General features: G+C 66.4%; 43 protein-coding genes and 1 tRNA gene. 13 read left to right on the plus strand and 31 right to left on the minus strand.

Annotated features, from left to right (window positions below):
- Positions 1–58: 58 nt before the first annotated feature.
- Positions 59–271 carry a DUF2905 domain-containing protein gene (locus tag J7E80_RS18635; RefSeq protein WP_215053715.1) on the plus strand — a complete coding sequence of 71 codons (213 nt, stop codon included), beginning with the start codon at positions 59–61 and terminating at the stop codon, positions 269–271.
- Between the two features lie 88 nt (positions 272–359).
- On the opposite strand, the gene J7E80_RS18640 is transcribed toward J7E80_RS18635, so the two are convergent.
- Positions 360–827, minus strand: a complete 468-nt coding sequence (locus J7E80_RS18640) for an Hsp20/alpha crystallin family protein (RefSeq protein ID WP_215053716.1) — start codon at positions 825–827, stop codon at positions 360–362.
- Between the two features lie 421 nt (positions 828–1,248).
- Here J7E80_RS18640 and J7E80_RS18645 point away from each other — a divergent pair, with 421 nt between their 5' ends.
- The gene (locus J7E80_RS18645; RefSeq protein ID WP_215053717.1) at positions 1,249–2,448 is read left to right on the plus strand and encodes a pyridoxal phosphate-dependent aminotransferase; all 1,200 of its coding nucleotides are present in this window, start codon (positions 1,249–1,251) and stop codon (positions 2,446–2,448) included.
- Positions 2,445–3,404 (plus strand): D-glycerate dehydrogenase, encoded by a 960-nt coding sequence (locus J7E80_RS18650; protein ID WP_215053718.1) that lies wholly within the window; start codon positions 2,445–2,447, stop codon positions 3,402–3,404. The genes J7E80_RS18645 and J7E80_RS18650 overlap by 4 nt, the downstream gene beginning before the upstream one ends.
- Positions 3,405–3,663: 259 nt before the next feature.
- Here J7E80_RS18650 and J7E80_RS18655 read toward each other — a convergent pair whose 3' ends face one another.
- The 6 genes from J7E80_RS18655 to galU all read right to left on the minus strand — a co-directional run bounded on the left by J7E80_RS18655 (position 3,664) and on the right by galU (position 8,654).
- Positions 3,664–4,701 (minus strand): hypothetical protein, encoded by a 1,038-nt coding sequence (locus J7E80_RS18655; protein ID WP_215053719.1) that lies wholly within the window; start codon positions 4,699–4,701, stop codon positions 3,664–3,666.
- Positions 4,702–5,077: 376 nt separating this feature from the next.
- Positions 5,078–5,150, minus strand: a tRNA-Ala gene (locus J7E80_RS18660).
- Positions 5,151–5,195: 45 nt separating this feature from the next.
- Positions 5,196–5,996, minus strand: coding sequence for an SDR family oxidoreductase (locus tag J7E80_RS18665; protein ID WP_215053720.1), 801 nt, complete (start codon positions 5,994–5,996; stop codon positions 5,196–5,198).
- Between the two features lie 33 nt (positions 5,997–6,029).
- A complete protein-coding gene (locus J7E80_RS18670; RefSeq protein WP_215053721.1) occupies positions 6,030–7,010 on the minus strand; it encodes a hypothetical protein in 981 nt (326 codons plus the stop codon).
- A 111-nt stretch (positions 7,011–7,121) separates the two neighbouring features.
- The gene (locus tag J7E80_RS18675; protein WP_215053722.1) at positions 7,122–7,742 is read right to left on the minus strand and encodes a GNAT family N-acetyltransferase; all 621 of its coding nucleotides are present in this window, start codon (positions 7,740–7,742) and stop codon (positions 7,122–7,124) included.
- A gap of 6 nt (positions 7,743–7,748) precedes the next feature.
- Positions 7,749–8,654: a UTP--glucose-1-phosphate uridylyltransferase GalU gene (gene galU, locus J7E80_RS18680; protein ID WP_215053723.1), complete on the minus strand. Its 906-nt coding sequence runs from the start codon at positions 8,652–8,654 to the stop codon at positions 7,749–7,751.
- 88 nt (positions 8,655–8,742) lie between these two features.
- On the opposite strand from galU, the gene J7E80_RS18685 reads away from it, so the two are divergent.
- From J7E80_RS18685 to cpaB, 3 genes are all read left to right on the plus strand, one after another.
- Complete coding sequence (locus J7E80_RS18685; RefSeq protein WP_215053724.1) at positions 8,743–9,354, plus strand: 5-formyltetrahydrofolate cyclo-ligase; 612 nt, start codon at positions 8,743–8,745, stop codon at positions 9,352–9,354.
- A gap of 149 nt (positions 9,355–9,503) precedes the next feature.
- Entirely contained in the window at positions 9,504–9,770 is a 267-nt protein-coding gene (locus J7E80_RS18690) for an FmdB family zinc ribbon protein (protein ID WP_215053725.1), read from the plus strand.
- A gap of 105 nt (positions 9,771–9,875) precedes the next feature.
- On the plus strand, positions 9,876–10,616 hold the full coding sequence (cpaB, locus tag J7E80_RS18695) for a Flp pilus assembly protein CpaB (RefSeq protein ID WP_215053726.1): 741 nt from the start codon (positions 9,876–9,878) through the stop codon (positions 10,614–10,616).
- A gap of 72 nt (positions 10,617–10,688) precedes the next feature.
- Here the strand turns inward: cpaB and J7E80_RS18700 are convergent, their stop codons facing one another.
- The 14 genes from J7E80_RS18700 to J7E80_RS18765 all read right to left on the minus strand — a co-directional run bounded on the left by J7E80_RS18700 (position 10,689) and on the right by J7E80_RS18765 (position 30,551).
- Positions 10,689–10,994, minus strand: coding sequence for a hypothetical protein (locus tag J7E80_RS18700; RefSeq protein ID WP_215053727.1), 306 nt, complete (start codon positions 10,992–10,994; stop codon positions 10,689–10,691).
- Positions 10,991–15,064: an AAA family ATPase gene (locus tag J7E80_RS18705; protein ID WP_251037086.1), complete on the minus strand. Its 4,074-nt coding sequence runs from the start codon at positions 15,062–15,064 to the stop codon at positions 10,991–10,993. The genes J7E80_RS18700 and J7E80_RS18705 overlap by 4 nt, the downstream gene beginning before the upstream one ends.
- A 207-nt stretch (positions 15,065–15,271) precedes the next feature.
- Complete coding sequence (guaA, locus tag J7E80_RS18710) at positions 15,272–16,861, minus strand: glutamine-hydrolyzing GMP synthase (protein WP_215053728.1); 1,590 nt, start codon at positions 16,859–16,861, stop codon at positions 15,272–15,274.
- Positions 16,862–16,936: 75 nt separating this feature from the next.
- Positions 16,937–17,446, minus strand: a complete 510-nt coding sequence (locus J7E80_RS18715) for a DUF3817 domain-containing protein (protein ID WP_215053729.1) — start codon at positions 17,444–17,446, stop codon at positions 16,937–16,939.
- The gene (locus tag J7E80_RS18720) at positions 17,443–18,321 is read right to left on the minus strand and encodes an SURF1 family protein (RefSeq protein ID WP_215053730.1); all 879 of its coding nucleotides are present in this window, start codon (positions 18,319–18,321) and stop codon (positions 17,443–17,445) included. The genes J7E80_RS18715 and J7E80_RS18720 overlap by 4 nt, the downstream gene beginning before the upstream one ends.
- 68 nt (positions 18,322–18,389) lie before the next feature.
- Positions 18,390–18,878 (minus strand): PTS sugar transporter subunit IIA, encoded by a 489-nt coding sequence (locus J7E80_RS18725; RefSeq protein ID WP_215053731.1) that lies wholly within the window; start codon positions 18,876–18,878, stop codon positions 18,390–18,392.
- Between the two features lie 50 nt (positions 18,879–18,928).
- Complete coding sequence (locus tag J7E80_RS18730; protein WP_215053732.1) at positions 18,929–20,680, minus strand: glycerol-3-phosphate dehydrogenase/oxidase; 1,752 nt, start codon at positions 20,678–20,680, stop codon at positions 18,929–18,931.
- Positions 20,681–20,771: 91 nt separating this feature from the next.
- Positions 20,772–21,908 (minus strand): GuaB3 family IMP dehydrogenase-related protein, encoded by a 1,137-nt coding sequence (locus J7E80_RS18735; protein WP_215053733.1) that lies wholly within the window; start codon positions 21,906–21,908, stop codon positions 20,772–20,774.
- A gap of 60 nt (positions 21,909–21,968) precedes the next feature.
- A complete protein-coding gene (locus tag J7E80_RS18740) occupies positions 21,969–23,804 on the minus strand; it encodes an ABC transporter ATP-binding protein (RefSeq protein WP_215053734.1) in 1,836 nt (611 codons plus the stop codon).
- A gap of 105 nt (positions 23,805–23,909) precedes the next feature.
- Entirely contained in the window at positions 23,910–25,421 is a 1,512-nt protein-coding gene (gene guaB, locus J7E80_RS18745; protein WP_215053735.1) for an IMP dehydrogenase, read from the minus strand.
- A gap of 202 nt (positions 25,422–25,623) precedes the next feature.
- Positions 25,624–27,657 carry an acyltransferase family protein gene (locus tag J7E80_RS18750; RefSeq protein WP_215053760.1) on the minus strand — a complete coding sequence of 678 codons (2,034 nt, stop codon included), beginning with the start codon at positions 27,655–27,657 and terminating at the stop codon, positions 25,624–25,626.
- A 292-nt stretch (positions 27,658–27,949) separates the two neighbouring features.
- Positions 27,950–29,560: a chaperonin GroEL gene (gene groL / locus J7E80_RS18755; protein ID WP_215053736.1), complete on the minus strand. Its 1,611-nt coding sequence runs from the start codon at positions 29,558–29,560 to the stop codon at positions 27,950–27,952.
- Positions 29,561–29,645: 85 nt separating this feature from the next.
- Entirely contained in the window at positions 29,646–29,939 is a 294-nt protein-coding gene (groES, locus tag J7E80_RS18760) for a co-chaperone GroES (protein WP_215053737.1), read from the minus strand.
- A 216-nt stretch (positions 29,940–30,155) separates the two neighbouring features.
- A complete protein-coding gene (locus J7E80_RS18765; RefSeq protein WP_215053738.1) occupies positions 30,156–30,551 on the minus strand; it encodes a hypothetical protein in 396 nt (131 codons plus the stop codon).
- A 53-nt stretch (positions 30,552–30,604) separates the two neighbouring features.
- Between J7E80_RS18765 and J7E80_RS18770 the strand changes: the two genes are divergently transcribed.
- Positions 30,605–31,834, plus strand: a complete 1,230-nt coding sequence (locus J7E80_RS18770; RefSeq protein WP_215053739.1) for a class I SAM-dependent methyltransferase — start codon at positions 30,605–30,607, stop codon at positions 31,832–31,834.
- 26 nt (positions 31,835–31,860) lie between these two features.
- Here the strand turns inward: J7E80_RS18770 and J7E80_RS18775 are convergent, their stop codons facing one another.
- Positions 31,861–32,679 carry a shikimate 5-dehydrogenase gene (locus tag J7E80_RS18775; RefSeq protein ID WP_311380881.1) on the minus strand — a complete coding sequence of 273 codons (819 nt, stop codon included), beginning with the start codon at positions 32,677–32,679 and terminating at the stop codon, positions 31,861–31,863.
- An 84-nt stretch (positions 32,680–32,763) separates the two neighbouring features.
- A complete protein-coding gene (locus tag J7E80_RS18780; protein WP_311380882.1) occupies positions 32,764–34,527 on the minus strand; it encodes a glycoside hydrolase family 3 N-terminal domain-containing protein in 1,764 nt (587 codons plus the stop codon).
- 101 nt (positions 34,528–34,628) lie between these two features.
- Between J7E80_RS18780 and J7E80_RS18785 the strand changes: the two genes are divergently transcribed.
- On the plus strand, positions 34,629–35,780 hold the full coding sequence (locus tag J7E80_RS18785) for a glutamate--cysteine ligase (protein WP_215053741.1): 1,152 nt from the start codon (positions 34,629–34,631) through the stop codon (positions 35,778–35,780).
- Here J7E80_RS18785 and tsaD read toward each other — a convergent pair.
- The 6 genes from tsaD to J7E80_RS18815 are packed head-to-tail and all read right to left on the minus strand — an operon-like array spanning position 35,777 to position 41,107.
- Positions 35,777–36,895, minus strand: a complete 1,119-nt coding sequence (gene tsaD / locus J7E80_RS18790) for a tRNA (adenosine(37)-N6)-threonylcarbamoyltransferase complex transferase subunit TsaD (RefSeq protein ID WP_215053742.1) — start codon at positions 36,893–36,895, stop codon at positions 35,777–35,779. The two genes, J7E80_RS18785 and tsaD, sit on opposite strands and share 4 nt — an antisense overlap.
- On the minus strand, positions 36,892–37,476 hold the full coding sequence (gene rimI / locus J7E80_RS18795) for a ribosomal protein S18-alanine N-acetyltransferase (protein ID WP_215053762.1): 585 nt from the start codon (positions 37,474–37,476) through the stop codon (positions 36,892–36,894). Before rimI ends, tsaD begins: the two co-directional genes overlap by 4 nt.
- Positions 37,477–37,499: 23 nt before the next feature.
- On the minus strand, positions 37,500–38,171 hold the full coding sequence (gene tsaB / locus J7E80_RS18800) for a tRNA (adenosine(37)-N6)-threonylcarbamoyltransferase complex dimerization subunit type 1 TsaB (protein ID WP_215053743.1): 672 nt from the start codon (positions 38,169–38,171) through the stop codon (positions 37,500–37,502).
- A complete protein-coding gene (gene tsaE, locus J7E80_RS18805; protein ID WP_251037087.1) occupies positions 38,171–38,764 on the minus strand; it encodes a tRNA (adenosine(37)-N6)-threonylcarbamoyltransferase complex ATPase subunit type 1 TsaE in 594 nt (197 codons plus the stop codon). Before tsaE ends, tsaB begins: the two co-directional genes overlap by 1 nt.
- The gene (gene alr, locus J7E80_RS18810) at positions 38,761–39,966 is read right to left on the minus strand and encodes an alanine racemase (protein WP_215053744.1); all 1,206 of its coding nucleotides are present in this window, start codon (positions 39,964–39,966) and stop codon (positions 38,761–38,763) included. The genes tsaE and alr overlap by 4 nt, the downstream gene beginning before the upstream one ends.
- A 49-nt stretch (positions 39,967–40,015) precedes the next feature.
- The gene (locus tag J7E80_RS18815; RefSeq protein ID WP_215053745.1) at positions 40,016–41,107 is read right to left on the minus strand and encodes a PfkB family carbohydrate kinase; all 1,092 of its coding nucleotides are present in this window, start codon (positions 41,105–41,107) and stop codon (positions 40,016–40,018) included.
- 128 nt (positions 41,108–41,235) lie between these two features.
- On the opposite strand from J7E80_RS18815, the gene J7E80_RS18820 reads away from it, so the two are divergent.
- Positions 41,236–42,762 carry a 6-phospho-beta-glucosidase gene (locus J7E80_RS18820; RefSeq protein ID WP_215053746.1) on the plus strand — a complete coding sequence of 509 codons (1,527 nt, stop codon included), beginning with the start codon at positions 41,236–41,238 and terminating at the stop codon, positions 42,760–42,762.
- Between the two features lie 74 nt (positions 42,763–42,836).
- On the opposite strand, the gene J7E80_RS18825 is transcribed toward J7E80_RS18820, so the two are convergent.
- Positions 42,837–44,099, minus strand: coding sequence for a glycosyltransferase (locus J7E80_RS18825; protein ID WP_215053747.1), 1,263 nt, complete (start codon positions 44,097–44,099; stop codon positions 42,837–42,839).
- Positions 44,100–44,247: 148 nt separating this feature from the next.
- Here J7E80_RS18825 and mshA point away from each other — a divergent pair, with 148 nt between their 5' ends.
- The 3 genes from mshA (at position 44,248) to J7E80_RS18840 (ending at position 48,433) form a co-directional block, all read left to right on the plus strand.
- On the plus strand, positions 44,248–45,525 hold the full coding sequence (gene mshA / locus J7E80_RS18830; protein ID WP_215053748.1) for a D-inositol-3-phosphate glycosyltransferase: 1,278 nt from the start codon (positions 44,248–44,250) through the stop codon (positions 45,523–45,525).
- Between the two features lie 24 nt (positions 45,526–45,549).
- The gene (locus J7E80_RS18835) at positions 45,550–47,232 is read left to right on the plus strand and encodes a formate--tetrahydrofolate ligase (protein ID WP_215053749.1); all 1,683 of its coding nucleotides are present in this window, start codon (positions 45,550–45,552) and stop codon (positions 47,230–47,232) included.
- Between the two features lie 241 nt (positions 47,233–47,473).
- Entirely contained in the window at positions 47,474–48,433 is a 960-nt protein-coding gene (locus J7E80_RS18840; protein WP_215053750.1) for a DUF559 domain-containing protein, read from the plus strand.
- A 46-nt stretch (positions 48,434–48,479) separates the two neighbouring features.
- Here the strand turns inward: J7E80_RS18840 and J7E80_RS18845 are convergent, their stop codons facing one another.
- The gene (locus tag J7E80_RS18845) at positions 48,480–49,007 is read right to left on the minus strand and encodes a DUF2306 domain-containing protein (protein ID WP_215053751.1); all 528 of its coding nucleotides are present in this window, start codon (positions 49,005–49,007) and stop codon (positions 48,480–48,482) included.
- An 87-nt stretch (positions 49,008–49,094) separates the two neighbouring features.
- On the opposite strand from J7E80_RS18845, the gene J7E80_RS18850 reads away from it, so the two are divergent.
- On the plus strand, positions 49,095–49,745 hold the full coding sequence (locus J7E80_RS18850; RefSeq protein WP_215053752.1) for a MerR family transcriptional regulator: 651 nt from the start codon (positions 49,095–49,097) through the stop codon (positions 49,743–49,745).
- The last annotated feature ends 103 nt before the right edge of the window (positions 49,746–49,848 follow it).

The raw sequence follows: 49,848 nt of genomic DNA on the forward strand, positions 1-49,848 counted from the left end.
TCTGCTGGCCGAGGCGATTTCGGCTGTCCGAATCGCAAATTTGTAAAGGGGGCTTGGGATGGGCCGGGACTTCGGTCCGCTGCTCGTTGCTGTCGGGCTGCTGGTCGTCCTGGTGGGCGTATTGGCATGGAATGACTGGCTGTCGTGGTTCGGCAATCTCCCAGGGGATGTCCGGATCGACCGGGGGAATGCGCGGGTTTACATCCCTTGGGTCTCCATGATCGTGGTGTCGGTTGCAGTCAGCATCGTGATCGCGCTGTTCCGCCGTTGACCCTCGTCTGGCATTTGCCGGCCCTTAGGGCGGGACGGCGCATATCCGCCCGCCCTCTGGGCTTCACCGGTCCATTGGGATGGTTCGCCTACATCTGCCCTGCCGATGTCGCTTCTCCCATACTGGTGCCTGTTGCCCGACCTGCCGCCCCGCGTGTGATGGGTATCTTCCGGGAAGCCGCCGCGGCCTCGTCGGGAACGGGAATCCGGACCTCAAGGACTCCGTCATTATAGGAGGCCCGAATGTCGTTCTCGTCGACAGGACCGGGCAGGGTTATCGCGCGGGAGAAGGTACCGTACTTGAACTCCGAACGGTATCCCCGCTTATCCTTATGCTCGGATTTTTCCTGGTGGCGGACATCGATCTGCAGTTCGTTTCCGACCAGAGTGATGTCGACGTCCTGTTCAGGGTCGATGCCGGGGACTTCCGCTCTGACGACCATTGTTCCTTCCTCGCGGTATTCCTCCACCCGAAGCCAGGACCCCAGGTCCCCTTCAAGGAAACGCCGCAACGGCTCGGTAATGTCAGAACCTGCCCGGCGGATGATGCTGTTCATCGTTGCCACCTCCCTGGGTACTGCCCGTTCGCCCGGCAGCCAAGGCAACCGGGGCCCGGGGCTGGATTTCCAGCACCAATAAAATACGTCTGCCCGGCGCTGATGTTAAGCGTCCGGCACGCGGATCTTCTGCTAGGGCCAGAAGTCTCTCGTTAGGCGGCCAACCTCGGGTAAAAGAGCTCTTCCGCCAGCCCGACCCTGCAGAAGCTGGACCACCAACTGCCTTCGCCAAGGCGCTCTACAGCGATGACGTGCTGGGGTGCGTCGGTTTCCTCGCCACGGTCGCCGGTGTTCCGATTCAGCGACCCTGTTTCCTTGAAAATTATTCCGCATATCATCTTGCGATCTTTGATATATTAGTCCTATACTAGAGCGGAATCTGCAGAGGATCGATCGTCAACTCGATGAGGAGTAGAACAGCATGCAGCAACTCGCGCACCGGCTCGAACGCCTAGGCACCGAAACCGCCTTCAGCGTCGCCCAAGCCGCAGCCGCCTGGAAGGCGAAGGGGAACCGCGTGTACCCCTTCCACCTCGGCGACATCAACATCCCGACGGCCCCACATATCGTCGAGGCGATGAACCGGGCAATCGCCGACGGCTACACGGGATACTGCCCCGGCCCCGGCATCCCGCAACTGCGTGAAGCCCTCGCCGACGACCTCGGCTCGCGCCGCGGAATCGAGTTCTCCCCCGACAATGTGGTCGTGATGCCCGGCGGCAAGCCCGTCATCACGAAGTTCCTGCAGGCGGTCATGAACCCCGGCCAGGAAGTGCTCTACCCCAACCCCGGCTTCCCGATCTATGAATCCCAGATCGAGTACCTCGGCGGCACGGCCGTGCCGTACCGCTATCTGCCCACGAGCACGGGATTCGCGATCGACCTCGAGCAGATCCGCGCGTCGATCACCCCGAACACGGTCGCAATTATCTACAACGACCTGCAGAACCCCATCTCAGCCGAGTCGACCGCGGCCGAGCGTGAGGCCATCGCACAGCTCGCGATGGAACACGACCTCTGGGTACTCTCCGACGAGGCCTACTTCGAGACCCGCTATGAGGGGGTCTCGAGCTCGATCGCATCGCTTCCCGGCATGGCCGAGCGTACCGTCATCCTCTACACGTTCAGCAAGAAGTTCGCCATGACCGGCTCACGCCTCGGCTGCGCCGTCGCCCCGCGCGAGATCGCCCAGGTGCTCAGCACGCTTAACACCAATGATGAGTCCTGCACGACGCACTACGTGCAGTGGGCCGGCATCGAAGCGCTCCGCGGCCCCCAGGAATCTGTGCAGCAGATGCTTGAGATCCTGCAGAAGCGTCGGGACACCGCATGCGAGCTCGTGAATTCCATCCCCGGCATGCACGTCGCCGTCCCGCAGTCGACCTTCTACCTGTTCCCCGACGTCACCGAGGCCATGGAGCGCATGGGTTACTCGGCAGTCGGCGACTTCGCCACTGATGCCTTGTACAAGACTGGCGTCTCCTTCTGCACGCGCGAGCACTTCGGCCGACGCCTGCCCGGCGAGGAACGGCAGTACATCCGGCTCGCCTACTCGGGCATCGAGGTGCCCGACATCCGCGACGGCCTCGGACGCCTGCGCGAGTGGATCGAGACGGCATGAGCCGGGTCGTCGTCACGGGGCGTATCCCCGATGCCGCAATCGAGAAGCTCCGCGCCGAGCACGAGGTCGATGCCTGGCAGGGTCCGGAGTCGATTGGCCGCGAGGAGCTCCTGCGCCGCGTGGCCGGCGCCGATGCCATCGTGAGCCTGCTCACCGAGCGCATCGACGCCGAGCTGCTCGACGCCGCCGGCCCGCAGCTCAAAGCCGTGGCGAACGTCGCCGTCGGCTATGACAACATCGACGTGCCGGCCTGCACCGGACGGGGTATTGTCGCCACCAACACACCCGGCGTGCTCACCGAGGCGACCGCCGACATCGCGTTCGGGCTCATCCTCATGGCGACCCGCCGGCTCGGTGAGGGCGAACGGCTCATCCGCGCTGGCCAGGCGTGGAAGTGGGGCATGTTCTTCCTGCTCGGCAGCAGCCTACAGGGCAAGACCCTCGGCGTCGTCGGCATGGGCGGCATCGGCCAGGCGACAGCTCGCCGGGCAAAGGCCTTCGGCATGGACATCGTCTACCAGTCACGCAGTGAGATCGACCCCGCGATCGCAGCGGAACTGGGCGCCCGGCGGGTCGATCTCGACGAGTTGCTGACTGTTTCCGACGTCGTTTCGCTGCACTGCCCGTACGGAGCCGCCACGCACCATCTGATCGGCGCCGAGCAGCTCGCAGCGATGAAGAGCTCGACATACCTCGTCAACACCGCACGTGGACCGATCGTCGACGAAGCGGCGCTGGCCGCCGCGCTGCGCGACGGCGTCATCGCGGGTGCCGGGCTGGACGTCTTCGAGCACGAACCCCAGGTCCATCCCGAGTTGCTGGATCTGGAGAATGTAACACTCGTGCCGCACCTCGGCTCGGCCACCGTAGAGACGCGCACCGCCATGGCGGTTCTCGCCGCCGACAACGCGCTCGCCGTGCTCCGCGGTGAGCGGCCGCCCACACCGATCGACTAGCGGCGACGGGCGCGCACCGGAAACGCGACGCCACGGCCGAACGACACCACCAACGCAGGAACGAGTACGAGCTCCGTCCCCGAAGGATGAGCTCGTACTCGTTCATGTTCTTCACGCAGCCTCGGGACTGGCTCTGACGGCGCCCTTACCATGGCCGCGACGGCCGCAGTTGCTCGCTGGATGCTGCGGTCAAACTGCGCCATGACCCCTCGCCTCAGTGCCCGGCACGCTCGGGCCCTCTAACGTGCGAGCCAGGGCATCAGATCCAGCCGTCTGGGACGCCCGGCACGCCACCTTCCCTGTGCACCGCGATCATCTGCGCGGCGCTCATCCCCCTCAGGTATCCCTCGGCGGCCTGCGCGGCAGTGATCCCCGCGTCTGCTAGCCTCATCAGGTCGTGCTCGTTCAGCGGGGCTGACAGCCCTGCCGCCCCCGAGGCCCCTGCCAGAACCTCCGCGCCGAAAAGGATCAGGCGCCGCTCGAAGTCGAGACGGCGCCTCTCGCTGTGGGCGATACGCGAGAGGCCGTTGGCAAGCCTCATGGTGCGGGCATCCCGGGGAATCCGCGCGGCCAGGTCAGCACCGTGCCGGACGGCGAGCCGGTAGACCCCTTCCTTGACCTCGTTCGGGGTCTCCCTGCCGATCCTGAATCGCTCAATCCAGCCGCTGATGTCCTCGGCTCGGACCGGCTGATCCGCGTCCGACTTCAGGCTGGCCAGCAGCCCACTGAGGGTACCCTCGTTGTCCTCGGCCTCGAGGAACCGCGAGATACCGATCTGGAGGATATCTCGCAGGTCGATCCTGCGCTCCTGCACGGCAACCCACACCGTCTGGTTCCGCCGAAGCTTGCCGAGCAGGTCCTCACCCAGCTTCTCCCCGAAGCCCTCGGCGTCGTCGTAGAACGACACGGGGGCGTGCTGGAAGCGGTCGAGCACTTCCGAAGGCATCGCCGCCCAGCGGAGCGCCGCCTCCGCGACATCGTGGTTGTCCTCGACGAGGTCGTCAAGCCGTTGCTCTTCGAGGAACGCAACGGCCTCATCTGCCGTCGTTATCCCCGCATCGAGCAGGGCCACGGCGGTCTCCGGGGACGCCACGGAGAGGACCTCGCAGAAGTTGTATGGCGTGGCGGCGAACTCGAACTCGGCCTTGCGCCCCCCGCGGATGCTGCGCTTGGCGAGGGCGTCCAGCAGGCTGTTGCTGCTCGGCAGGTCGCGGGCGTACGTCTCCACGACGCGGCGGTGCACGTCGTAGGACGGAGCGTCCGGGAACCTCCGCCCCGGAACGGGATCGCTGTCCATACGTCCGAGCCTAGACCTTTCCCACGTCGTCGGCCGGTCCTCCGGACGGGAACCCCAGGGACGGGCTTGAACGTAGCTCGAGGGCCGGTGGCTGCACTCGGAAGCTTCCCGGATTAAGCGGCGGTCTTCCTGAGGTGTCGGCTAAACCGACAGCTGATGGCACTGCCGACCCGGGTGGTCTAGTGCTGCTGAAACGTCAAGGTTCTCTCCTGCTGCAGGCCGCGGCCAGGCTTCCGTTCCCATGAACAAGGAACACGGTTGGCACGACCCCACCCGGACTACCAGCCCAGAGAAAGAAAAACACCCCGGTCCGAAGACCGGGGTGTTACCGATGACCCGACCCATCCGTGAGGGATGTCTCGGCTCACCACATTCGTGGAGCTAAGGGGATTCGAACCCCTGACCTCTTCGATGCGAACGAAGCGCTCTACCAACTGAGCTATAACCCCGGGGACGCTGCCTCTATGAGGAACGGCAACGCCGGTTTCCTTAGGCTACAAATTTTCCCGTCTCTTTTCCAGCCAGCCCTCGAATGTCTCCCGGCCGTAGGGCTCACCGGGAGCCAGGTTCCTGCCTTCGCGCAGGAATCTTCCCATGGGGCCGGGCAGCGGCAGCCCGATAACCAGTCCCCGTGCCCCGGTGACCCGCTTCCACGTCTGCGCCATGGCCTTCATGTCCTTGACTTCCGGTCCGCCGATCGTCCTCAGCCTGTGCCGCTCCCCCGTTGGCGCCTCAAGTGCCGCTTCAAGCAGCGCAGCTGCCACTTCGCCCGGCGAGATCGTTTGGAACCGTGCGCCCCGAATCGTCGGAACGAGTCCGACCCGGGACCCGGCCGCGAATAGCCGTGCCACGAGACTGTGAAACTGCGTGGCGCGCACCGTCACGGTTTCCAGCTCCGAGCGTGAATACACACGTTCCTTTTCCGCCTTCGACCGGTAGAAACCGTAAGCCGTCTGGTCGCAATTGACGATGGAAAGGAGCACGGCCCTCACAACCCCGGCTTCCAGTGCTGCGGACAACAGAAGCTCGCCACCGGTGGCGAACAGTTTGAGCGCTTCCCCGGTCTGCCCCTCCAGGCAGTCAATAACGACGTCGGCTCCCGCCAGCGCTTCCGGTACCCCTTCCCCGGTGGTGACGTCGCCGCGGAAGTAAGTGGCGCCGTCGATCTTGGCGGCCTCGCCCGCCGGCGGCGGGTTCCGGCTGAGGACGGCGACGGCGTGCCCTTGGTCTAGGGCCCGTCCCACCACTTCGCGGCCAACCTGGCCGGTGCCGCCGGCAACGCAGATGCGGCTCATGCTCCGAGGCTACACACGGCGGCCTGAGCCAGGCTACGCGCGGCGGCGCTGCAGGACATCGTCCAGGTTGCTCAGCGCGCTCTGTGCCTTCGTCTGAGGCCGGGCCTGCCCGGCATTCGGCGAGGCGACAGCGGGCGCAGCAGCGCTGCCCTGCTTCAGGGACGGTTTGCCTGCGGCCTTCGGGGCCTCCGGCAGGTCGAGTGGTTCAGGGGCGGGGCGTTCAGCCTTGGCGGCCTCAACGTACGTGGGCTTCGGAACCTCGACCGGCTCCCAGCTGGTGGTCTCGTCCGTCCCCGGGGCGGCAGCTTCCTGCGCCTTGGCAGCCTGCCCGCTGTGGTCGCCGGCTGCGAGGGCAACCGCCAGGGCGGCCTCGCGGAGTTCGACGGCGGTCAGGGGCCTGGGCTTTGCGGCTGCGGCTTCCGCATCGAAGAGTGTGCTTTCGCGGAGCACCGTCTCTTCTGCGGCCGGGGCGGCATCCGGCGCGGCGTGGTGCCGTGGGGCGGGTGCGCCCATCGCAGCGGCGAAGGCGGCCTTCATCTTCCTGCGGCGATCGCGCACAGCAAGCCGGCGGAGAAGAACGACGGCGGCAAGGCCGGCCAGGAACGATCCCGCCGGAAGCCAGCCGCTTCCCAGCCCAAAGATCTGCAGAATTCCCGAGACCAGGGCTGTGGCAATGAACAGGAGTCCGGCCAGGGCGATGGCAACACGTCCATATCGGATCCGGAAGGCGCCTCCGTTCCTGACGGCAGGCTTGCGGCTGGGCTGGCCCGGCGTGAAGCCTGCTGCGGATTCGCTGCTCTTCCTGATGTCCATGGGATTCTCCTGCTGGGCGGTCATATAAAGGACCGCTCCGGCTTGCGGGTTTGCAGTTTCGTGGTCAACGGTCTCAAGCATCAGATCGCCGGCGGCCTGAAACTGATGCCGGCCGCTTCGGAGGACGTAAGGGGCGACCCACACAATCCAGAGCGCAACAGCAACCACAAGGATGACTGAGCTGCTAAGGGGGAAGTCCACACACAAAACCGTATGAGGAATTGCCGACCTCTTGTGGCATTCATCTCGGTGTGTCGCTTCCGGGCTCTCAAATGATTGGACTTAAGTCGAAGACGCCGCCCGTGGATCCCATCATGCAGGCCTCGTGCGCAGCCATCGGTTGAGAAGACCTTCGGGAACTTCCTCTGACGTCAGGGCAAAGGACCGGTGGTCCGCCCACTCCCCGTTGATGTGCAGGAACCGCGGCCTGTAGCCCTCGTCGCGGAAGCCGAGCTTCTCCACCACGCGCAAACTCGGTCCGTTTTCAGGGCGGATGTTGATTTCCATGCGGTGCAGCCCCAGTGTCCTGAAGCAATGGTCCGTGACCATGGCAACCGCCGTGGGAGCAATCCCCTGCCCCGCCCGCGCCTCATCAACCCAATAACCCAGGGTCGCCATCATGGCAGAACCCCACACAATCGAGGACACCGTCAACTGCCCGACGATGACAGGATCGCGGAATCCCGGCGTCCGGGCCGTGATGACGAACGGCAGAGCTGTTCCCTGGGCCGCTTGCGTGTTCAGGGAACGCACCATCTGCCGGTAGCCAGGAAGGGCCCCGCCCGGCGCCGGGTTGGACGCCTCCCACGGTGCCAGCCACTCGCTGTTGCGCGAACGGACCTCAGTCCATTCCCTGCGGTCGCGGTACCTGATAGGGCGCAGGATGATGTCCCCGCACTCCAGAGTGACCGGCCAGATGTGGCTGACCCGCATGGGACGTTACTTTGTCAGGCCGGCGGTGAACTCGGACAGCCACTGGCGCAAGCCGGGGCCCATGTCATCGCTGTCAATGGCAAGCTGGACGCAGGCCTTGAGGTAGCTGAGCTTGTCCCCGGTGTCGTAGCGGCGGCCGCGGAAAACAACGCCGAAGACGCCCCCGCCTTCACCGTCCCTGCTCGCCAGTTCCTGCAGGGCATCCGTCAGCTGGATCTCACCGCCGCGGCCGGGTCCCGTCTTCTCCAGCACATCGAAGACATCAGGGTGCAGCACGTAGCGTCCGATGACGGCAAGGTTGGAGGGCGCCTCGTCAGCGTCCGGCTTTTCCACGAGTTCGTTGATGCGGACGAAGCCTTCGCCATCAATCTCGGAAATGTCAGCGCAGCCGTAGGCGCTGATCTGGGACGGTTCCACCTCAATGAGGGCCACCACGGAGCCACCGGTCTTGGCCTGCACTTCGATCATGGTGCTCAGGAGGTCATCGCGGGCATCGATCAGGTCATCGCCGAGGAGCACCGCAAACGGCTCATAGCCAACATGCTGGCGCGCGCGCAGCACGGCGTGGCCGAGGCCTTTCGGGTCGCCCTGGCGCACGTAGTGGATGTCGCCCAGGTTGCTCGCAGCCTGGATGGACTCCAGCTTGACGGTGTCACCCTTTGCTTCCAGCGTTGCTTCGAGCGCCGGAACCCGGTCAAAGTGGTCCTCGAGTGCGCGCTTGTTGCGGCCGGTGATCATCAGCACGTCGCTCAGGCCAACCTTGACGGCTTCCTCAACCACGTACTGGATCGCTGGCTTATCCACCACCGGCAGCATTTCCTTGGGCATGGCCTTGGTGGCAGGCAGGAACCTGGTGCCGAGTCCCGCTACGGGGATGACGGCCTTGCGGACTGAACGGTTAGTGGAAGTCACTCGTCTAATGTATCGGAGGGAACATTCATACAGTAAATGCTTCCGGCAGCGGCCCGGCCGGATTCCGAGCAACAGAGGATGAGGCACCATGCCACCAGAGACCCTGCCGACAAAGGATGAGATCCGCTCCAGGCATCGGAGAAGCCGGACAGCGATGCAGCCCGAAGCGCTCTCAGCGGCGGCGGCCGGCATTGCCTTTCATGGGCTGGACTGGGCCGGCAGCGTCGCCGACAGCAGACCTGCGACGTTCACGGCTTATCTGGGAGTGGCGTTTGAACCGCCCACCCTTCCCTTGATTTCGGCGCTCCACGAGGCCGGCCACAAGGTACTGCTGCCGGTCTGCGAGCCGGACCGTGCACTGAGCTGGGTCTTCTGGGATCCTGCCGCCGAGTTTGTCCGCAGCAAATATGCGCCCATTCAGGAACCCGCAGGAGAGCGCCATGGCCTGGAAGCCCTCCGGGACGTCGCGGGGATGTTCCTGCCTGCAACGGCCGTCGATATGAGCGGAAACAGAGTCGGCCAGGGCGGCGGGTACTACGACAAGTTCCTGGCCGCCGCAGAGGCCAGCGGACTGCACGCGCCCAAGGCAGCGGTCATTTACGATTCCGAACTCCTGCCCGCAGCGACCATTCCCGTTGAAAGCTTTGACCGTCCCGTAGATGCTGTCCTCACGCCCTCCGGCCTGGTCCTACTGACGTGATGGCCGCCGCGGCGAGGTGATAGAATTGGCACTCAGGCCCTGCGACTGCTAATAGGGCTCTTTCCGGCAGGAAGAACCGTCAAGGAACTTCGCGGGAATGGGCGCTTGGCAGCACGGGACCTGTCGTTTGTCCAAGAGGAGGATCTACAGTGCCCACGTATGCCTATGCCTGCAAGGATTGCAGCCATGCCTTTGACATCGTGCAGTCATTCACTGACAGCACTCTGACGTCCTGCCCCGAATGCCAAGGGACCCTGCGCAAGAAGTTCAACAGCGTCGGCGTGGTCTTCAAGGGCTCTGGCTTTTACCGGACAGATTCGCGCGACGCCAAGGGCAGCACGGTCTCATCGGCTCCCGCCGCGCCGGCGCCGGCAGCCGCCGCTCCCTCGACCGCCCCGGCCGCTGCCGCCAGCTGACAGTTCCGCGCTCTCACAGATCGCACTTTTCCACATAGGCCGGGTTTTCCACATAGGGCCGGCAGGCTCTGTCCCCCAGGTACGCGGCTTCCGTAGCGTGGCAGCATGCCAGCTATCGGACTGCTTCCCCTCAAAGCCTCCAGCCCTGTCTCCCGCTCCAACCGGCGTACTGCACGGCCTGGGCCTCCCGGGCGCTCCCGCACCGGCCGACTGCAGGGCTGGCTGAACCGCAACCGCCGCCTTGCCGTTGCGCTGCTGCTGTGTGCGGCGGCAGGAATTGCCGTCCATCAGCTGACGCCGGTACCCTCACACACAGTCTCTGCGCTGGCGGCGGCGCGGGACTTGCCGGCCGGAGCCGCGTTGAGCGGCACCGATCTGGCCGCCATCAACGTTCCGCCGGCCATGCTCTCCGCCGGAACCTTCACCGAACCGGCCGTACTCAACGGAAAGCACCTGGCCGCGCCCCTCCGCAAGGGCCAGCTCCTCACAGATGCCCAGCTGGTGGGTCCCGGTCTGCTCACGGGCGCTCCGCCAGGCTCAGCCGCCGTGCCGCTCAGGATGGCGGACCCTTCCTCCATCCGGCTCGTCTCCCCCGGCCAGCTGGTCACGGTCGTGCTCACAAGCGGCGTGGGTTACGAGCAGAAGTCAGCTTCCAAAGTCCTGGCCACAGGCGTGCCCGTCTTGTGGACTTCCGGGCAGGAGGGCCAGAGCGGCCAGTGGCTTGCCGCTGGCGACTCCGACGGTCTGATGGTGGTCGCTGCCACTCCGGCGCAGGCGACCGCACTGGCGGGAGCGTCAACGCAGGGAAAACTCTTCTTCACGCTCGTGGGCTCCGCCCGCCACTGACAGCGTGGCCCGCGACAGGACCGCGACAACGCGGCGCTGCGACAATGCCTCCCGTAATAATGGCCGAAGCGGCTAACCCCAGTGCGGAGGTTTCTGTTCCTTCAGCCAGGCATCGTGGTCATTGTCGGATTCGGAGTCGCCCCATGCCCGGGGATCGTCCTCGGACGCCTTGTTCGGCACCAGGCCGCCCCGTTTCAGGGCAGCTGCCGTCTTGGCCGGGGCCGAAGGCTTGGCAGGAGTTGAAGAGGCCGAAGTGGAGGGTCCAGCCGGCGCTTCGGCGGGCGGCTTCGAGGGGGCCGCCCCGTCATCAGATGAAGGCGCCGAACCGGGGCGGGATTCATCGCTTGCTGCTCCAGGCCTTCCGTCGCCAGAACTCACTGTGCCCTCTCCTGCCTGTCCGTGGTCTCGACCTCGTAATCCTTCTCGAGGCCGTTTTCACGGCCGCCGCCCGCCTTGTCACGGGTGTCGTCGGGTGCGAGGTCGTGCCGATAGCCGTCACGTTGCATTCCCGCGGGCGAAGGATCGTCCTCTTCCGCGTCCTGGACTCCCTGGCCGGCTTGGTCATCCTGATCCGGGTCGTCACCGTAGAGGCCCTGAACCGGATCCGCGGCAGGCTCGTAGGACTCCTCCTCCAGGCTTGGGACTTCGTCATCGAAGAATCCGAGTGACGCTGCGGACCTGGCTGCCCGGACCGGTTTCTCGAGTCCGAGGTAACCGCCGATCCGGTCAGCGCACGCCGAAGGGTCAGTGAACACCTCAATCGTCCACAGCGGCATGTACCGCCAGCCCAGGCGCTCCAGAAGCTGCGGACGCAACCTGCTGCGTTCGCGGACCGTCATCTGGCGGTACTGCTCCGTCCCGTCAGACTCGATGGCTACCGGGCGGGGAATCTCGGCTTCGTCCTGACCCATGGTGCTCAAAGGGTCGGCCGCAGCCACGACGTCAATGACGCCGTCGTACTGGTGCCAGACGCGCGCCCCGCGGGCCCGGAGACGGTCTCCCAGGTCAGCCACGAGCGGGTCGGCCCCGAGAGCCTGCTCGCTTGCCGCGGCACGGGATGCTGGGGTTCCGAGGTCAGTGTTGCCGGAAATCTCCCGGTCCAGCAGTTCATACAGGTCCACAGCCCCGTGGGCCAGCCGTGTCCTGTCCAGGTCTTCCGGTTTGAAGCAGGTAAGGACGTGCAGCGACTGCCGGGCACGGGTCATGGCCAGGGCAAACTTCGCCCGGCCGCCCTCGGCAGACAGCGGGCCAAAGTTGTGCAGGGCACGCCCGTGGGGTGTCCGGCCATAGCCGGGCGAGAAAATCACGTGGTCGCGGACCAGACCCTGGGCACGCTCCAGATCCACCACCCGGAACGATTCCTCGCCCGCACTGAAGAATCCCGAGAGCATGGGATAGTTCGGAAGCTGCAGCCGGATGGCCTCGCCGATCCTCGCCGCATGGCGCAGGCTCGCCGTGACGACAGCCAGCGACGTCCGCGGGCGCAGGCGGGCGTGCTCGAACACCAGCTCCACCACCCGGTTGACCTCGGCCACGACTGACTCCACGCCCTCGTGGTCCGCGCTCGGCAGTCCGGTGCCGTCCGCCAGGTACTCTACAAGCAGGGCACGGTCCAGCCCCGTGGCGGACTGGCCCTCAGGCAGCCGGCGGAGGCCGCCGTCGTAAAAGCCCTTGCTGAGCTGCAGCACCAGGTCCTCGTCCACCGCGCGGTAGACGGAGTGCAGCCGCCACGTCGGCAGGACGGCGGCCAGGGCGCTGAAGGCACTCTCCACGCTCTGGTGGGTGGGTTCCCCGGCGGCGAGCCGCTCAACGGCCACCGTGAACGTGCGGGGGCTGGCAATCTTGTCATCGCCAAAGGCAATGACCTGCTTGGCCCGGGCCATCGCCGGCAGGACCGCCTGGAGCGAGGTCGCCTCCGCGTCGAGAATCACCACGGCGTCAAATTTCTGCTCAGCCGGGAGCAGCCCCGTCATGAGGTAGGGGCTGACGGACCAGACCGGCACCAGCATGGGAACCAGTGCGGGAGCCTGGGCGGTGAGCGCGGCGAGTGTGACCCGCCCGTCTTTGAGCAGGCTCCGGAGGAGGTCCGCCTGGCGGGGGTTTTCCGCGATCCCGGCGCGCCAGCGCTCGGCCAGCTGCCAGCGCAGGCGCCCCGCGCCGCTGGCGATATGCGCGTTGTCGGCCAGCCGGTATTCGGCCTCCAGCTGGCGCAGGGCGTCACCGTCGGACATGGCGAGGTAATCATCGCCGCTGATCATTGCTTCGAGCGCGGACTGCCACCATGCAAGGTCCAGCTCGGCGGCCACGGATTCAGCGGGAACCTCCCGCTCCGAGAGGTCGGCAAGCAATTCACCCAGGCCGTGCTCACGCATGTTCTCGATGAGAAGAGTGCGCTCGGGCAGGGTCTTGAGCGTCTGGGTGTCGGCCACCAGCCGCTCCAGCCGCTCCATCAGCTCCGGGTAGGCGGTGTTCTCGAGCGCTCCGCCTGCCTGGGTGTGCCGCAGCGCCTCACCGAGCTGCTTGAGCTCACGGGTCAGCCCCCGGTACATGATGCTGATCTCAGCCAGGCCTGATGGCACCGCAGGATGCCGCTGCGTCGTGGCGTACCCGGCCCACAGCGCGCGCTGCTCCTGGACCAGCACCAGCGAATTGTGCAGATCGGAGATGTGCACGCCCGGGCGAACGTATTCCTTGGCCACCCTTCGCAGGCGCGAACGCTGCATGGACGGCATGTCAATGCCCTGTTCTCGCCGCCAGGCCGAAGATGCCGTCGCCGAGATAAGGTCGTGGACGGGCCTGTCGAAGATATCGGGGGTGAACTTGTCCAGGCTCTCCCGGACCGCCACCAGCAGCCTGAGCTGGGTGCCCCATTCGGCAAAATTGGCCCCTAGCCGGATCTCAGCGTGGTCGGCGACCTCCTTCATGCGGCTGTGGAGCACCGGCAGCTTTTTCTCCACCGAGCGCGCCAGCTCCTGCGCCTCTTCCGTCTCCTTGCGCGTCACGAGACGTGCGCCGTGCCAGGGGCTTGATGTGGAGGCACTACTGAAGCTTCCCAGTTCTGCAGCGCGCTTGAGCCGGCCGGCGAGTTCGTCACGGTCGCGGATATTGTCCAGGACGCTCCGCTTGAGCCGGACAGTGGTGGCCGGGGCAGGATGGATCGACGTCAGCTCCGCCAGCGACTGCATGGCCTGGTACGGCGAGCAGCCCCATCGCTCGCGGACGTTGTGCAGCGACGCCACGTGGTCCACCAGCGCATGCCGGTGCTCCGTGAGCGTCTTGTGCAGGTTGCCCAGCTGCGGCTCGGCTGATTTCTCATTCCGGACGATGGCCCGGACCAGCTGTCCCTTGAGCTGCTGGGGCGTAGCGGTGCCGGACAGCTGGAACAGGATGGACTCCAGGCCCAGGCCCTCCAACCGGGCCGCCACTTCGTTGAGGCTGGCCCGCCGGTCCCCCACCACGAGGACAGTTTTGCCTTCGTCCACCAGCGCGCCGATGGTGTTGATGGCCGTCTGCGTCTGGCCGGTGCCGGGAGGACTGCTGACCAGGAGGGAGTCCCCGGCCCGCACAGCATCGATCACGTACTGCTGGTCCGCATCGGCATCGAGCAGGAGCAGCTCGTCGGCCGGGTCCCGCTCGTCCACGCTTGGAAAGCGCCCGAGCTGTAAGTCAGGGACGTCAATAACGTCACCGGACGCGGCACGAACCAGGGACGTCACGAGGGCGTTTTGCTGGTTGATCCACGGGTCGTCAAGGTTGCCGGCGAGGTCAGCAAACGTAGAGACGAGCAGATTGTGCTCTACTTCTGCGCCGTGGATGGGTTTGACGATGGTGCTGATCCTGTCCAGCACGGGCTGGGGATCGAAGCGGGCCGTGCTGTAGGCCATCCGGGTGACAGCGTTGACGTCGAAAACGATGCCGTGGATGGTTTTCAGATGACGGATCAGTGCCGGATTGATGCGGGCCTGTTCCGTGAGCTGAAGCTCGTAGTCATCTTCACCGGGCCTGATGGTCAGGGAGATGGCGGTCAACATGACCGGCGCCGAGACCCGCTGGGGTTTGCCCCCGACGGCGGACGTCCACACCACGGTGCCGGCGGACAGGTACCCGGCTTCGATGCCGCGGTCATTGGCCAGCTCAAAAATCTTGGAGCGGAGGTTCCGGGAGGCGCGGGCAGCGACGACGTACTGCTGGTGGTCACGGATCAGCGTGGACAGCCTGGTGCGGCGTCCCGCCATGAGCTGGGCAAGGCCGGAGGGGTGGGCATGCGTGAGGTCGATGGAACCTTCAGGGGTCTTGGTGAAGCGCAGCATGGTGTCCGCCCCGGTGACAGGCTTAAGCCCGGACAGCCACTTCCTGAGCTCCTCCGAACCCTCTGAGTCGAGCTGACCAACTGACACTACTGCCTTCTTTTCTGCGCTTGCACGTGACGCCTTGGACCATACGGGCATACTTTCGAGCGTAGCCGGAAACGGCCGCACGTGAGAGACCGCAACACTGGAACGGGCTAAGTTGCAGTGCATTTCACCCGGTGCCGGCGGGAGGAACGAGCCCCCGGGCCGCGCACCGGCCGGTCGGCGACCTTGCTGCCGGGCCATACTGCGCCCACTGCACAGCAAAGTGGCCGGCCTCCTTTCGGAGACCGGCCACTCACAACGCTATTCCCACTCGATGGTTCCCGGCGGCTTGCTGGTCACGTCCAGCACCACCCGGTTGACGCCGTCGACTTCATTGGTGATCCGGTTCGAGATCCGGGCCAGGAGATCGTACGGCAGGCGTGACCAGTCAGCCGTCATGGCATCTTCAGAAGACACCGGCCGCAGCACGATCGGGTGGCCGTACGTCCGGCCGTCGCCCTGGACGCCCACGCTGCGGACGTCCGCGAGCAGCACGACGGGCATCTGCCAGACGTCGTTGTCGAGGCCGGCAGCGGTCAGCTCGGCGCGGGCGATGGCGTCCGCCTTGCGCAGCAGGTCCAGTCGCTCCTTGGTGACCTCGCCGACGATCCGGATTCCGAGGCCGGGGCCGGGGAACGGCTGGCGGCCGACGATTTCCTGCGGCAGGCCCAGCTGGGCGCCGACGGCACGCACCTCGTCCTTGAACAGGGCACGCAGCGGCTCGACCAGCTCAAACTGCAGGTCCTCCGGCAGCCCACCCACGTTGTGGTGGCTCTTGATGTTCGCAGCACCCTCGCCGCCGCCTGATTCGACGACGTCCGGGTACAGGGTGCCCTGCACGAGGAACTTGATCTTCTCGCCGTGGGCCGCGGCCTCGGCGATGATGGCGAGCTCGGCCTCTTCGAACGCGCGGATGAACTCGCGGCCGATGATTTTGCGCTTGGTCTCGGGATCGCTCACGCCGGCCAGGGCGGCCTGGAAGCGCTCCTGCTCATTGGCCACGTACAGCTTGACCCCGGTGGCGGCGACGAAGTCGCGCTCAACCTGTTCGGCCTCGCCTTCGCGCAGCAGTCCGTGGTCTACGAAAACACAGGTCAGCTGGTCCCCGACGGCGCGCTGGACGAGCGCGGCGGCCACAGCAGAGTCCACGCCGCCGGACAGGCCGCAGATGACCCGGTCGCTGCCGATCTGCTTGCGGATGCGCTCAACCTGCTCCTCGAGGATGTTGCCCGTGGTCCAGTTCGGCTCGAGCTTGGCGCCCTTGAAGAGGAAGTTCTCCAGGACCTGCTGGCCGTAGGCCGAGTGCTTGACCTCCGGGTGCCACTGCACGCCGTACAGGCACTTTTCCTCGTTGGCGAAAGCGGCTACCGGCGCGCCTGCGGTGGTGGCGAGGACGTCGAAGCCGTCGGGCGCCTCCTGGACGGAGTCACCGTGGCTCATCCAGGTGTTCTGCAGCTCCGGGACACCGGACAGGATGGAACGTGCAGCTCCAACCGCCGTGGCCTCCGTGGAGCCGTACTCGCGCAGTCCCGTCTGGGCAACCTTTCCGCCCAGCGCATTGGCCATCGCCTGGAAGCCGTAGCAGATGCCGAAGACCGGAACGCCTGCCTCGAAGAGGTCGGCGCCGACGCTCGGCGCGCCGTCCGCGTAGACGCTGGAGGGCCCGCCGGAAAGGATGATGGCGGCGGGGTTCTTGGCCAGGAGTTGCTCGGTGGTGTAGGTATGCGGAACCACTTCCGAATACACATTCGCTTCCCGGACGCGGCGGGCAATCAGCTGCGCGTACTGGGCACCGTAGTCAACAACCAGCACCGGCTTCTGGGAAGTCTGGGATGCAGTGGGAGTAGTCACTGTCCTAGACTACTTTGCGCCGTTGCTCCGACGCACCTTGAGGGGCCCTGCTGTGACGCACTAAACGTCCGGCGCCTAGTAGCGGCTGGCCGCCTCCGGGTTTGCTGCGAGTTCGGCATCCACCTCGGCATGGAACTTCTTTTCCACAATGAAGGACAGGAACGGCACCACCCCGCCGAGCGCCAGCAGGATCATCTTGACGAACGGCCAGCGCATCAGCGTCCACAGCCGGAAGTCGGATATGAGGTACACAACATACATCCAGCCGTGGATGATGAGGACGGCCACCGACAGGTTGATGCCGCCGAGCACGCCCTTCGGTTCCGCGTCGGCGAATCCGAAGCCGAACGGCTGGCCGCTCAGGGCGTTGGTTCCGCCCGCGAACAGGTACTGGCCGAAACCATAGCGGGCAACCAGCTCCGCGCAGAGCAGCAGCAGCATGGCGCCGGTGAGGTAGGCCATCACCTTGTAGAACTTCAGGGCGGAGCGGATCTGTGCCTGAGTGCCGCCGAAGCGCCGCTTCTTGGCCCCCGCACCAGCTGAATTCGACGGCTGCGGCTGGATGGCAGGCTTGGGTTCAATCATGGCTGTACCTTTTGTTGGGTCTGTTCTGGATGTGTCTGGTCAGGCTCCGGGTGTCCTGGATCGGCGTGCCCGGGCGCCGCTCCCTCGCTGTCGCTGTCCTCGTGCTCCTCAAGGCTCCGCTGGTAGTCGTCCTTGACCAGCCGCCACCAGATGAAGAGGGCAAAACCAGCGAAGACAATCCATTCCACAGAATAGAAAAGATTGAGCCAGTTGACCTTCGCCGGCGGTGGCTGCGCGCCGATATTGAGGGGTTCGAGTCCGCCAGGGGAGGCGGCGGCACCGACGTCGGACGTTCCGGAAAGCTCGGCAGCGGCCGAAACGAAAGCCGGATAGCTGCTGACGTTCCAGATGTTGATGAGTTCGGCGACGGAAACGGCAGAGGCTTGCCCCGGCGCGGGGGCCGTGCCGGGAAGCGGAGCCTCGGACGGCAGGAGCCGTCCGGTTAGTCTGATAGTGCCCGACGGCGGAGGGCCGGCTTGGGCGGGATCGGCGATCCATCCGCGCGCCACCGGTATCCACGTCTTCGGGGATGTCGCCGCGCCTTTAAGCACGGGGGCGCCGTCGACGGCGAAGGCTGACACGACCCAGTATCCGGTCTCGTCGCCCTTGAGCCGGCCGGGGACGAGGACCTGCTTGGCGGCGTCATAGGTGCCTGTGGCGGTGACCATCTGGTCGGCCACCGAACCGCGGAAGAATTCACCGGGCTGCAGGGTGCCGGTGAGGTTCTTAACTTCCTCCGTAGTGGGGCTGACCGGGACCTCAGGCTGCGTGGACCGGCCGAACTGCCACTGGCTCAGCAGCACAAAGACACCGGAAATGACGATCGCAAAGACCAGGCCTGCGATCCACCGGGGCTGAAGGGCTGTTTTCCACACCCCTTAACCGTACTTCGTCTCCGTGTAGAACAACGAAACGAACGAGGGCAGCCGGACCGGGCCTGCGCCTAGTGATCGAAGAAGACCAGGCTTGAGTTGATCAGCTCCGCAATCACTTCAGCGTCATAAGCGCGGCGCAGCGACTCGCGGAAGGATTCCTTCGACAGGGACCTGGCCAGGGTGGCCAGCACTTCGAGATGGTCCGAGAAGGAGCTCGCCGGAGTGGCGATGAGCAGGACCACGGTGGCCGGTCCGTCGGCCGCGCCAAAGTCGAGGGCTTTGCCGTATTTGGTGATGCCGATGGCGATGGAGGTCCGTGACACAAACTCGCTGCGGGCGTGAGGCAGGCCCACTCCCCCGGGCAGCCCGGTGGCCAGCTGGTGTTCGCGGGCATTGACGTGCTTCAGGAAGCCCTCGAGGTCCGAGATCCTGCCGGCGTCGTAGAGCTTGCGGGCAAGCTGCGTCGACGCGTCCAGCTTGTCCGTTGCGTCCATCTCCAGAATCACCATTTCCGGCGTGGTGAGTTCCGCGTCGTAACGGTCCAGTGGTTCCGCCAAGTGGTGTCCCTTCAGTGAGGCCGGGGCCTCTTGCGCGGCAGGATGCGATCTCAGCGCAGGGGAACGATGTCCTCGACACCCAGGCGGGCAGCGTCTGCTGACTCGTCGTCCGGCTGCTGCTGACTGAGTCTTTCGGCTTCCACCCGCGCAAGGTAGTGCTTGATTTCACTTTCCCGCTGCGCATCGCTCCAGCCAAGAATTTCTCCCATAAGCTTAGCGACTACCGGTGCGGCGGACACACCCCGGTCCCAGGACTCGATGGAAATGCGCGTTCTCCGGGTCAGGACGTCCTGCACGTGCCTGGCGCCTTCATGGGTTGCGGCATAGACAGCCTCGGCCTGCAGATAATCGTCGGCTCCTGGCAGCGGTTCGGCCAGTTCCGGGTTGTCGTGGATGATGGCCAGCACTTCCGGCGCCATGGCCCCGTACCGGTTGAGCAGGTGCTCCACCCGGGCCACGTGCACGCCGGATTCCTCGGCTGTCTTGTTGCGGCGGTTCCAGGCCGCCTTGAATCCGCTGGCGCCGAGCAGCGGAATGGTTTCCGTGCAGCTCGGCGGCACACGTTCATCCATGCTCCGGGTGGCTTCGTCCACCGCGTCCTTGGCCATGACCCGGTAAGTGGTCCATTTGCCGCCCGCCACCACCACGAGCCCGGGCAATGGATGGGCCACAATATGCTCGCGGGACAGCTTGGCCGTTGAGTCGTTTTCACCCGCCAGCAGCGGCCGGAGTCCGGCGTAGACACCCTCGACGTCCTCCCTGGTCAGGGGACGCTTGAGAACGGCGTTCACGTGTTCCAGGATGTAGTCAATGTCCTTGCTGGATGCGGCAGGGTGCGCCTTGTCCAGATGCCAGTCGGTGTCCGTTGTGCCGATGATCCAGTGCCGTCCCCACGGGATGACGAAAAGCACGGACTTCTCGGTCCGCAGGATGAGGCCGACCGTTGACTGGAAGCGGTCCCGGGGCACCACAAGGTGGATGCCCTTCGAGGCGCGGACCTTGAGCTGGCCACGCTCGGTGACCATGGCCTGGGTTTCGTCGGTCCAGACGCCCGTGGCATTGATAATCTGCTTGGCCCGGATTTTGAAGCTGGACCCGTCTTCATGGTTGACGACTTTGGCGCCTACCACGCGCTCGCCCTCGCGGAGGAAGTCGACCACCGCCGTCTGACTGACGGCGTGGGCCCCGTAGTAGGCGGCAGTGCGGACGAGGTTGGCAACGTATCGGGCGTCGTCCACCTGCCCGTCGTAGTAGCGGATGGAGCCCACGTACGCATCGTCCTTGAGGCTGGGTGCCGCCCGCAGCGTTCCGCGCCGCGTCAGGTGTTTGTGGAACGGCACGCCGCGTTTGTGGCCGCCGGAGATGGACATGAGGTCGTAGAGGGCAATGCCCGCCCCGACGTAGGGCCGCTCAAGGAATGGCTTGGACAGCGGATAGAGGAACGGGACGGGACGCGCGAGGTGCGGCGCCAGCTCCGAAAGGAGCAGTCCCCGTTCCTGCAGTGCCTCCTTGACGAGCCCGAAGTCCAGCATCTCCAGGTACCGCAGCCCGCCGTGGATGAGCTTGGAGGAGCGGGACGAGGTTCCCGCGGCCCAGTCATTCTGTTCCACGATGCCGACGTTCAGCCCCCTCGTGACGGCGTCAAGGGCAGCACCCGTGCCGACGATGCCGCCGCCGACGATGAGGATGTCGAGTTCCTTGCCCGGCTCCGCCGTGGCCTTGAGCGCTGCGAGGGAGGCTTCACGTGCCTCCGGCCCCAGGGCGCCTTGGAGTACGTTCGGACCACCAGCGAAACTGATCATGATAGGCCTCCATCGTCATCGAACGTTGTAGTTCACCAGACTACTTCTTACCTCTGCCGATGGGCAGGGCACGGGGAGGAGGCGAAACGGGTCAGTTCCCGGCGTACGGCGACACCACGACGTCGACCCGCTGGAACTCCTTGAGGTCCGAGTAGCCCGTGGTTGCCATGGAGCGGCGCAGCGCTCCGATCAGGTTGGACGTGCCGTTGGTGTGGTGGCCGGGCCCAAAAAGGACCTCTTCAAGCGGGCCCACGGTGCCGACGTTGACCCGATCGCCGCGCGGCGATTCCAGGTGGTGGGCCTCCTGGCCCCAGTGCCAGCCCTTGCCCGGCGCCTCTTCGGCACGAGCCAGTGCACTACCGAGCATGACGGCGTCGGCGCCCATGGCCATCGCCTTGACGATATTGCCGGAAAAGCCCATGCCGCCGTCGGCAATGACATGGACATAGCGCCCGCCGGACTCGTCCATGTAGTCGCGGCGCGCGGCGGCGACGTCGGAAATGGCGGAGGCCATCGGCGAGTGGATGCCGAGCGCGCGGCGGGTGGTGGTGGTGGCACCGCCGCCGAAACCGACCAGGACGCCGGCAGCACCAGTGCGCATGAGGTGCAGTGCCGGCGTGTAGCCGGCGGCGCCGCCCACGATGACGGGGACGTCGAGTTCGTAGATGAACTGCTTGAGGTTCAGCGGCTCGTGGTCTTTCGAGACATGCTCGGCGGAGACCGTGGTTCCGCGGATGACGAAGATGTCGACGCCGGCCGCCAGCACGGTCTTGTAGTGTTCCTGTGTGCGCTGGGGCGTCAGGGAACCAGCGACTGTGACACCGGCGGCCCGGATTTCAGCCAGCCGGGACGTGATGAGATCGGGCTGGATGGGTGCCCGGTAGAGCTCCTGCATCCTGCGGGTGACGGCGGGCCTGTTGGTTTCGTCCTCGAGCGCCGCGATCTGGTCCAGGACTGCTTGGGGGTCCTCATAACGGGTCCACAGACCTTCCAGGTCCAGGACTCCGAGGCCGCCGAGCCGTCCCAGGGCGATGGCCGTCGCGGGCGACATGGCGGAATCCATCGGCGCGGCGATGACCGGCATGTCGAACTGGTAGGCGTCGATCTGCCATGAGACGGATACGTCCTTGGGGTCACGCGTACGACGGTTGGGGACGATCGCGATGTCATCCAGGGAGTAGGCACGACGCCCACGCTTGCCACGGCCAATCTCAATCTCGTAAGTCACTGCTCTAGGTTATCCCAGCGAACGTGCCTGGCACCGATGCCGGCTCCGTGGCTGCGCCCGTCAGACTCCCTCATCCACGCTCAGCTGGGACTCGAACATCCTGAAGTAGCGTCCCCGCAGGGCCACCAACTCCTTGTGCGTACCCTGTTCCACGAGCATGCCGTCCTCCAGCATGTAGACGATGTCAGCCTTTTCGATCGTGGCGAGGCGGTGGCTGATCGCGATGATCGTGCTGCCGCGGTCTGCGAAGAGCCTTGTGAAGATGCGGTGCTCGGCAAGGGCGTCGATGGCCGAGGTGGGTTCGTCCATCACCATAAAGGAGGCGTTCCGGTAGAAGTTCCGCGCCATGGCCAGCCGCTGCCACTGCCCGCCGGAGAGTCCGCTCCCCTTCCGTCCCCGCGGGTCCTCCATCCAGTTGCTGACATGGTTGTCGAGGCCGTTCGGAAGCCGGCTAATGAAGTCCAGCGCTTCGGCGTCCGCGGCCGCTTGCCGGATCCGGCCGTCGTCGCGGGGTGAATCAACGTCCCCGAAGTAGATGTTCTCCGCGGCCGTGGCGAACTCGTACCTGAGGAATTCCTGGCTGAGCACTGCCAGGTGGCGGTGCCAGGAGGTGACGTCGACGGCGGCGAGATCGACGCCATCGAGCAGCACCTGCCCCGAATCGGGCCGGTAGAGTCCGGCAAGAATCCGGATCAGAGTGGACTTGCCCGCGCCGTTCTCCCCCACGATCGCGATGTGCTGCCCCTCCCTGATGGTCATGCTGATTCCCTTGATGACCTCCAGATCGCTGCCCGTGTAAGTGAACCGGATATCGCGCAGCTCCACCTCCTTCGGCGCGCCCAGGACCGGCGGTGAATGGTCGGAGTGCACCGGCAGTGCCATGAACAGTTCGTAATCCTTGAGGTTCGCCAGGTCCTCGTCAATGGAGCTCAGGGAGGAGACGAGGTTGTTGGCGGTGGAGAGGGCGCGGCTGACGATCTGCTGCACGTAAAGGAACTGGCCCACGGGCTGGGCGCGGGCGATGATCTGGCCGACCACCCAGATCAGGGACACGACTTCGGCACCGTACTGCAGGGCGTCCGCCGCGAGCTGCTTGGGGATGTAGCGCTTCTGGAAGTCGAGCCTGCGCCGCTCGTCCGCATCGCGCAGCCTGGAGCGGAGCCCCATGAGGTAGCCCACGATGCCGTACAGGCGCATTTCGGCAATGTGCTGCGGGCGCAGCAGGTTGGTCTCGATCATCCGCCGCTGCCGGCGTGAGTCCACCTGCGTGTTCCAGTGCGCGATCTGTTCGCGGGAGAGTTTGAACTGCAGGTACACACTGGGAACAATCGCGACGAGGACAATCACGGCGATCCACCAGCTGACCAACAGCAGCGCCCCGACCGCGAGGATCACGGAGACCAACTGCGTGAAGATCGCGGCAATCCGGTCCAGGACCCGGGCATAGGAATCGGAGAACCTCTTGGCGCGGTCGTAGAGGTCCACCGTCTCCTTGTCGTCGTAGCGCCAGAATTCCAGTGCGAGGAAGCGCTCGTACATCAGATCGCCCACAATCGCCCCCACCTTGAAGCTCATGAGCTGCTGGATATAGCGGTCCACACTGCTGAATCCGCCCCAGAAAAGACCGAGGGCAGCGGTGATGATGACATAGACGATCGCTTGCTGGCCTGCCGCCGGGTCGCCGGAATACGCGGCGGCCAAAGCGGTGGTGGTCAGGGCTGCGAAGTACGTGGTGACGAGCGGCAGCGCCGCGGAAATCAGTGAGCCCGCGACTTTCATCACGACGGCGGCGGGTAACGCCCGGAAACTGACCCGCAGCACCTGTGCCACCGCACGCGCATAGGGCCTCAGTGCGAGCTTGCGCCGGGGCTCGCGGGCGGGAAGGAGCTCGGCCATGGCTTCAGCCTAGTCCCGTGGTCGGCCCGCTGATTGAGGCCGGTCCGCTGATTGAGCCTGTCGAAATCACGGCTTCATCCCTACCCGCTCAACCAGCGGTGTAGGTCAGCGGGAGCCGTAGTTCGGCGCCTCGACCGTCATCTGGATGTCGTGCGGGTGGGATTCCTTCAGCCCTGCCGGAGTGATCCGGACGAACTTGCCGCGGGCCTTCAGCTCTGCAATGGTCGGCGAACCAACGTAGAACATGGTCTGGCGGAGCCCGCCCACCAGCTGGTAGGCGACGGAAGCCAGCGGCCCGCGGTACGCCACCCGGCCTTCGATGCCCTCGGGAATGAGCTTGTCGTCACCGGAAACATCGGCCTGGAAGTACCGGTCCTTGGAGTAGGACGTGTTCTTGCCTCGCGACTGCATGGCGCCCAGCGAGCCCATGCCGCGGTAGCTCTTGAACTGTTTGCCGTTGACGAAGATCAGCTCGCCCGGGGACTCGTCGCAGCCGGCCAGCAGGGAACCGAGCATCACGGTGTCGGCTCCGGCGACCAGCGCCTTGCCGATGTCGCCCGAGTACTGGAGGCCGCCGTCGGCGATCAGCGGAACGCCGGCCGGAATGGCCGCCTTGGCGGACTCGTAGATGGCGGTGATCTGGGGAACGCCCACGCCGGCCACGACGCGGGTGGTGCAGATGGAACCCGGGCCCACACCCACCTTGATGCCGTCGGCTCCGGCGTCAATCAGCGCCTGGGCCCCTTCACGCGTGGCGGCCTGGCCGCCGATGATGTCCACGTGCGCGGCGACCGGATCCGACTTCAGGCGGCGGATCATGTCCAGCACGCCCTGCGAATGGCCGTTGGCCGTGTCCACGAAGAGGGCGTCCACGCCGGCGTCCACGAGCTTCATGGCCCGTTCCCAGCCGTCACCGAAGAAGCCGATGGCGGCACCGACGCGCAGGCGGCCCTCGTCGTCCTTCGTGGCCAGCGGGTACTGCTCGGCCTTGGTGAAATCCTTGGTGGTGATGAGTCCCTTGAGGCGTCCCTGCTCGTCGACGAGGGGAAGCTTCTCGATCTTGTTGGTGGCCAGCTTGTGCGAGGCTTCGTCGCGGCTGATGCCGACGTGGCCGGTGACCAGCGGCATCTTGGTCATGACGTCGCTGACCAGGCGGATCGGGAAGTCCGATTCCGGCACGAAGCGGGTGTCGCGGTTGGTGACGATGCCGAGAAGGCGGTTGCCGTCGTCGACGACCGGAAGCCCGGAAACCCGGTACTGGGAGCAGAGCTCGTCGAGTTCCTGCAGTGTGGCCTCGGGCCGGATGGTCAGCGGGTTGGTGATCATCCCGGACTCGCTGCGCTTGACGCGGTCAACCTGGTCAGCCTGGTCATCGATGGACAGGTTCCGGTGCACGACGCCAAGGCCGCCCTGGCGGGCCATGGCGATTGCCATGCGGGACTCCGTGACGGTGTCCATCGCGGCGGACAGCAGCGGGGTCTCCACTGTGATCCGCTTGGAGATCCGGGAGGAGGTGTCGGCGTCGGACGGGATGACGTCCGTGTGGCCGGGAAGCAGCAGGACGTCGTCGTACGTCAGGCCGATGAAGCCGAACGGGTCATGTTCGGGCTGGGTCATGAGTGCGCCTCTTACCTTGGTTATTGGTTCACGGGTAGGGGTTGCAACTGATGACCAGCCCGTCATTACGGGACTGGCCTGTGCAGAAGTATTGAATAAATTCTAGAACCTCTGCGGCGATCCCCATATTCCGGAACGGCATTGTGAGCAATGGCACGCGGCCGCGGCCGCCCCGGCGGCGGCAGCGGCCGGCAGGTGTCTCTTACTTCCAGCCGGTGGCGGCGAGCAGCCGCTTCTCGAACATCGGGATCATGGACTGCACGTAGGTCTTGGTGAGGTGGTTATCGTCCTTGTAGACGTAGACATTGCCCACCACGGCAGGGCAGATGCCGCCGGCGCAGATGAAGTCGCTCATGTCCATCAGGTGCAGGCCCTTCACCTTGCCCTTGTAGGCGTCCAGCGGCGACGACGCTGCGAGTGACTCGCCCAGCGGCGCGTTGCACTCCGGCGCCTCGGCGCCGTGCTTTTGGACGCATTCGGGCATGTTGATGCTGAAGCGCGGGTTGTCCCGGATTCCTACGACATCCATGCCCGCGTCGGTGAACTGCTTGATGCCGTCCAGGTAGCCGGGCACTTCGGTTTCGAAGGGTGCTTCCTTGTGGGTCAGGGATGCCACCGTGAACACGGCATCAGGCTTGTGCTCCATGACGTAGGCCGCACTGGCTTTGTTGAAGGCGTTGCAATCGGCGTCCCGCTCGGGTGATTCGGCGCCGAACCGGCAGTTGCCCTTCAAGAGCGTAACCACCTCCCAGCCGTGATCCTTGGCGATGGGGCCGAGTGCGGCCATGTACTGCTGGGCGTGGGAGTCGCCGAGCACCACGATGCGCTTCGTCACCTTGTCCGGCCTGCTGTTCTGCAGGCAGCCGCTGAGTAGCGGGTCGCTGGGAACGTTGCCGTCCGTGCACAGTCCGTCGATGTCCGCCCACTCGTTATTCATGGCGGCGGGTGCCGGAATCACGGTGGCCTCCGGAGTGGGTTTGCCGGCATTTTCAGGCGCGAGGGCGGCCGCACCCGGTGTCAGCTCACGCGGCTGGGCGGCGGCGGCAGCTTCGTCCGCCGTCAGCCGCGTCTGCCAGACGGCAACCGGCCCGGCCAGCAGGGCACCGCAGGCAACGATGACGACGGCGGTCCGCCAGGCCCGCAGTTGCGGCCAGTGCCACTCGCGGAGCGGCTTCTCCACGAAGCGGGTGGTCAGCACGGCAAGGACCACTGAGGCGGCCACGATGGCCAGGCCCTGGACGAGGTTCGGCTTTTCGATCCCCGTGCCAGCCAGCGCCAGCACCAGGAGGGGCCAGTGCCAGAGGTAGAGGGCGTACGAGTTGTCGCCGAGGGCCACCAGGGGTTTGGAGCTCAGGAACCGGTCCACCCCAAACAGGCTGCCGCTCTGGCCGGCGATGATGATGGCAGCAGCCGCGAGCGTGGGCCACAGTGCGATGAAGCCGGGAAATGACCGGTCCACGGTGAGGACGAGTCCGCAGGAGATCATGGCCGCGAGCCCGCCCCAGCCAAGCACTACCCGCAGCGCCTTTCCGGGCTTGAGGTACGGCAGGGACAGCGCCAGCAGGGACCCCAGTGCGAATTCCCACAGCCGTGTCCTGGTGTCGAAGTAGGCGTAGGCCTGGTTCGTGGCGGTCTGGTCGATGGAGAAGATGAGGGACGCGATGAAGATGCCGGCGAAGACCACCACTAGGATGAGCCGGTAACTGACGTTCCGCCGGCGCCGAAGAAGCCGCCACACGAGGGCGCCGGCCGCAAAGGTGAGGGGCCACAGGATGAACACCTGGCCTTGGATGGACAGGGACCAGAAGTGCTGAAGCGGGCTGGCGCCGGCATGGTTCTGGGCGTAGTAGTCCACCGCGGCGTCCGCCAGCAGCCAGTTCTGCCGGTATAGCAGGGACGCCCAGGCCTCGTTGAGAACGTCCGGCCAGCGGCTCTGCGGAATGACGAGCCAGGTGCCCACCAGGACGCCGAGGATCACCACGACGGCCGCCGGGATCAGCCGCTTGAAGAGGTGCAGCCAGTGGCTCACGAGATGCAGCGGCTTGCCGCTTTCCACCTTGCGGACAAAGGACAGGGTGAGCAGGAACGCGGAGATCAGCAGGAAAATGTCCACACCGCCGGAGACGCGTCCAAGCCAGACATGGTAGGTCACCACCATGAGCACGGCCAGGGCGCGGAGGCCCTGGACCTCGGGCCGGTAGCCAGGCTTAGCCTTGATCTGGGCCGACCGCGGCATCTGGTCCGGAGCTTGGCGGAACTCCTGGCCCGGCTGGTCCACTGTTCTCGCTACAGTCACAAACATCCCCCTCAAAGCCGCGGCACAAAACATTCATGTTACCGTTTCGTGATCTTAGGGGACAAATTGGCGCGCCCCCGGGCGCGTCGCGACGGCGTGTCCTGAACAGGCGAAAAGGAGGAGCCGGCCCAGCTGTTGCTGGACCGGCTCCTCCTTGGGCGTTACCGCCGTGCGCGTTACCGCCGTGCGCGTTACCGCCGTGCGCGTTACCGTCGTGCGCGTTGCTGCAACCCTAGTGGCTGTGGCCTGCGTGCTCGTCTTCGTCGGCCGGCTTCTCCACCACGAGGGTCTCGGTGGTGAGAACCAGGGCGGCGATGGAGGCTGCGTTGCGCAGGGCTGCACGGGTGACCTTGACGGGATCAATGACACCCGCGGCGATCAGGTCCTCGTACTCGCCCGACTTGGCGTTGAAGCCGTGGTTGTTGTCCTGCTCGGCCACCCGGGCGGTCACGACATAACCGTCGTGCCCGGCGTTCTGGGCGATCCAGCGCAGCGGCTGGACCAGGGCGCGGCGGACGATGCCCACAGCCGCGGCTGCGTCACCTTCGAGGGCCGTGACAGCAGGGTCCTCGTCGAGTGCCTTCAGCGCGTGGATGAGGGCGGAACCGCCGCCGGCCACGATGCCTTCTTCGAGGGCGGCGCGGGTGGAGGACACTGCATCTTCGATGCGGTGCTTCTTTTCCTTCAGCTCGACCTCGGTGGCTGCGCCGACCTTGATCACGCCGATGCCGCCGGCCAGCTTGGCCAGGCGTTCCTGCAGCTTTTCCTTGTCCCAGTCGGAGTCGGTGCGGGTCAGCTCGGCGCGCAGCTGGGCAACCCGTGCTGCAACGTCCTCGGCCGAACCGGCGCCGTCAACGATGGTGGTGCTGTCCTTGGTGACCGTGATGCGCCGGGCGGTACCCAGCACCTCCAGGCCAACGGTGTCCAGGCTCAGGCCCAGCTCCGGGGAGACAACCTGCGCACCGGTCAGGGTGGCGATGTCCTGCAGCATGGCCTTCCGGCGGTCACCGAAGCCCGGAGCCTTGACGGCAACGACGTTCAGGGTGCCGCGGATGCGGTTGACAATCAGCGTGGAGAGCGCCTCGCCGTCGACGTCTTCAGCAATGATGAACAGCGGCTTGGAGCTCTGCAGCGCCTTTTCCAGCAGCGGCAGGAATTCCTGCACCGAGGAGATCTTGCCCTGGTTGATCAGGATGAGGGCGTCCTCGAGGACAGCTTCCTGGCGTTCGGCGTCTGTGACGAAGTACGGGGAAAGGTAGCCCTTGTCGAACTGCATGCCCTCGGTGAGGACCAGTTCGGTCTGCGTGGTGGAAGATTCCTCGATGGTGATCACACCATCCTTGCCGACCTTGCCGAAGGCCTCGGCCAGCAGCTCGCCGACCTCGTCGCTCTGGGCGGAGATGGCGGCCACGTTGGCGACCTGGGTGCCTTCAACGGGGCGGGCGTTCTCCAGCAGACGTGCTGCGACGGATTCAACAGCGATCTCGATCCCGCGCTTGATCTGGCCCGGGGCGGCGCCGGCAGCAACGTTGCGCAGGCCTTCCTTGACCAGGGCCTGTGCGAGCACGGTGGCGGTGGTGGTGCCGTCGCCGGCGACGTCGTTCGTCTTGGTGGCTACTTCCTTGGCCAGCTGGGCACCAAGGTTCTCGTACGGGTCATCCAGTTCGACTTCACGCGCAATGGTGACGCCGTCGTTGGTGATCGTGGGTGCGCCCCACTTCTTGTCCAGCACAACGTTGCGGCCGCGGGGACCAAGCGTCACCTTGACTGTGTTGGCGAGCTTGTCGATGCCGGCTTCAAGAGACCGGCGGGCAGCGTCGTTAAACGCAAGCTGCTTTGCCATGGTTTGTCCTTTCAAGACAGAACCCCGTGCTGCCGACCGGTCTGACGAAAATCAGACAGGATCAGCGGCACGGGGATCCAGAGAGTTACTTAACGACGATCGCCAGAACGTCGCGGGCAGACAGCACGAGGTACTCTTCGCCGCCGGTCTTGACTTCAGTTCCGCCGTACTTGGAGTAGATAACGACATCGCCGACGGCTACGTCGACCGGAACACGGTTGCCATCCTCGAAGCGGCCGGGGCCTACTGCGACAACTTCGCCTTCCTGCGGCTTCTCCTGCGCGGAGTCCGGGATGACCAGGCCGGAAGCCGTGGTCTGCTCGGCTTCGAGCGGGCGGACAACAATACGATCCTCAAGAGGCTTAATAGAGACCGACACTCGGACCTCTCCTTTTCGTCAGCAAATTCATGGACAGTAAAACTGTGGTGCCTTGGCGGCAGACCGTCGTCGCGGTGCCGGCAGCAGCCAGGCTGGCAGTTCTTCATGTGTTAGCACCCTCCTAGGGAGAGTGCTAATGATGACTCTATGTAAGGGGTTAGCACTCGGTCAAGGTGAGTGCCAGAATTTCGTCTGCGGTGAACACGTTGCCGGGCATCAGCGGCCGGCCAGCGCGTCGAACCCCACGTCCTCGCCGCCGTCGTCGTCGGTGTGCGGCGTATTTTTGCGCTGCCGGATGATCACGACGGCGGCCACGGCGGCTGTCACCGCTGAGGCAATGAGGAACACGACTCCGCCGACCCGCACCCCCGAGTAGAGGCCCCGGATTTGGCGTGCCTCGTCGGTCGCGTCGTTGATGTTCTTGCCGCCCACCGAGTAGACGGTGGAGTTGAACGAATCGAGCAGGAAGATGATCGCCAGCAGGATGAGGCAGACGATGGCGGCGGCGACGCCGGCGATCAGCGCAGGGCGCGCATAGCGGGCGAGGTGAGCGTACCGTGCCAGGCCGGTGCGGGCAGGCTGATCAGGGCTGGGCGTTGCGCTGGATTCCATTCAGACCACCCTATCGGCAAGCGGCCGGCGGGCACTCCACTAGGCTTGATTGCATGTCTGACGCACCGCAGGACCAGATCGCCCATCTCCTCACCGAAGAAGGATGGCAGTTGCTGGCTTCGCTGGGTCCCTACCGCGAGGACCAGTCCTTTGCGCTCAACTCAAGCCTGCGCAAGGCCGGGCACTCCCCCGCCCTCGTGTCGGCTGTGCTCACCCAGTCCCGGCTGCGGACCAAGGCGGAAGGCAAGTTTGGCGAGTTCGCGCGCCAGATGCTATTCACACAGGCCGGCCTTGAGCAGGCAACCCGGCTCAACGTGGCCGCGAGGCATGCCCAGCGCTTCGCCCAGGCGGGCATCCGGCACGTCGCCGATCTCGGCTGCGGCCTGGGCGCGGATTCCATGGCGCTCGCGTCGCTGGACATCGCCGTAACTGCGGTGGAAGTCGATGAAACCACCGCCGCGTGCGCCACGATCAACCTCATTCCGTTTCCGCACGCCACGGTGGTCCATTCGGACGCCACCTCGGTTTCACTCGGCGACGCCGACGGGGTCTGGCTGGATCCGGCCCGGCGCACGACGTCGACGTCCGGGACCAAGAGGATCTGGGACCCTGAGGCCTTTTCGCCGCCGCTCTCCTTCGTGGAATCACTCGCCGCCTCCGGGCTTGCGGTGGGCGTCAAGATGGGGCCGGGGATGCCGCACGACTCCGTGCCGGCCGGCTGCGAGGCGCAGTGGGTCTCGGTGGGCGGCGATGTCACCGAGGTCACGCTCTGGTTCAACGCCGTCGCCCGGCCAGAGGTCCGGCGGGCGGCCCTGCTGCTGGGCCCGCAGGGAGCGGCGGAACTCACCAGTGCCGAGGACTTCGACGGCGGCCCGGCGGCGCCCGTGGGCCCCGTGGCGGGCTACCTTTACGAGCCGGACGGCGCAGTGATCCGCGCCGGTCTCGTGGCAGACCTCGCCCTGCAGCTGGGCGGACACCTCGTGGACGAGCACATCGCCTACATCTGCGCCCCGGGACTCACGGACACACCCTTCGCCCGCGCGTACAAGGTCCTGGAGGTCATGCCGTACAGCGTGAAGGGACTCAAGGCCTGGGTGAAGCAGAACGGCATCGGCGTGCTGGACATCAAGAAGCGGGGCACGTCGGTCACGCCGGAGGAGCTCCGGAAGCAGCTCCTGCCGGCGGGGAAAAGCAGCGGGAAGAACGCGGGCAAGAAAACAGCCACCCTGGTCCTCACCAGAATCGGTGACGAAAGGGTGGCCGTCTCGGTGGAGCCGGTCTAGCCGGCTGCTGCCCGGGGGCTTTGAGCCTATTGCGCCCGCACGAACGCTTCGGCGTCGCGCACCTGCTGGTCGGTGGGGCGGATGCCCGTGTAGAGCACGAACTGCTCCAGCGCCTGGATCGTGGCCACTTCGGCACCCGTGATGACCTGTTTCCCGGCCGCCCGCCCCGCCTTGATCAGCGGCGTTTCCGGCGGCAGCGCCACCACGTCGAACACCACCTTGGCGGCCTCGATGGTCCCTGCGGGGAAGGACAGCCAGTCCGCTTCGGCGCCACCGGCCATGCCAACCGGTGTGACGTTGATGATCATGTCGGCCGTGGCGTCGCCGAGTTCCGCACTCCACCGGAATCCGTAGAGTTCGGCAAGGGCCCGGCCTGCGGCTTTGTTCCGGGCAATGATGGTGACGTCCTTGAAGCCGGCGTCCCTCAGTGCGGCTGCCGTGGCCTTCGCCATGCCGCCCGCGCCCCTGAGAAGCACCGAGGATTCCTTGGGAACCGCGTTGCGTTCCAGCAGTTGCTCGATCGCGGTGTAGTCGGTGTTGTAGGCGGTGAGGCGGCCGGCGTCGTTGACGATGGTGTTCACCGAGTCGATCGCCTTGGCCGACGGGTCCATGGCGTCGACGAGGGCAATCACGTCTTCCTTGTACGGCATGGATACGGCGCAGCCCCGGATTCCCAGGCCGCGGACGCCGGCGATCGCCAGGGCCAGATCGGTGGGAGCAAAGGCTTTGTAGATCCAGTTCAGTCCGAGCTGGTCATACAGGTAGTTGTGGAAGCGGGTCCCGTTGTTGCTCGGCCGGGCCGAGAGCGAGATGCACAGGGTCATGTCTTTATTCAGAATCGGCACCCCTCCATTAAACGGGCAGGCCGGAGGGTAACCGCCCAGGCAGGCCGGGCCGACGGGAATCTCCTGATTGTGACGCAGGTGCTGTCAGCGGCAGCCGGAACCTTGGCGGTAGGGACCGACGGCGGCCGGCAGTTTGCCGGGTGCTGCCGCCTTGCCGGCCAGCACGGCCAGCAGAGCCTTAAAGGCGCCTGGCGTGCGCCCGTAGAGGGCCACCTTCGTGGGTGCCGAAGAGCCGGCCAGCGGCCAGGGTGCGTCGAGGGCCACGGCAATGTCCCCGCCTGCGGGAGCGCCGCGGTAGCCGATCAGCGTCACCAGCGGCCCAGCACCGAGCGTAATGCCCGCATCCCGGGCCGCCGCAGCAAAGTGCGCCCGGTCGCCCGCCGTCCCGCCCGCCAGCCTCAGGCGGCCGGGCACCAGCGGCCCCCGGCAGGGGCCGGCGATAACCGTGACGGCGCGGGCGGACACCTTCGCGGACACATCCTCCGCGCTGCCTGCACGGGCGTGCGTCTTTGCGGATGCAGTGCGTCCCCGCCAGATCATCATTGTGACCACACGGCGGACTGCCTCATCGAGCCGCGGCAGCGGCAGCTTTCCGGCGGCGACAGCATTGACGATGGCCGTGTGGGCCGCGTTGACGTCTGCCGGCATCAGCAGCAGGTCAGCGCCGGCGGCAAGTGCGGCGGGGGCTGCCGAGCCGCGCGGGTACCGGGCGTTCACTGCCCCCATGTTGAGGGCGTCCGTGACTGCTACGCCCTTGAACCCCATGGACCGCAGTGCGGCATAGCTGGGCTTGGAGAGGGATGCCGGGACGCCCGGTTCGAGGGCGGGAACGGCGATGTGGCCGGTCATGATCATCGGAGTGCCTGCTGCGACGGCAGCCCGGAACGGTTTCCAGTCCCGGGCTTTCAGCTGGGCCACGGTGGCCGTCTGGACCGGAAGGTCCTTGTGCGAGTCCACGGTCACGGAACCGTGGCCCGGAAAATGCTTGATGCTGGACAGCACTCCGGCCGCCAGCATGCCGCGCGAGAATCCGATGCTGAGGTTACCGGCTGCACGGGGATCGGCGGACATGGAGCGGGCGCCGATCGTCGGGTCTGCGGGACCGATGGTGACGTCAGCGGCCGGCGCGAAATCAACGGTGAAGCCGAGGGCCGCGAGTTCTGCAGCCAGGCCCTTGCCGGCTTCGGTTGCCAGCGGCACGCTTCCGGCTGCCCCGTAGCTCATCGGGGTTGGCCATTGGGTGAGCGCCGCACCCAGGCGGGACACCACTCCCCCTTCCTGGTCCACCCCGATCAGGCCGGGCCAGGTTCGGCCCCCGGAACGGGAGGCTGCACCCAGGCGCCCGGTGGCGGCCGTCATGCGGCGGACATCAACGAGCCCGCCCGCTGTCCGCGGTACGTTGTCCCCCATGACCATGGAGCCGGCAAGGTGCAGCCGTTCAATGGTGGCTGCCTGCAGTTCATGGTTGAGTCCCGCATAGAACGGCATCAGCACCTGGCCAGCCTTCTGGCTCAGCGTCATCCTGGCCACGGCCGCGGCTGCCGCCTCCTGGTCGCGCTGCTGCGGCCCCCAGCCCAGCGGCGCCGTCCCCTTCCCCGCCGCCCGCCTCAGCGGCGTTGCCGCGGGCGCCCGTGCCGCCGTCGTCGGCTTATGTCCCGAACCTGACGCTGCCAGTGAACTCGGCGCCGGTGAACTGCGTTCCGGCGCCGGCCCAGATGACGGCGGCGTGCAGGATGCCGCCCCGAGCATCACCGCAAGGGCGGCAGCGGTCAGGGCGAGATTGGTGCGGGAGCGGTTGGCGGAAGCAGTCCTGTGAAAACTGTCACGCGCTCTGTGTAGCCAAGCCATCCTGTCGATCGTACCCCTGCACTAGACTTGGAAAACCGTTCCCCTGCAGCCGTCCTGCCGGAAATGGCCAGCGACGGGACAACATTCAGCGAGAGGAACACATGAAGATTGATTTCGCTTCATCCAGGCAATCAACTCTTGGTGTGGAGTGGGAGCTCGCACTTGTTGACGCCCAGACCGGTGAGCTTGCCTCCGTGGCGAACGAGGTCCTGCGCGGAGTCACCGCCAAACACCCCGAGCTGAACGAGGACGACGAACACCCGCACATCAAGCAGGAGCTTCTGCTGAACACGGTGGAGCTTGTCACCGGGATCTGCGAAACCGCCGCGGAAGCCAAGGAAGACCTGAGCCGGTCCCTTGCCGCCGTCCGCGAAGTTACGGATCCCATGGGCGTGGAGGTCTTTTCCGCCGGCAGCCACCCGTTCAGCCCGCCCCAGCTGCAGCCCGTCACGGACAAGGCCCGCTACGCCAAGCTGATCGACCGCACGCAGTGGTGGGGCCGGCAGATGGTGATCTACGGCGTCCACGTCCACGTCGGCCTGGACCGGCGGGACAAGGTGCTTCCGGTGCTGGACGGCCTGGTCAACTATTTCCCGCACTTCCAGGCCCTGTCCGCCTCCAGCCCGTTCTGGGGCGGCGAAGACACAGGCTACGCCTCCCAGCGGGCCCTCATGTTCCAGCAACTGCCGACGGCGGGCCTGCCGTTCCAGTTCTCCAGCTGGGAAGAATACGAGTCCTACGTCCAGGACATGTTCACCACCGGTGTGATCGACACGCTCTCGGAGATCCGGTGGGACATCCGGCCGGTGCCGAACCTGGGGACCATCGAGATGCGCATCTGCGACGGCCTGGCCACCCTGGAGGAAGTGGGTGCCGTCGCCGCCCTGACGCAGTGCCTGGTCCACGAGTTCTCCACCGTCCTGGACAACGGGGGCACCATTCCCACTATGCCGCCATGGCACGTCCAGGAAAACAAGTGGCGCGCGGCCCGGTACGGCATGGAGGCCATCATCATCCTGGACGCCCAGGGCAACGAGCAGCTCGTCACCGAACACCTGCTGGAGACCCTGAACCGGCTCGAACCCATCGCCGCGAAGCTCGGCTGCCCGGACGAACTGGCCGACGTCGAAAAAATTATCAGCCGCGGTGCCGGGTACCAGCGCCAGCGCCGGGTGGCTGAGGAAAGCGGCGGAAATCTCCAGGCCGTGGTGCTGGACCTGGTGAAGCAGATGAGGAACGGCCCTACCGCCTAAGCCGACCTGGCCGGCTCCGCTGCCGGTGCTGACACCGTCGTCACGGGCATCGACGAATCCGGGGCGAACCTGATGCCGCTGGGCTCGGTGCCGGCCATGACCAGCTGCGCCCCCAGGGCTGCCACCATCGCTCCGTTGTCCGTGCAGAGATCCAGCGGCGGAACGTGCAGCCTGATGCCAGCAGCCGAGCAGCGCTGTTCTGTGAGCTGGCGGAGCCGTGAGTTGGCAGCTACGCCGCCCCCGAGCAGGACGTTGGTGAGGCCGTGCTCCCGGCAGGCGAGGACAGCCTTGGCCGTAATGACGTCCACCACGGCTTCCTGGAACGCCGCTGCGATGTCTGCCACGGGGACGGTTTCACCCTTGGCTTCAAATTGCTCCACGCAGCGGGCCACGGCGGTCTTCAACCCGCTGAAGGACCAGTCGTAGCGGTGCCGCCCGGGCTCCTCCGCGGTACCCATGTATTTGGGCTGCGTAAGGCCCCGCGGGAAGCGGATGGCCTTGGCATTTCCCTCGCGGGCGATTCGGTCAATGGCAGGACCGCCGGGATATCCCAGCCCCAGGATTCTCGCCACTTTGTCGTAGGCTTCGCCGGCGGCGTCGTCAATCGTGGAGCCGAGCAGCTCAACGTCGTCGGTGATGCTGCGGATCCGCAGGATCTCGGTGTGGCCGCCGGAAACCAGCAGGGCGCCCAGGTTTTCGGGGAGCGCGATCGCGGGGAGTGCGTTCCCGGGGCGCGCGTCCAGAAGGCCAACGCCCACGTGGGCCACAAGGTGGTTGATGGCATACAGCGGCTTGCCCGTAGCCACGGCCAGGGCCTTCGCCGCGCACACCCCCACCATCAGGGCACCGGCCAGCCCGGGACCGGAGGTGACGGCGATGGCGTCGATGTCGGCCAGGGTCACGCGGGCCTCGGCGAGCGCCGCCTGGAGGGTGGGCACGAAGGCGTCAAGGTGCGCGCGGGAGGCGATTTCCGGGATAACCCCGCCGAACCTGACATGTTCGTCCATCGAGGAGGAAACGGTGTTGGTCAGGAGGTCCGTTCCCCGGACGATACCGACGCCGGTTTCGTCGCAGGAGGATTCAATGCCGAGCACGAGCGGCTGGGAACGGTTCATTGCTGGTCTGCCTCCGTGGCGGTGGTGTCGCCGGGCTGTTGGTGGGCCTGCTGTCCGGCGGGGTCCTGCTGAGGGTCCTCATGCGCGGGGTCCTGATGCACGATGTCCTGATGCACTGTGAGGACGTCCGCGAGCTCAAGCCGCATGATCAGGGCGTCGACGCCGTCGCGGTAGTAGTTCCGCCGGACATGGATCTGTTCAAAGCCGAACCGCCGGTAGAGCTGCTGCGCGCGGGGGTTGTCGGCCCGCACCTCCAGCAGGACATCCGCCGCACCGCGGCGCCGGCTCTCGTTGATCAGTTCCGTGAGCAGGGCGGTTCCGATGCCTTTGCCCTCATACTCCGGGATGACAGCGATGGTCTGGACGTCGGCGATCGGCTCGATGCACATTACGCCCGCATAGCCGATGATGCCGTCGGGCGTTTCCGCGATGAGGTAGCGGCGGGTTTCGGGCTGCGACAGTTCGTCCACGAACATCTGCACCGGCCAGGCATCCACGGGAAAGAGCCGCACTTCAAGTTCGTGAACCGCCGGGATGTCGGCCGGAAGCATGTCGCGCACTGTCACGCCCGGGCCGAGCATCCTGGCCTGTCCGGACACGCCGCTCACAGGGCGCGCTTCCGGGGTCCCGGGACCTGGGCGTCGGACTCGCGGAGGTACAGGGGCGTGGAGTCGGGAAGCTGCTCCCCGGACGCCAGCCGCGCCAGCGCGAACTGCCCCAGGTAGAGCGCGTCGGGCTGCTCCGAGCTGAAGTCCGGGTCGGCCCGGAGGACATCGGAGTAGAGCCCGGCACCGGCACCGTAGGCGGGCAGGTCCGGGAGATCCGCTGCGGAACCGACATGGGGCCCGTCCACGAGCTTCGGAAGTTGGCCCTCCTGCAGGGTGTACCGGGCCCAGTACACCTCTTTGCGCCGCGCATCAGTGGCCACCAAAAATTCCGTCGGCGCCTCCGTTGATTCGGCGACTTCCAGGGCCACGGCGTCCAGGCTCATCAGCCCGTGCAGCGGCTTGTCCCAGGCGAAGGCAAGGGTGCGGGCTGTGGCAATGCCCGAGCGGAGCCCGGTGAACGGACCGGGCCCGACGCCCACGACAATCGCGTCGATATCCGCACCGGTGACATCGGCATCGGCAAGCAGCGCCTCGATTCCCGGGGCGAGCACTTCGGCGTGGCTGCGCGTGTCTTCGGTGGAAAAGCTGCCCACAATGCCTTCGAGGGCATCATCGGACACGAGCGCGGCGCTGGCCACGGCCGAGGTATCGATGGCAAGGATGAGCATCAGGACGTCCCTTCGGTGGCCTGCTTCAGGACCGGCTGGTCCTCCCAGCGCGGGCCGAAGCCGCGGATGATGATGGTGCGGGGCTCGTCGTCGTCCTCCGCCTCGAAGTCCAAGACACCGTCTGTGCCCTGAGTGCCACCAACGATCCCGTTTCCGATGGTCCGGTGAAGCTCCACCTCGAGCCGGCTCTCGCTCAGGTGCTCCACGCGGTCACGCCCCCACTCCACCACCGTCACGGACGAATCCATGGTGTTTTCGAGGTCGATGTCATCGATTTCCGACGCCGATCCCAGCCGGTAGGCGTCCACGTGGACCAGGTCGGGGCCACCGGGGTTGGGGCCATCCGGGAGGTTGGGATGGATCCGCACCAGCACGAAGGTGGGCGAAATGATGCCTTCCCGCACACCCAGGCCCTCCCCGAGGCCCTGGGTGAACGTCGTCTTGCCGGCGCCCAGTTCACCCGTGAGGACCAGCAGGTCCCCCGCCCGGAGCACCTCCGCTAGTGCCGCGCCGAGCGCATGGGTCTGCTCCGCCGTCGTCACTTGCAGGGTTTTGACCCAGCGGGGTGAGGTGATGGCTGCCGGGAGGCTCATGGTGCCGGCGTTTCGTTGATGAAGGTGCGGGGCACCCGGGGGCTGATGCGCGTCACGATCTCATAGTTGATGGTGCCGGCGGCCCGGGCCCAGTCATCGGCAGTGGGGCCGCCGTCGGCGCCGTCGCCAAAGAGCTCCGCCTCCGCTCCAAGGACGCTGTGCCCTCCTGCCGAGACATTCCGGCGGCCAAGATCGATCACCATCTGGTCCATGGCGATCCTGCCCACCACCGGATACGTGACGCCTTCCACCCGCACTGGCCCGCCGGTGGCCACCCGCGGCACACCGTCAGCGTAGCCCAGCGGGATGAGGCCCAGCGTGCTTTCCCCGGATGTGTGGTAGTTGAGGCCGTAGGAGACGCCCTGCCCGGCGGGGACATCCTTGCAGTGAGACACCACGGTGCGCAGCGTCATCGCCGGGCGGAGGCCCAGTTCGGCGGAGGTCTGCCCCTCGAAGGGCGAGAGGCCGTAGATGCCCAGGCCCACTCTGACGAGGTCGAAGTGCGTGTCCGGCCGCGACAGGGCGGCCGGGGTGTTCGCGAGGTGCCGGACTTCCGGATCCACCCCGGCGTCCTCGGCGATCGCCAGGACTTCGCGGAAGGCAGCAAGCTGGTCATCGGTTTCAGGCCGTTCGGGTTCATCGGCCACGGCAAGGTGCGAGAAGATCCCCACCACGCGCAGCAGGCCCTGGTCCTGGTACTCCATGGCCTCGCCCACCAGACCGTCCCACACGTCCACGGTGGCGCCGTTCCGGCCAAGGCCCGTGTCCACCTTGAGGTGGACGCGCGCCGGTCGTTCCTGTTCCCGGGCCGCGGTGACGATCCGTTCCAGCTCCCAGCCCGAGCAGCCGATGTCGACCCCGGCGGCCACCGCCGCGCCGAAGTTGCTTTCCGGGGTGTGCAGCCAGGCGAGCAGGGGCGCTTCGATCCCGGCGGCGCGGAGGGCGAGCGCCTCCGAAATGTGGGCCACCCCCAGCCAGCTGGCTCCCGCCTCGAGGGCCGCGCGGGCCACCGGCACAGCCCCATGGCCATAGGCGTCAGCCTTGACGACCGCCATGACCTGGGCCGGGGACGCGGCATCGGCCAGCCGCCGGACGTTGTGGCGGATGGCCTCAAGGTCGATGATGGCTGATCGTTCAGGGGACGGGTGCGGCACCGGACCTGCTACCGGGGGGAGGTCTCCTGTTGCTGCTGGATAAGTCACTCTATTGATTCTAATGCTGGCGCAGGGGCCGGAGAATTTCCCGCAGCGTTCAGGCGTCGGAGAGGTGCGCGATGGTGGCCGCGGCCCGGCGCTGGGCCTCCGGCGGCACATCCTTGACGATGTCGGCGAGGAAGGCGTAGCGCCGGAGCCACTGGCTCCCCCGGCGCTCCGGCCTGGCGTTCGCCCGCTTCCACCAGTCGGCGATGTCGCCCCAGCCCGGAGCCGCGAGGGAGCCCCCGACTTCCTGCACGGCCAGCGCGGCGCACAGGTTGGCAAAGCGCAGCCGGTCACCCAGCGGCCAGCCCGCGAGGCAGCCCACGACGAACGCCGCGCCGAAACAGTCTCCCGCCCCGGTGGGATCATAGGCAGTCACGGGAAGGGACGGCACCCACTCCTCCTCCCCCGTCTCCGAGTCCACTGCCATGGCACCCTGCTGCCCCAGCGTCACCACGGCCACGGGCACGCGGTCCGCCAGCGAGTACAGGGCGGCCCAGGGATTCTCCTTGTCGGTGAACGCCATGGCCTCGCGCTGGTTGGGCATGAAGGCGTGGAAGTACTTCAGGTTCTCCAGCCGCGACTGTGACCACTCCCCGCTGGGGTCCCAGCCCACATCGCCGAACAGCTTAACGCCGTCCGAGTGGGCCGCAAGCACCCACGCTTCTAGGTCGTGGCCAAGGTCCGCCACGGCTGCCAGTGCGGGCGGCGGCTGCCCGATCAGCTCGGAGGATGTGACAGGAGCGGGATGGCCGTGGGTGACCATGGAACGGTCGTGGTCCACGCTGAGGGACACCGTCACCGGGGAGTGCCAGCCCGCAACGCGCCGGGACAGGGAAAGGTCCACATGCTCCTGCCCGGCGAGGATTTTCCAGTTGTAGTCCCCGTAGCCGTCGTCTCCGAAGGCGGCCGCAAGGCCCGTCCGCAGGCCCAACCGGGCTGCCGCGATGGCCTGGTTCGCCACGCCGCCGGGACAGCTTCCCATCCCTTCGCTCCAAATTTCCGTTCCGGGTTGGGGCGCATGCGGCAGCCCGGTGAAAATAATGTCCTGGAAGACCGTGCCGGCCAGCAGCAGATCGAAGCCCCCGGCCGTCGTCGTTCTGACGGCGGAGAGCGGGTCGAAGCGGCCTGCGGGAATCGCATCCATGTTCGGCAGACTACGCCGTGGGCGTCGCGGTTGAAACCCCGCATTCTGGGGGTGCCGTCCGGACGCGGGCCGGCTGCGCCGGTGAGCCGGGGAAGGTCTGCGGGAGGACTGCGCATAGACTCCTTGCCATGCGGCTCATGATCGCCGGCGGCGGCGGATTCCGGGTTCCCCTCGTATACCGGGCGCTATGCTCGGGGCCTTATGCCGGGCTGGTCCGGGAACTGGTGCTGTTCGACCTCGATCCCGGCCGCCTTGCGGCCATCAGCGCCGTGCTGCGATCCATGGCGCGGTCCATGGGACAGGGGTCCTCGGAGGCCGGGTCCTTAGAGACGGGGTCGGCGCCGGACGGAAGTGCCGCCGTCGGGCAACCTCCGGTGGTCACTGCCACGACGTCACTCCCCGAAGCACTCACCGGCACCGATGTGGTCTTCGCGGCGATCAGGCCGGGTGGAACGGCGGGCCGGATCGCCGACGAACGGGTTGCCCAGGACCTCGGGCTGCTCGGACAGGAAACCACCGGCGCTGGCGGCATCTCCTACGCGCTGCGCTCCATCCCCGCCATGCTGGAGCTCGCCCGCGAAATGCGGACGCATTGCCCCGACGCCTGGCTTGTCAACTTCACCAACCCGGCGGGCATGATCACCGAGGCGCTGCTGCCCGTGCTGGGCCGGAAGGTCATCGGAATCTGCGACTCCGCCAGCGCCCTGGTCCACCGCGCGGCCCGGGCTGCCGGCTTTCCATTGCCGGCAGGAAAGCTCGACGGCGTGGGCTACTACGGGCTGAACCATCTCGGCTGGCTGTACCGGCTGGAGTCCGGCGGCCGCGATCGCCTGCCGGACCTGCTGGGCGATGCCGGCGCGCTGGCGGGCTTCGAGGAGGGCCGGCTGTTTCCGCAGGCCTTCCTGCAGGAGCTGGGGGTCCTGCCCAACGAGTACCTGTTCTACTACTACGAAACTGCGCGCGCCGCAGCGGCAATGCGGGGCATGGACAGCACCCGGGGCGAGTCCATCCACGGCCAGCAGTCGGAGCTGTACCCGCGGCTCGCTGCCGCCGGGGACGCCGCGTTCGAACTGTGGGAGGCAGCCCGCAGGTCCCGCGAAGAGGGCTACCTGGCCGAAGCCCGGGCCGGCGGCGAGGCGCGCGATGCCGGCGACCTTGCCGGCGGCGGCTACGAACAGGTGGCACTGGCCGTGATGCGCGCCCTCACCACCCCGGGGCTGGCGGGTTCTGGTGACGCAGGGGCCGGCGAGGCAGGAGACGGCACCCAGCTCATTCTCAACACGCAGAACACCGCAGTTAGCGGGCCCGGCGGCTCGGAGGGCGGCGGGGAAGGCGGCTCGGAGCCGGCGATTCCCGGGCTGCCGGCGGACGCCGTCGTCGAAGTTCCCTGCACGGTGACCTCCACGGGAGCGGAGCCGATTCCCCAGGCCCGGCCGGCAGAACCTCAGCTGAGTCTCATGCAGCACGTGAAGCGCGTGGAACTCCTGACCGTCCGGGCGGCGAGCCTCGGCGACCGCGGCGCCGCGCTGGAGGCCTTCGCCGAACACCCGCTGGTGGGGTCCGAGGAACTCGCCGGACAGCTGCTTGCCGGGTACGAGGCTGCCTTCCCCGAATTAGGCCGGCTGTGGCAGGGCTCCGGAACGGGCAGTCGTTAACCCAGGCGTGCTACTTCAATCCTGTACTGGTTCAACGCCTGTACTGGTTCAACCCTTACAGTACGGCCGCGTCCTTACGTCCTTACAAGCAGCTCCAGCTCGTCGATGAGCCCGTCTACCCCGGGCGATGCGGCGATGGCTGCGCCGATGCGCCCGCTCCCGGCCTGGTACCGTCCGTCGCCCAACACCTTCTGCACCGCCTCGCGGATGGCGGCCGGTTTCGGGCGCCCTGTCCCGAGGTTGATCCCCGCGCCGGCCCAGGCAACCCGGGCAGCACCCTCCGGCTTGTCCTCGGTGTCACCGGCGACCACGATGGGAACGCCGCTCTCCATCGCATAGTGAAGGCCGCCGTATCCTCCGTTCGTCACGTACACGGCCACTTTCGGCAGGAGTTCGGCGTCCGGCAGGAACTCGGCAGCGCGCGCGTTCGCAGGGAGTGGCGGCAAATCACTCAGGGGGCGCCGGCCGGTGCTGACCACCACGGTCACGTCTTCCTGCTCGAGCGCTTCGAGAGTCGGCACTACCAGGGCCGTGAAGTCGGTGTTCGACACGGTTCCCTGGGTCACGTACACAACCGGGCGGGAACCGTCCAGATCCCCCCACCACTCGGGCTTCGGCTGGCTGGTGGGAACGTGCCGGGCAGTCGGGCCAAAGAAGCGCAGGTTCTCTGGGGCGTCTGATCGGGGGTATTCGAACTCAGGGACCGTAAACTGCGCAATGAGGTCCGCCCGCCGCGGCCAGTCGAGCACGAAAAGCCCGTCCAGCCCCACGCCGGTGAGATCGCGCATGATCGCCTCGACCTGACGGTTGCTGTCCCGCAGCAGGACGTTTTCCACCAGCCAGTTCAGCGTCCGGTTCCTCAGGCGGGCGGCGGGGCCGCGTCCCGGCGCCAGCCCGAAACCGAACGGCGCACAGTCCACGCTCGAGAGCGTGAGCGGCATGATGCCGCAGGCGATGACCGGAGGACGGTCCTCCAGCGGCAGCCCCGACAGCGTACCTGCGCCGACGAACGTGACCTCCGCCAGGACCAGGTCTGTCGGTTCAGCGTCTATCGCTGCCTGCAGTGCCTCGAACTGGCCGCGTGCCGGATCGATCACCAGCAGTCGGACGCCCTCCCTCACGGCCGCAATGCCCTTGGCGCTGCTGGCCTCGGGCGCATGCGCGGCCCCGGCTCCCAAGGGTACAAACTCCGCACCAACCGCCTGGACGGCCTCCTGGTAGGCAGGACCCGTCAGGAATCGCACACGGTGCCCGCGGGCGATCAGTCGCCGGGCCACCCCCAGCATGGGTGACACGTGGCCGTCGTGGGGACCGCTGCATACGATGATGGAAGTCATGGTTGGAGCCTACGGGCCGGCGGCGGAACGTCTACGACCGGCAACGTAATGGGAGCTTCAGGAGTAGTGTTTTACCGGATGCAGGTCCCGGTTAAGCGCCGCTGTTTGGTGCCGGGTGTGTGCGTTCCCGTGAAGCGAAAGGAGAGCGATGACCCTGATCAAGCGGGTGGCCTTCCTGTCGCTGCACACCTCCCCCATGGAACAGCCCGGTTCCGGTGACGCCGGTGGCATGAACGTGTATATCCGGGGCCTGGCCTCGGCCCTCGCGGAGAACGGCGTGGAGGTGGAGATCTTCACGCGGTCCACGGACGCCCGGCAGCCCGCCGTCGAACATCCGGACCCCGGCGTGTGCGTCCACAATGTCCTCGCCGGACCGCCGCGGAAGCTGCCCAAGGAGGAACTGCCGGAGCTGCTGCACAGCATGGTGGCCGAGATCGAGCGGATCCGCGAGCGTCAGCCGCACGGCCGCTATGACATCATCCACTCCCATTACTGGGTCTCCGGGGTGGCCGGGCTGGAGCTTTCCGAGCTGTGGGGCGTGCCGCTGGTCCACACCATGCACACCATGGCCAAGGTCAAGAACCTCCTCCTGCAGTCCGGCGAAAAGCCCGAGCCGCGGCGCCGCGAAGACGGTGAACACCGGATCGTGGACGGCGCTGCCCGGCTCATCGCCAACACGAGCGCCGAGGCCAGCGAACTCGTGTCGCACTACAACGCGGACTTCGACCACATCGACATCGCTCCCCCGGGCGTTGACCTCTCAGTGTTCACCCCGGCGTTCCGCAGCCGGTCGCGCGCCGAGCGGGGCGTCCCGCCGGGCACCTTCCACCTGCTGTTCGCGGGCAGGATCCAGCGGCTTAAGGGCCCGCAGATCCTGGTGAAAGCTGCCGCCCTCCTCCGCGGGCGCCGTCCGGACATCAATCTGAAACTGACCATTCTGGGAGCCCTGAGCGGGGCAAAGGATTTCAATCTGAAGTCGCTTGTCACCGCCGCCGGAATGGACGACGTCGTCACGCACCATCCGCCGGTCGGCGCGGCCGAACTGGCCGGCTGGTTCCGGTCGGCCGACGTCGTGGTGATGCCTTCCTACAGCGAATCCTTCGGCCTCGTGGCGCTTGAGGCCCAGGCCTGCGGCACCCCTGTGGTGGCCACGCGCGTGGGCGGCCTGTCGCGCGCCGTCTTCGACGGCCGCACCGGGCTGCTGGTGGACGGCCACCGCGCCGCCGATTGGGCCGAAGCGCTCGAAGCCCTCTACGACGATCCCGCGACGCGGGAGGACATGGGCCGTGCCGCTTCAGTCCATGCCCAAAGTTCCGGCTGGCAGCGCACCGCGGCCATCACGCTGGAGAGCTACCACGCCGCCGTCGAGGAGCATCACGCGAGTCACCCGGTGCCCGCCGGCTACGCTCCACGGCTCAGCGGCTAGCCACCAACCGCCACATGAAGGACGATGATGTCTGACAGCCCCCTGACTGACCTCCAGATTGCCCGCAATGCCACGCTGCGGCCCATCGAGGAGATCGCCGCGGCCGCCGGCATCGATGCCGAGGCGGTGGAACACTACGGCCGGTACAAGGCGAAGATCGATCCGGCGAGGCTGTCCGCCGCGGGTGCCATGGGGAAAGTCGTCCTGGTCTCGGCGATGTCGCCCACTCCCGCCGGTGAAGGAAAATCCACCACCACCGTGGGGCTGGCCGACTCGCTGGCCAGGGCCGGCCACAAGGTGATGGTCGCACTGCGTGAGCCTTCCCTCGGGCCAATCCTGGGCATGAAGGGCGGGGCAACGGGCGGCGGGTACTCCCAGGTGGTGCCCATGGACGAGATCAATCTCCATTTCACCGGCGACTTCCACGCGGTGACGTCCGCCAACAACGCCCTCATGGCCTTGGTGGACAACCACATCTACCAGGGCAACGAGCTCACCATCGATCCCCGCCGCATGACGTTCAAGCGCGTGCTGGACATGAACGACCGTGCCCTGCGGGAGGTGGTCATCGGCCTCGGCGGCCCGACCCAGGGCATCCCCCGGCAGGACGGCTTCGACATCACCGTGGCGTCGGAGATCATGGCGGTGTTCTGCCTCGCCACCGGCGTGGCCGATCTGCGCGAGCGGCTGGGCCGCATCACCTTCGGCTACACCTACGACCGCACGCCGGTCACGGTGGCCGATCTGGGAGTCCAGGGAGCACTCACCCTCCTGCTCAAGGAGGCCATCAAACCCAACCTGGTGCAGACCATCGCGGGGACTCCGGCCCTGGTGCACGGCGGCCCGTTCGCCAACATCGCGCACGGCTGCAACTCGCTCATTGCCACCCAGACAGCACGCCGGCTGGCTGACATCGTGGTCACGGAGGCCGGTTTCGGCGCGGACCTGGGGGCTGAGAAGTTCATGGACATCAAGGCGCGCGTCGCGGACGTGGCGCCGGCCGCCGTCGTCGTGGTGGCAACCGTGCGGGCCCTCAAGATGCACGGCGGGATGGCGAAGGACCAACTCAAGGAGCCCAACGTCGAGGCGCTGGCTGCCGGTGTGGCCAATCTCCGCCGGCATGTCCGCAACGTCGAGAAGTTCGGCGTCACGCCCGTGGTGGCCATCAACAAATTCGCCACGGATACGGCCGAGGAACTGGACTGGCTGCGCGGCTGGTGCGACGGGGAAGGCATCCAGGCTGCGGTGGCGGATGTCTGGGGCCGAGGCGGCGGCGGTGACGGCGGCGACGAACTTGCTGCCAAAGTGGCGGCTGCGGTTGCGGGACCCAGCAGCTTCCGGCACCTCTATCCGCTGGAACTGTCGGTGGAGGACAAGATCCGGACCATCGCGCAGGAGATCTACGGCGCCGACGGGGTGGATTTCTCCGTGCCGGCGCTGAAGCGGCTGGCGGACATCGAGAAGAACGGGTGGTCCGGGCTGCCGGTCTGCATGGCCAAGACGCAGTATTCATTCACGGACGACGCCTCCCGGCTGGGCGCGCCGAAGGGATTCACCATCCACGTGCGCGACCTCATCCCCAGGACCGGTGCCGGCTTCATCGTGGCGCTTACCGGTGCTGTCATGACGATGCCCGGCCTCCCTGCCGTTCCGGCAGCCATGCGAATGGATGTAGACGACGACGGCAATCCGGTGGGCCTCTTCTAACCCTCCCTCACCTCCCGCCGGCCCCTCCCCAACCCTCCCTCACATCCCGCCCGTCTATCCCCGCCCCTCCCTCACATCCCGCCGGTCTATCCCCGACCCTCCCTCACATCCCGCCGGCCCCTCCCCAACCCTCCCTCACCTCCCGCCGGCCCCTCCCCAACCCTCCCTCACATCCCGGTCGACCCAACTCGCCTGTGGATAACTTCTGCAGGACCAGCGCAATTCAGGTCACAATGCCGGTATGCAAATGCGCAATCAGCTGCCGGACACGCTCCTCTCGGCTCCATTCACATTGGAGGCGGCAAGGGCATCAGGCATTTCCGTAAGCCGGCTGCGGCGGGCCGACGTCGTCCATGTGGGCCGCGGACTGTACCGCCCGGCGGACTGGGACTTCGACCTTGAAGCGGCGGCGCGGGCGCTGTCGGCGGTGTCTCCAAGCGCCTGGATCTCCCATGTCACGGCGGGGCGCCTCCGCTGCCAGATTTTGCCTGTGTGGCTAGCCGATTCGACCGAGCTTCATCTGAGCAAACCGCGGTCCCTGCCGGAAGTGCGGCGTAAAGGGGTCTACGGCCATACGGTTCTGGCCCGTGAGGATGAGATTGAGTCCGTCGACGGCATCCGCATAAGCACGCGATCACGGACGTGGTTGGATCTGGCAAGACGCCTGTCAGTCAGCGAGCTGGTCTGCATGGGAGACGAGTTAATCCGCATTCCTCGGCTGAAGTTCGAGGGCCGGACCGAGCCGTTTGCAACGCCGGCAGGGTTGCGCTCCCTTGTGGACCGTCATCCGAATCTGCAGGGCGTTGTGCGCGCCAGGCAAGCATTGGACATGATGCGTGTTGGTGCGGACTCCGCCCCCGAATCGCTGCTGAGGCTGGCAATGGCCGACGCCGGTCTCCCGGAACCGGACCTCCAGGTGGCCTTAAGAATCGGCGACGCTGGGTCCCCCACTGCGGATCTTGGTTACCGTCATCGACGCCTCGCCATTCAGTACGACGGCGGACATCACCTTCTCGATGCCCAGGCCTTCAGCGACAGGCGGCGAGACAAGGCATTCCACTCCGCCGGGTGGACTGTTCTTACCCTCGACAAAAACGACCTCGCTGACGGATTCCAGCAGGCAGTCGGGAGGATAAAGCGAGCACTGCGCACCGCTTGGCTGGACCATCCCCAGGCCGCAGGCTTTGCCGACGCAATCTGAGGGAGCGTCCCGAGCCGGCCGGCCAAAACTGAGCGAGCGTCCCGAGTCAGCGGGCCAAAACTGAGCGAGCGTCCTCAGCAGATCGCTGTGACCTCCTCCGGCTCGTTACCGGAGGGCCAGAGCGACTGCCGAGCCTCAGCGAGGCGAAGATGACGGCCACGCTCAGGATGACGAGGGCGGCAACATAGACCCCGGTGGACGGGTCGTCTGCCAGGAGCCGCGGAATGGCCCGGCCCGGCACAGCGACGGCGAAGACAAATGCCACAGCAATACCGGCGTAGCTGCCCACCATGTTCGCGAGGTGAGACCGGATGTTGCCGCGGATGGCACTGACCAGTCCGAGGGTGACCGTCACCAGAGTGAAGGCGGAAAGCCCGTGCAGCCAGGTGAAGTGTCCTTCAGTGACGATCCAGAAGCTGCTAACGCAGACGTAGTACATGGCGGCAACCCACAGATACCCCATGCTGCGGTGGATGCGGTCCCGACGCCGGCGAAGGATTTGCAGGGGACCGATCGCAAGGACAAAAAGCGCAGCTATCACATGACTGGTAAGCAGTGTGTTCCAAGAGTCCATGGCTCTAGGATAGAAGCACTATCCAGTGGTTGTACATCAAGATAGCGGACGCTGGCTCTGCTATCCAACTAGCAGGCGGGAGGCAGAATGCAGCTCAAAGAGCTGAGCGAGCGCACAGGTGTTTCGGCGGCGAGCATCAAGTTCTACCTCCGCGAGGGACTGCTGCCCGCCGGCGAGTCGGTTCACGCCACGCGGGCCAGATACTCCCCTCAGCACGCCAGCCGTCTCCAGCTGATCCAAGCCCTGCGGACAGTGGTGGGCCTCACCATCGAGCAGATCCGGACTCTGGTGAAACTGGCCGACGACGGCGTGCCCCGCCTTGAGCTTCTCGCTGCTGTGCAGCGCACAGTGCTGGGCCTGGACCAAATGAGTACCGGGCACGGTGACGTCCCTGCCCAGGCGGGCGACGCCGTCGTACGCTTGCGGAACTGGCCGGACACACCCAGTGACGCCCGAGATGCACTGGACGCGCATGTGGCGCGGATGGAAAGCCTCGGCGTGCCGGTGACCACGGAACTCCTGGATGCCTACAGCAAGGCACTCGACGCCATCGCCGACCGGGACATTTCCGCGACCACCGCGCCGGAGGACACTAATGAGCTGATCCTGACGGCCGCCGTCGGCATGCACCTGCACGGTCAGCTGGTGCTCAAACTTCTTGCCCTGGCCCAAGCGAGTCACGCCATCCGGCGCTATAAAAACGACGCCGCAAAGCGCAACGCTCCCCCACAAAAGTGAGGGAGCGTTGAACCGAAACCGCACCAAAAGTGAGGGAGCGTTGAACCGAAAGCCACCAAAAGTGAGGGAGCGTCGGAGGGGTTAGCGCTCGAGGTCGCCGCGG

Origin of the sequence: Arthrobacter sp. ISL-28 (assembly GCF_018613875.1) — a bacterium.
Lineage (GTDB): Bacteria > Actinomycetota > Actinomycetes > Actinomycetales > Micrococcaceae > Arthrobacter.

What these genes read in the sequence shown, in the direction of transcription:
- J7E80_RS18635 (WP_215053715.1), top strand. Translation starts at nt 59, where the DNA reads ATGGGCCGGGACTTCGGTCCGCTGCTCGTTGCTGTCGGGCTGCTGGTC.
- J7E80_RS18640 (WP_215053716.1), bottom strand. Translation starts at nt 827, where the DNA reads ATGAACAGCATCATCCGCCGGGCAGGTTCTGACATTACCGAGCCGTTG.
- J7E80_RS18645 (WP_215053717.1), top strand. Translation starts at nt 1,249, where the DNA reads ATGCAGCAACTCGCGCACCGGCTCGAACGCCTAGGCACCGAAACCGCC.
- J7E80_RS18650 (WP_215053718.1), top strand. Translation starts at nt 2,445, where the DNA reads ATGAGCCGGGTCGTCGTCACGGGGCGTATCCCCGATGCCGCAATCGAG.
- J7E80_RS18655 (WP_215053719.1), bottom strand. Translation starts at nt 4,701, where the DNA reads ATGGACAGCGATCCCGTTCCGGGGCGGAGGTTCCCGGACGCTCCGTCC.
- J7E80_RS18665 (WP_215053720.1), bottom strand. Translation starts at nt 5,996, where the DNA reads ATGAGCCGCATCTGCGTTGCCGGCGGCACCGGCCAGGTTGGCCGCGAA.
- J7E80_RS18675 (WP_215053722.1), bottom strand. Translation starts at nt 7,742, where the DNA reads ATGCGGGTCAGCCACATCTGGCCGGTCACTCTGGAGTGCGGGGACATC.
- J7E80_RS18685 (WP_215053724.1), top strand. Translation starts at nt 8,743, where the DNA reads ATGCCACCAGAGACCCTGCCGACAAAGGATGAGATCCGCTCCAGGCAT.
- cpaB (WP_215053726.1), top strand. Translation starts at nt 9,876, where the DNA reads ATGCCAGCTATCGGACTGCTTCCCCTCAAAGCCTCCAGCCCTGTCTCC.
- J7E80_RS18705 (WP_251037086.1), bottom strand. Translation starts at nt 15,064, where the DNA reads ATGCCCGTATGGTCCAAGGCGTCACGTGCAAGCGCAGAAAAGAAGGCA.
- J7E80_RS18715 (WP_215053729.1), bottom strand. Translation starts at nt 17,446, where the DNA reads ATGATTGAACCCAAGCCTGCCATCCAGCCGCAGCCGTCGAATTCAGCT.
- J7E80_RS18730 (WP_215053732.1), bottom strand. Translation starts at nt 20,680, where the DNA reads ATGATCAGTTTCGCTGGTGGTCCGAACGTACTCCAAGGCGCCCTGGGG.
- J7E80_RS18740 (WP_215053734.1), bottom strand. Translation starts at nt 23,804, where the DNA reads ATGGCCGAGCTCCTTCCCGCCCGCGAGCCCCGGCGCAAGCTCGCACTG.
- guaB (WP_215053735.1), bottom strand. Translation starts at nt 25,421, where the DNA reads ATGACCCAGCCCGAACATGACCCGTTCGGCTTCATCGGCCTGACGTAC.
- J7E80_RS18750 (WP_215053760.1), bottom strand. Translation starts at nt 27,657, where the DNA reads ATGCCGCGGTCGGCCCAGATCAAGGCTAAGCCTGGCTACCGGCCCGAG.
- groL (WP_215053736.1), bottom strand. Translation starts at nt 29,560, where the DNA reads ATGGCAAAGCAGCTTGCGTTTAACGACGCTGCCCGCCGGTCTCTTGAA.
- J7E80_RS18765 (WP_215053738.1), bottom strand. Translation starts at nt 30,551, where the DNA reads ATGGAATCCAGCGCAACGCCCAGCCCTGATCAGCCTGCCCGCACCGGC.
- J7E80_RS18770 (WP_215053739.1), top strand. Translation starts at nt 30,605, where the DNA reads ATGTCTGACGCACCGCAGGACCAGATCGCCCATCTCCTCACCGAAGAA.
- J7E80_RS18780 (WP_311380882.1), bottom strand. Translation starts at nt 34,527, where the DNA reads ATGGCTTGGCTACACAGAGCGCGTGACAGTTTTCACAGGACTGCTTCC.
- J7E80_RS18785 (WP_215053741.1), top strand. Translation starts at nt 34,629, where the DNA reads ATGAAGATTGATTTCGCTTCATCCAGGCAATCAACTCTTGGTGTGGAG.
- tsaD (WP_215053742.1), bottom strand. Translation starts at nt 36,895, where the DNA reads ATGAACCGTTCCCAGCCGCTCGTGCTCGGCATTGAATCCTCCTGCGAC.
- rimI (WP_215053762.1), bottom strand. Translation starts at nt 37,476, where the DNA reads ATGCTCGGCCCGGGCGTGACAGTGCGCGACATGCTTCCGGCCGACATC.
- tsaB (WP_215053743.1), bottom strand. Translation starts at nt 38,171, where the DNA reads ATGCTCATCCTTGCCATCGATACCTCGGCCGTGGCCAGCGCCGCGCTC.
- tsaE (WP_251037087.1), bottom strand. Translation starts at nt 38,764, where the DNA reads ATGAGCCTCCCGGCAGCCATCACCTCACCCCGCTGGGTCAAAACCCTG.
- J7E80_RS18815 (WP_215053745.1), bottom strand. Translation starts at nt 41,107, where the DNA reads ATGGATGCGATTCCCGCAGGCCGCTTCGACCCGCTCTCCGCCGTCAGA.
- J7E80_RS18820 (WP_215053746.1), top strand. Translation starts at nt 41,236, where the DNA reads ATGCGGCTCATGATCGCCGGCGGCGGCGGATTCCGGGTTCCCCTCGTA.
- J7E80_RS18825 (WP_215053747.1), bottom strand. Translation starts at nt 44,099, where the DNA reads ATGACTTCCATCATCGTATGCAGCGGTCCCCACGACGGCCACGTGTCA.
- mshA (WP_215053748.1), top strand. Translation starts at nt 44,248, where the DNA reads ATGACCCTGATCAAGCGGGTGGCCTTCCTGTCGCTGCACACCTCCCCC.
- J7E80_RS18835 (WP_215053749.1), top strand. Translation starts at nt 45,550, where the DNA reads ATGATGTCTGACAGCCCCCTGACTGACCTCCAGATTGCCCGCAATGCC.
- J7E80_RS18840 (WP_215053750.1), top strand. Translation starts at nt 47,474, where the DNA reads ATGCAAATGCGCAATCAGCTGCCGGACACGCTCCTCTCGGCTCCATTC.
- J7E80_RS18845 (WP_215053751.1), bottom strand. Translation starts at nt 49,007, where the DNA reads ATGGACTCTTGGAACACACTGCTTACCAGTCATGTGATAGCTGCGCTT.
- J7E80_RS18850 (WP_215053752.1), top strand. Translation starts at nt 49,095, where the DNA reads ATGCAGCTCAAAGAGCTGAGCGAGCGCACAGGTGTTTCGGCGGCGAGC.